This is a genomic window from Kordia sp. (assembly GCF_050633145.1).
Taxonomy (GTDB): Bacteria; Bacteroidota; Bacteroidia; order Flavobacteriales; family Flavobacteriaceae; genus Kordia.
In genome coordinates, this window is record NZ_JBOEFY010000026.1 from 1 (window position 1) to 57,671 (window position 57,671).

The window sequence follows — 57,671 nt, forward strand, 5'->3', positions numbered from 1 at the left end:
TTGGTCGCCTTGCTCCTTTTTTTTTCTGCTTTGTCTTTATATATAGTATAGTTTCTTTCCTTTATATATATGTACTTGATTTGGGGTTAACGATTGAGCCTTTGTGGGAGCTCCTCGCTTCGGCTCCGCTCAGCGTCCTATATATAATACAAACTACAGTATGTATTCGAATTAGTGAGAGCGACTGGCGAAAGCGTGACCAGTTTTCTTTTTTTAATCAAAAAGAAAATGGGAACCCCACTTCGACTCCGCTCAGTGAACTTTGTTTGGTCTTGGATGTTTGGTATTAGGTAATTGGTTTGACTGTGCTCAATGTGACAGGTGTTGGATTATTTCTTTTTCTGTGTTTTGCCAGACCACTTATCAGTTAGTTCAATGTAGGTGAATGGTAAGGCAGATGGATGCCTTTTGAGTTGGTTGTTGGTGAATGCACGCTGAAGAATGTCTTCTATTAAATAGTCTTCGTGATTGGATTGAGGTTTGAATTCTCTTTTTAAGGAGATGTTGAATAAGTTTGCCGTAGTATTGTACCAGAATGCTTTCCAGCCACTTCGTAAGCGTTTTATTAGCTTGAAAGCTGTTTCGCCAGTTTGTCTATGAATTAGCTTGACCAATATTTGTCCTTCCGTTTTGGTTAGTTTTTTTAGTTTGGCAGTTAACTCCTCTTCAATGAATTTTTGAACTCTTCTTGTGTATTTTCTGCGTTTTGATCTAGACTTTAATTGACCTAGCCTTTCATTTAGTTTTACTAAACGTTCTGCAGCCATTGTTGCATACGGATATACTTTGAGTGTTTTTCTTCGCAAGATTAGATATCGAATGCGCTCTTTTTTTGAAGTGAATTTTAGTTTGTTTAATACTATTACCTCATCTAATTCTATAGTTTCATGCGGAATAGAATCTCCTTTTATAAGAAATTGCTCGACTGTTGTAGTGTCTTGCGTGAAAATTTGCGCTTGACTTACAAAAGAAATTAGTAATATGATGAGACTAATCTTTTTCATGAATACGTTTGAAATTCTATCAATTTTATATCAAATGTAATAATTCGTTCCCTTATAACTATAAAATATGTTTTAATATTATTATTTTCGTTTGAATTAATTCAAAATTTATGGCAAAAAAGAAAATTATTAATAAAAAGTCAATGACTTTTTTAGAAAAATATTTGAATAATGCAGCTCCAACAGGTTACGAATGGAATGGACAGAAGATTTGGATGGATTATTTGAAACCTTATGTAGACGAATTTATCACTGATTCTTATGGAACTGCCGTTGGAGTTATTAATCCGAAGGCAAAGTATAAGGTTGTTATTGAAGGACATGCAGATGAGATTTCGTGGTATGTAAATTATATTACCGATAACGGATTGCTATATGTGATTAGAAATGGAGGAAGTGACCATCAAATAGCACCTTCTAAGTGGGTAAACATTCATACGAAGAAAGGTATTGTGAAAGGTGTTTTCGGTTGGCCAGCTATTCATACTAGAAATAGAGCTAAGGAAGAACCGCCAAAAATGGACAATATTTTTATCGATGTAGGATGTTCTAATAAGAAAGAGGTTGAAGCACTTGGTGTACATGTTGGATGTGTTATTACGTATCCGGATGAGTTTCATGTGTTGAATAAGGATAAGTTTGTTTGTAGAGCTATTGATAATAGAGCTGGTGGATTTATGATTGCAGAGGTTGCACGCTTACTTCATGAGAATAAAGTGAAACTTCCTTTTGGATTGTATGTAACGAATTCTGTACAGGAAGAGATTGGTTTGCGCGGAGCTGAAATGATTACGCACACAATTCAACCAGATGTTGCTATTGTAACTGATGTTTGCCATGATACAACAACTCCTATGATTAATAAGAAGACGCAAGGAGAGACCAAAATGGGAGATGGCCCAGTTATTTCATACGCACCTGCTGTACAAAATAAGTTACGCGAGCGCATTATAGAAACTGCAGAGAAGAGAAAGATTCCTTTCCAACGTATGGCTTCTAGTCGTTCTACAGGAACTGACACAGATGCTTTTGCGTATAGTAATGGCGGCGTTCCTTCTGCATTGATTTCACTTCCACTACGTTATATGCACACAACTGTAGAAACCGTACATAAGAATGATGTAGAGAATGTGATTCGTTTGATTTACGAAACATTGTTAACGATTAAAGACGGAGAAACGTTTAGTTATTTCGAATAGATTGTAAATAGTACTGAGAATTGAGTTTTTAGTATTGAGTAGTAGTGATATTAAATTGAAGAATTGAGATCGCTTTACTAATTGATTATAGAAACTAGACATTATATATATGAGTAAGGCTTTCAAAATTTGAAAGCCTTATCTTTTTTAAAAGAACTCCACTTTATATTTCTATAAAGAGAAGTTCTAACTAAAAAAACTAAATAATGTTTCTTTAACCTGAATTATATAATCCAGGTTTAACCCAACTATGCATTAGCAATCATACTACAATCAAAAGACGTCCTTTTATTAAACTTATAATTTCCTAGCAAATTACTAACACATAATTAAGGCTTGTACCAGTTATCAATTGGTATTAATATCCAGCGTTTTGTTGCGTATCTGGACATGCATTGATTTGGTTTTGCGGAATTGGAAGCACCAATTCGTTCGCATCAAAAGAGAAACCTTCTATTGTAAGTTGTCTTCTTTTGAAATCGTGCAAATATTGTCCCTCAAAAGCTAATTCAGCGATTCTTTCTGTCAACACATTGCTAATAGTAGCAGTTATACTAGGTAATCCAACTCTAGTTCTAACCGCATCTAAATCTTGTTGCGGTGTTGCTCCAACTACAGTTCCTAGTTCTAAGTTTGCTTCTGCTCTTATTAACAATAGTTCTGGTAAGCGTACCATTTGTACATTTCCAAATTGATTGTACCATTTTGTTGTATAGTTTCCGATAATCATGGCTACATTTGGATTTGCATTTAAACCTCTATTTACAGAAGTTAAAAAGTTTATAAATCCGTCTGTGATTCTTACATCACCTCTTCCACCTTGTGAACTTGGTGCCCAAAACGTATTCATTCCGTTGGCTCCATCAATTTCCGAAACTTGTATCGAGAAAATATCTTCGGACGTATTTGCATCTTGCGCAAAAGCAAATCGATACGTAGGAACCATACTAGCTCCTGCATCATTTATGGCATTGTTTGCTGCATCTCTAGCACCAGCATAGTTTTCCATTTGCAGGTATACTCTTGCCAATACAGCATTTATCGTTGCTTTGTTTGCATATATTCCATTGCTGGATGGCACTAATGCACTCGCAGCAATTAAATCTGTTAAAACTCTATCATACACTTGTTGCACTGTACTTCTTGCATTACAATCAGATGCAATATCTCCACCATTAAAAGGGCTTGCTTCTGTTTTTAGTACAATACCTAAGTTTGTGGCTGCATTTCCATCACTGTAAGGCTTTCCAAATAGTTTTACCAATTCGAAATGAATTAACGCTCTTGCAAAGAGTGCTTCTCCTTCTACTCTGTCTCTATCTACCTCATTTACAACATCAATTGCTTCTAATACAAGATTCGCTCTGTTGATTGTACTGTAACCAATATTGAATATGTTATTGACTCTAGGATTTGTTGTCAGTATTTGTTTGTTTATAATTTGGCGTGGATCATTAAATGTTCCTCCAAATGTTATTTTCCCATCTGCTGCCAACAATTCAGCAACAAAAATTAAATCGCCTCCAAGCAAAGCTGTACTCGACATTGTGTTGTATACGCCATTGAGCGCTCCAATTACTTTTTCATTACTGTTTAATGCGCTACTCGCACTAAGCGTATTTAAAGGTTCTACATCTACATAGTCTTCACATGAAAGTGACAGATATGCAATGATTACCATTATATAGTGTATATATTTATTTTTCATCTGTTTAATTTTTTTTGATTTCTGAATGTTCAAAAAAATTGAATACATTCAGGAACTCGCATAACTTTTAATTATTCCTCTGCATAAATTTTGAAATAATGAAAACTTATACTCGTGTCATCTGTTTATTTTTTTTGATTTCTGAATGTTTAAAACCCAACTTTTAGTCCTACTGTTACTGTTTTCGCTTGTGGTGCCGAATAAAAGTCTACACCTTGAAATACATTGTTTCCGTTTGCTAAGAAATCTGTACTTACTTCTGGATCCCATCCATCATATTTTGTAAATGTTAATAGGTTTTGTCCAGTGACATAAATTCTTAAACTCGTTAGTTTTATTTTTTCTAATAGTTTTGGATCGAAATTATATCCTAGCGAAATGTTTTTTAATCTGATATAGGAACCATCTTGCAAAAACCTGCTCGATGCTGCTGTTCCATTTCCACCAACTAATCTTGGTTGCGGAATGTCTGTATTTGTGTTTTCTGGCGTCCAATAGTTTAATTCACTTACTAGTTGATTGTCTATAAAGTCACCTCCAACCATAAATCCGTCAGCAGCTTTATGTATTTTGTTTCCTTGTACTACATTGAATAAGAAACTTAGATCAATGTTTTTATATCGTAGTTGATTGCTAATTCCTGCAATCCAATCTGGATTTGGACTTCCTAGTACTTTGAAGTTTGCAGCATTTGGATCATTTGTAGTTCCGCCTGTTCCATCATTTAAGTAGTATAAAGCATCTCCATTAGTAGCATCAACACCTGCATATTCTCTTCCAAAGAACACACCAATTGGTTCACCTTCTATTAATGCGTTCATATAACTATCATTCGTGCTTAGAATTGGTTGCCCGTTAATCAACTTTGTCACTTTGTTTTTGTTTTGTGAGAAGTTGATATTGGTTTCCCATTTAAAATCTTCTGTATCTACATTTACTGTATTTAAAGTAACTTCAAAACCTTTGTTTTCTATGTTTCCAACATTTGCAGAGAATCCTGTAAAACCTGAAGTTGCATCAATTGGTCTTCTTTGGATTAAGTCTTTTGTTTGTTTCGCGTAGTAATTTAATTCAAGATTGATTCTATTGTCTAAGAAACCTAATTCCAAACCAGCATCAAACGTCGTAGTTGTTTCCCATGATAAATCATTGTTTGCAAGTTGTGTTGGCGATAATCCAGCTAGTTTATTGTATGCAACTGGCGAGAATAAAGCCAAACTAGGAAATCCGTTAAAGTTGTTTCCACTGATTCCATAACTACTTCTCAGTTTCATAAAGCTAAGTACTTTTGAACCTTTTAAGAATGATTCTTCTGAAATTTTCCAAGCTGCTGAAACTGCTGGAAAGAATACGCCATCATCAAATGCTGAACTTTTATCATATCTTCCAGTAAACCCTACAATGTATTTGTTATTCAATTTATAGGTTAATCTTCCGAAATAAGAATAAAATCCATTGTTTGCTGTAGAACCAAAAACACCTGTTGGAACTGCTCCTGTACCAGTTTGATCCAATCCAGAAATAAATCCTGTTGCTGTTCCTCCTCCTATTTCCGTTCTTGTTTTTTGTGCTTCCGTTCCAATAACTAGATTGATATCATGATTATCATTGATCTTTTTATCGATGGTCGCATATATTTTTGGAGAGAATGTTTGAAACTTTGTAATCGTTGTTGAACCAAATCCTCCTGTAATTTCATTTCCTTGTGTGTTGGAATTTTGAAAGGCAAATGCTTTTCGCGATCCTCTATCCAAACCGAGTTCACCTCTAATGTTGAACCAATCTGTAATTTCATAGTCCGCATATAAATTTGCTAGGATTCTATCGGAAGTCGTATTTCTTGTAGAATTTGCATCTTCAATTACCGCGCTGTAATATCCGCTAATGATACTTCCTACTTGATCGTAACGAATTAAATTTCCATCTTCGTCTCTAATTGGAGAGATTGGTGCTTGTGCAACCAACTGAATTGGTGTTGCAAATGCATTATCGCCTGCCACACTATTGGTTTCTAATCGACTTATTGTAGCACTTACTCCTAAACTCACACGATCGCTTACATCGTGTTCAAAATTTAGAATTCCGTTGAGCTTTTTCAAATCGTTTCCAATCAAAATACCTTCTTGATGGTCATAGGATAAATTTGTATAGAATCTACTTTTTTCACTTCCGCCAGAAGCGCCAACACTAAATTGTGTCAATTTTGCATTTCTAAAGGCTAAATCTTGCCAATCTGTATCTACATCTTGACCTTGTGATAAGTCACCTAGAATTGTATCTGCAAAGAAATTTCCTGTATTGTCTCCAAATGAATTAACTGCCGCTACTCTAAAAAAGTCTCTGTACTGAGCTGCATTCATAAAATCTCTAAGGTTTGTTGGTTCACTAAACCCATTTTGAAAATCAACATTGAAACGTGTTTTTCCTTGTTTTCCTTTTTTAGTGGTGATGAGAACAACTCCATTTGCACCTCTTGATCCATAAATAGCTGTTGCTGCTGCATCTTTTAATACTTCTAAAGATTCAATATTATTGAAATTGATATCTCTTGTTCCGCCAGCAATTACCAAACCATCTACTACATATAAAGGTTCGTTGTTTCCTCCAATTGAGTTTGTACCACGAATTCTTACTTTGATTGCGCCATCAATTTTTCCACTTTGGCTTTCTATAAAGACACCCGAAGCTTTCCCCGATAATGCTTCTTGTATAGATGCTACAGGCACATTATCTAATTGTTCTGATTTTATTTTTGTGATGGCTCCTGTATTATCAACCTTACTTGATTTACCGTATCCAACAATTAATACTTCATTTAGTAAAGCGACATCTTCTTCCATCGTGATATTAATCACCAAATTATCAGCTACTGTTCGTTCTTGATTTTTATATCCTACATACGAAAACACTAATACACTTCCTTCTTTACAACTAATTGTATAGTTTCCATCAAAATCTGTTTGTGTTCCTGTCGTTGTTCCTTTTACAAGGATGGTAACTCCTAATAATGGAGTTCCTTTTTCGTCAATAATGTTACCTGTAACATTCTTTTCTTGCGCCAATACTATACTGACATTAAACAGTAATAGTAGCAGCATTTTAATGTGAATCTTTTTCATTTAAATAACTTTTTTAGTTTATACTTGAATTGGTGCTAAAAAAGTGAGGGATGAAGTTTATACGTACTCAATGCAATTTTACTACGTCGGGAATACAGTTTTAGAGGTTATATAAAGAATTCATGCTACTTTTTTTGCTTTCATAAAAGAACTACTTGTACCATTGTTTTTAGGGAATCCCTATAGATGTTACCCTTACCGAAGCATGTTTACCTTGATTTTACTTCTGATGCTTGATTTGTGATCGTTTTTGATGTGATCGTAAAATTGTATATTGATAAAGTTTTAATCCGTGAAAAATGAAAGTAAAAAGCATATTTATCATCCTATTCATATTATGTTCTAGTAGATTGTTAGCTCAAGAAACTTCAATAACAGAGGAGAAACTAGTTGGAGAATGGAATTACATAAAAGCAGTAGATAAAAAAAATAAGGAACGAAAATACATGTATCGTATCTTTCCAAATGGTTATAAGATGGGATTTATTACAAGCGGTCCTAAGATTATCATAAACAGTAACGGGACTTACCTAAAAAAGTTTCCAAAAGAAACTCTTAAAGGTAACTGGAAAATTATCTCTAAGAATGAAATCGAATACGAAGAAGTGGTTCCTATTGGTTCAATGTCCGAAGAAATGATTACACAGATTCAAAGATTTTCGAATAAGAAATGGGCAAAAGATGAAAACGGGAATTTTCTTGATCCTTATACTTGTAAAATAATTCTACTTACCAATACAGAAATGAGAGTCATGGATGAAGAGGATTGTATTTTTATTTATAAAAAAGATATGTAAAACTGAACTTTTTACAACACTCCAGTTTTACATACATAAAATACTTTTATACTTTTCTATTTCAATTCTTCATTTATCACTAAGCAACTCTTGCAGCTTTCATAAATGCTGTCGGCGTTTGTGAAAAATGCTTTTTGAATGTTTTGTTAAACGTTACTTTGTTATTGAAACCAACTTCATACGCAATATCAATAATGTTTAAGTTGTTGTGCACATTATTTTTAAGTATGAAAGAAGCTTCCGTAATTCGATATTGGTTGATGAGTTCAAAGAAATTCAATTGAAAATGTTCATTGATGACTTGAGACGTATTGTGTCGTGTCGTGTTCAACATTTTTGAAAGCTTCTCTAAATTGATGTCATTGTTTTTATAAATTTTCTCTTCGTTTAATAAGTATAAGAGTTGCTCTTTTAATTCATTGGACAAACTTGCGGTGAGTCCAGAGTTTCTATATTTAGTATTCAATCGAATTACATAACTATTTGTGATGACTTTAGGTTGAATGTACGCCATAAAACCAACATACAAAACCATTGAAGTCATAATCCATATTTGAAAATGATATAAATAATCACTTTTAGGAATTATGTTGATTACTACTAAGCAATATACTGTAAAGGTTACTACATATAGAGAGATTAGACCTATTAAGTTTCGCTGCCATTTTTGTACACGTTCGCTAATTTTAGTGTTTTTTCGAATGTCTCTGTTGTACATTTTCAATACAAAATAACCATATCCAAAAAGTGAAATTAATTTTACGCAAACCATTGGTGGCAAAAATGATGCATAGTTAATCGTACTTGTTCCTAACATCATTTTCAATTTCTCTTCTTCCGGAAGTACTAATATTGGAAACAACACCAATATAATGACTAGTGTAGGTATAAGATGTAATACATCCTGTTTTTGAAATACATATTTTTTGGTTATACTTTTAAAATAGAAATAAATCAATGGTCCATCTGCAAATACTAATACAGTTGACATGAATAAAATATATGGAAGTCTAAATTTTAAGTTTGAATCGTACAGAAATAAATGCAGTATAAAAAAGGAGTGTTTAAATACAAAAACACTCATAAATAGAATAGCACTTCTATTCTTATTTCGCTTAAAATTCATGATAATTGCAATGAAAAAGCCAATCAATGCAGCAAATAAGTAGAATAGATTGAACGCGGTAAAATTCAAACAATACTTTTCAACTATTTTTTGAAAAGGTTCGGCATTCGCTATTGCTACAAATTCGCTATCGTGAATAAAGTTTAAGTTGTAACTCATCTTAATATACTGATCTGCATAAAAAGACGCTTTTTCCACTTCGCGATTTCGCGCATACTCATAAGCTAGTTCTTTATAGATAGCAATACTATCCACTGAACTAGATGCTAACTTCAGATCATCTACATCATAGAAATAGGAGAATTCCTTTGACGCAGTTTCCGGTAATTTTGTTAACTCCGTTTGATGGTTTAAGGGATTATTTTGGTTGTGTCCGAAGACACTGGTTTTAGGGCTGAAAAAAATAAGAACAAATACCATCAAACGTGTTATTTGATTTAATTCTTTCATAACAATACGGTTTACTTAAATATACGACATTATTCAATGCAATCGCCCTATTTTAGTATGTCCCGATAAAGTTTTACTTATTTTTTACCTATAATTTACTTCTATTAAATGAATTTTACGTAGCAAACTTCAACACATAAAATCGCTTACGCACACTCATTTCCAAGCTTTTAAACAATTTAATAAGCTTTTAACTACAATATATAGAAAATGATTGCAGCCTCTTTTTTTAGCTGTCTTTTACTGTTTAAGATTTATAAATCATGAACATTTCCGCTTCCTTGCAGATTATTTTCAAGCATTTTGATTGCTAACTTTTACGATGAATCATTCCTAAAGAAACTAAAAAAGATTCAAGTAAAGCTTCTTTTACTACTGTTTTGAGACAACATGTAATTTTTAAACATAAAAAAACGACAATATATACATATACTGTCGCTTCTTCTGTTGTACTGAATTAAATACCTACTGCATCTTCTTCTACAATTGAACCTCCAGTAATTAATTGAGGATCTTGAATTTGGAATTGTTCAAATTTTTCTAACATAGTAATTGATTTTAAAGATTAATAATACCATGAAAGTATCAAGAATTAAAAAATCATAAAAGAAAGACAACCTACAATTCAGTGAATTCTAAGAAACTAGGAACTTTAGAAGAGTGTTTTAAAATAGTATTCCTTTACTTATTTGCATGTTATGCTCCACTGAAGTATCAATTTATAAATTGCAATTACAACATCTTTATTTATGCCTGTTTTTTCTCTAGCTTTAAATCATTATTAACCACTAAAATCTATTATTATGAAAAAAAAGAAGTTAAAAGGTCTGAAATTAAACAAGAAAAATATTTCTAACTTAAATGAAGAAAATATAACTGGTGGATTTACTAGAGGAGCATGCACAACTGGCTGTACCGATGGATGTACTCCTTTTCAAAGTGCTTGGAATTGCTCTGAAGCAAATTGTACAGCAGATTGTGAGAATGGGCTAACTTTAAATGTCAACCTTTGTTTTTCACTCGTAACAAATTGTGAACAATAAAATAGTATTTACATATTCTTTGTAAAAACAAGAAGCCGTCTCAAAACTAATTGAAACGGCTTTCTTAATATATTATGGATGAAAATTATCCTTTTATTTTCTTCTCTTTTACAGTTCCGTATTTATCAAATAAATATGCTAAAGAAGACATGGTTGCGGCTCCTAATTCTAGTTCATGTTTGTTTACAATATTACCTTCTAATACAAACACGAAGTCTTAACTATAAAATAAAATATGTCACGCTTGAATAACTATATACATTCTACATGTTATTTTAGTATCTTACCTAAAAAAAGAAGGCTTGAACCATTTTTATTTATTAAAAAAAACGATCGTTTTAGTATTGTTTTTTAGTACTACAATTGCATATACTCAAAATAATACTACTTCATTCATGACTGAGTATACTGAACAACTTTCAAAAAGCCAGGATAGCGCACTATTATTTTGTAATGAGTTAATAAACTCTGAAAAACACATAAAGAAAGCTTCTGGTTTAGCAGGCAAAGCGTATGTGTACACTTTAAAATCCGATTTTGATGTAGCAGATACACTTTTTAAGGAATCGTTACTCCAACTAAGTCAAGCTAATCCTAAAGAAATAGAAATTGAAGCATACATTCTGTATTTACAAAGCTTACGATATATAGAAACTCATGAGTTAGAAATTGCTTTACAAATTCTGCATAAAGCCATACGTTTGTGTGATACAAATTGTTCTTTTCTATTAGAAATTAATTTACAATCTGCATTAGGCAGAACCTATTCGTTATCGAACAAAGTTTTTAAAGCACTTGAAATAAGCAATTTATCTTTAAAAAAAATAAAAAATGAGTCAAACTATCTGAATAGCAATAGTTTGAAGACACAGTATGTAAAAGAACTCGTTAAAGCAGCAAGTAGGTCTATGAATATCTATCATTATAAAGAAAAGAGCTCCTATATAGATTCTACGCAAACGTATATCACATTAGCTAAAAAATATGCTGACGAATATCAAATTTCGAATTACAATAGCTACATAACATTAATAAATGCTGATATTCATTTAAAAAAAAGGGAATACAAGATTGCTAAAGAATACTATAAAGAAGGTTTAAAAATTTTTAATGATCAAAAATATAAAAAACGAATTGCACAACTTTTATTTAGAATAGCTGAATGTGATTTTTATTTGAAAAATTACGATACAGCAGAAACTGTATTTTTAAAACAAATAAATGATGGAATTTGGTCCGAGTTTCAATTACTAACGAATGAAGCATTATCGTTTTTTTACTTATTTAAAATTTATGAAGCAAAAAAACAACCAAAAAAAGCGCTAGCGTATGCCAATAAGTATGCTGAAAAAATAAGAACACATTTTGAAGCGAAAAGTGAATCCAATGCATCTGTCCATGATCTTATAACTCATGAAAAGAACAAAAAAGAAGTAGAAACGTATTTGCAAAACTACCAATCGCAGAAAAAGCAAAAGAACATTTATTTATACTTACTACTTGCTTCAATTGCATTTATAAGTGCCTTTATAACATACTTCTTTCAAACAAAGAGAAAAAATAAAAGGAATATTAGTTTACTTAATTCAAGAATTGAACAATTACAACAAAATGTATCTAAGCAAAATACTTCTACTTCATCTGTTGGATTAACCGATGAGAATGCTTTAAAATTAATTACGAAACTTAAACGTTTGGAAAAAGAACAATTGTTTTTACATCCAAACTACACTTTAGCAATGATGGCTAAAAAGTTAAATACAAATTCTAGTTACTTATCTAAAACCGTAAATAACTATTTAAATTTAACTTTTGCAGAGTATAGTAATAGACTTAGAATACATAGTATTGTTTTAAAGTTAAAAGAACAAAAAAATCTAAGAAATTATACTATAGAAGCTTTAGCAAAAGAAGCAGGTTATAAAAGTGTAACTTCGTTTAATACTAACTTTAAAAAGTTATTGAAAGTGACTCCTTCTCAATATTTAAGGGAATTAAAACGAGATAAATAATAGAAATTTTAAAATATCAACCCTTTTATTCTTCTTTTTTAGGTTTAATCATTGATAGTTACCAAACTCTTTTACTTCATTTTCAAAATAATGATAATCAAACCTTTATACATTCTCATATCTAGTCAATTTTATAAAATTGATTGAACTTTGGTTGTTTTACTGCAATGTACACTCTTACATTTGAAACATGAATTAGTACTAAAACTAATCTAAAAAATACATTAACATTAAAACTATTATTATGAAAAAAAAGGATTTAAAAGGATTGTCATTAAACAAAAAATTGATTTCTAATCTTAATGAAGAACAACTTAAAGGAGGAATAAGGTTCACAAGAGGCTGTACCGATGGCTGTACACCAATTCAAACTGCTTGGAATTGTACACGTACAAATTGTTCAGATGATTGTGGTGGTGGAATCTCTCTATTGGGACCATGTTCTGATTCAGGTTGTCAAAATAATTAATCTCAATCTATTAAAACTATTATTTAAAATTAATAACTAATTTAAATTATGCTAAACAACATTTTAAAGTTGAAAGGAGTTTCTGTTCTCAATAAAAAACAACAATACAATATCAATGGTGGTGATCAAGAATGCCGTTTAACTATGATTCTGGATACTGGAGATACTTTAGTTCTACACTTTGATAATTATAGTAACGGAGGGCAAGGTTCAAGTGAAGCAAATCAAAACTGCTTAGATGCACTTGCAGGAAATGCAACAAGATGCTGGTACAATTGTTCACATGATGGCTATGAGCAATAATTGAAGGAGTTACTAAATAAAAAACTAATAAAGGTAGATTTAATTATTACTGCCTTTATTAGTTTTTCTTTCGTACTATTTTTTGTTAGCTAGATGAAACAATAAATACTTTTAATTTTATATATAAATGCCTAGCTACCCTTTTATCTTCTTTTCTTTTACAGTTCCATATTTATCAAACAAATACACCAATGAAGTCATGGTAGCTGCTCCTAATTCTAATTCACGTTTGTTTACCGCATCAAAAGTATCGTTTGATGCGTGATGGTGATCAAAATACCGTTGTGAATCTGGACGTAAACCAGCCAATACTATTTGATCATCTTTTAACGGTCCAATATCTGCGCCGCTTCCACCTTTTTCAAAATAATGAATTAAATAAGGCTTAAATAATGGTTTCCAACTTTCTACTTGTGCAAAGTTTCCTGCTGAGCAATCAAATGAAAATCCTCTTGGTGTAAATCCGCCTGCATCACTTTCTAGAGCAAATATATGCTTCTCTCCTTTTTCTTTGGCTACTTCTGCATATTTACGTCCGCCGCGCAATCCGTTTTCTTCATTCATAAATAAAACCACACGGATTGTTCTTTTTGGTTTGTATCCAGTTTCTTTCATCAAACGCAATACTTCCATGCTTTGTACCACTCCAGCACCATCATCATGTGAACCATCTCCCAAATCCCAAGAATCTAAATGTCCGCCAACAATAATTATTTCATTTGGAAATTCGCTTCCCGTAATTTCTCCAATTACATTATGCGACAATACATCTTCATATTGCTTGCAATGCATTGTGAATCCGAATTTTGTTTTCGGGTCTTTTTTTAATTGCTTACTCAACAATTCTGCACCATTGGTACTAATTGCTGCTGCAGGAATTCTATCTGCAACCTCAACACCTTCATAGCCCATACTTCCTGTATGTGGATAATCATCTAAACGCAAGTTCATAGATCGTACAACCACACCAACAGCTCCATATTTCAATGCTTCTTTTGCGCCACCATAACGCTGATCTACACAACCACCATACGCTTCAAACGTACTAATTAAGTCTGCTTGCATTGGACGGTTATAGAATACTATTTTTCCTTTAATTTTTGCTTCACCAAGCGCTTCCAAGTCTTCTAATCCTTTTACTTCAATAAGTTCAGCTTCTATTCCTCCGTTTTTTGTAGCTACCGAACCTCCTAAAGCACAAATTGGCACGTTTGTTTTTTGAGAACCTGACATAAAATAGCCTTCTTCCGCTTTTCCGCGTTCCCATTTTGGCACCATTACTTCTTGCAACCATACTTTATCTAATCCTAAAGCTTCCAATTCCGATTTTGTGTACTGAACGGCTTTTGCTGCATTGGTCGATCCAGAAAGTCGGCCACCAATTTTGTTTGACAAATGATTGAGCCATGCATAACTTTGCCCGTTTACTAAGGAAGTAGAATATACTTTTTTGAGTTGTTTTTCGTCTGCACTTTGTGCAAATGCAATCGAAACCGACAAGTATAGCAGTATGATAAGTTTTTTCATTTTTGGTAATATTAGATTTTATTCAGATTCTAATTGTTGTTTGTATAAGTCAAGATTTGCTTTGATATCGTCGTCCAATTCTGGTTCTTCAATATCTGTGTATCCTTTTAAGGTATCGTGAATGATTTTTGCTACAATATAGCGTGCTGTCGGTTTGTCATCTGCAGGAATCGTAAACCAAGGTGCGTGTTCTTTGCTCGTTCTGTTTAAAGCATCTTCATAACATTCTTGATATTTACCCCAAAGTTTGCGTTCTTTTAAATCGCCAGGAGAGAATTTCCAGTTTTTCTCTTTGAGCTCTAAACGACGAAGCAATCTGTTTTTTTGTTCTTCTTTTGATATGTTCAAGAAAAACTTGAAAATAATAGTTCCGTTATCCGAAATATGTTTTTCAAAGTTATTGATTTGCTCAAAACGCTTCGCCCAAAATTCATCATTTATATCATCTACAGAGTCTACATTAGGAATATTTTCGCCCATAATATAATATGGATGTACACGTGTGACCAATACATTTTCATAATGCGTTCGGTTAAAAATAGAAAATTTCCCTCTTGCAGGCAATGCTATATAATGTCGCCATAAATAATCGTGTTTCAACTCTAATTCTGTTGGTACTTTGAAACTATGAACTACAATTCCTCGTGTATTAAAATCTTTAAACACTTCACGGATCAAGCTATCTTTTCCAGCTGTATCCATTCCTTGCAAACAAACCAATACGCCATATTTTCCATGCGCATACATGGTATCTTGTAATTTCCCTAAATCTTCTCTAACATCTTCAAGCTCTTTTTTGATTTCTTTTTTAGATTCTCCAAGATCAAATTTGGTGCTTACTTCGCTTAGTTTTACAGGTTCAGTTACTTTAAAAGTGTTGGTGTCGAAATGCTTCATGCGTTACTATTTTTCTTTGAACGATAAATATACGGATTGTACTTTACTTTTTTTGTAGTTTAGCTGCTTGAAATTATTAGTATTGCTATATGAAACATCAAAAATTAGTATTCATTTTCTTTTTGTGTGTGAGTTTGTTTACGTTCGCGCAAAGCGATCAAGATTCGATTCCCGCTTTCGCTAAAAACGGAATTTCCAAACCTAGTATTCTATCAACAAATCCTTTCGGAGTTTTTATTTCTCGATTGAATCATAATTTTAAGTTGAAAGCTTCTCGCCGAATGGAAATTGATATCGCGCTTGAAAGTGGAAATGTTTGGGGACCAAATGTAAAAACGTACATTCCGAATGATCCTGCAATACGAAGAGAGATGAGCAATATTCCATGGTTTAGCAGACAGTATTTTGTTGATGAAGAAATGCTAGATGCTGGTTATTTTGAGATTGAAACGGATGGAGTCATTAAAGGTTTACGTGCCAATTTAACCATTCCTACTGGAAAAAATCATGAATTGGTTGTAGGTTTTAGGGCTTCTATTTTGACAAATGGTAAGTTTCCATTTTCTTCATTGACTACCGATCGTTTTATTGAGTTTTTTCATGATAATGTTGCTGGTGGAGATGATCCTTTTGATAGACGTGTTTTTGGACTGGATGAAGCTAAATTTTTATATACGGATAGAAACGGAAGAACGTTTGATCTTGGCAATGGTGATTTTTTAGGTGCTGGAATTGAAACACATTACTACTACTACCCTACTTTTTTGAACGATAAAAAAATCTATTTCAATTTGGGGGCGCACGTAGGAACAAACCTTTCCAAATATAACATGTCAATGGATATTGGTGCTTCTGCAGCTGGTGTAAAACAATTTGACCTCAACGATCGTAACTTTGTTCTAATTGGTTTAGGCGCAAATTTACTTCGTAAGAATGCCATTGATTTACAAAATGACAACTTCGATTTTGGAACCAATGACTTTATTGGAAGTTTTGAAGTTAATGGAGAATATACTTTTGTCTCTAAAGGAAAAACATATCATTCTTTCGGAATCAACTATTATTTACAGACAAGTTTACACCAAAAAGACGAAGACGATTATAATATTTATGTACGTGATGATGATTCTTCTAAATCTTGGGGACACGGAACGCGACATTTGTATAAGGACACTAACTATTGGACATTTGTATATACATTTACACGAAAAATTTCGACTTCATTTTACATTCAACAAGACTTTACGGTGAATAATAATCCTGATTTACAGACAGGTATTAGTGTGAAGTTTGGGATTTAGATCGCTATCGTTCTTAGACCGCTGGCGCTTTTATATGTTAGATCGCTTCGCTATTAGAACGTGCTTTGGCACTTTTAGACCTTTCTCACTGTTGTGATTTTTTTTAAATGTCACTTCGAGTGGTTTTTCGAAATAAAATGAAAAAAAATTGTATCGAGAAGTACTATGAAGTTAGACTCGCTTTGCTTTTAAAAACAACTTTGCCTTTGGTGTTTTAGTCTGTTTCTAAGTGAAATTTGAGTTTTGCTTGAAGTAAATTTTCAAATCATAAATCGTAAATCATTAATCATCAATTCTCCAAGGTGGATTTTTTCGATCCTCACCTGCTTTGAATAAAATTAAATGATGTCCATCCAAATCGTTTAAATGTGCTTCACGCCAGTTCCATGATTTATCTTCGGGTAAACTTGTAAATTCTATTCCTTTTTCCTGCAACTCTTTTACTGTTGCATCCAGATTTTCATTCTCAAAATACAAGGTTATGTTATTGTTTTCAGATACTTTTTCTACATGATGAATGGAAAAGGTAGTATCTCCATCAGGGCATTCAAAACGTACATATCTAGGAAGTGCGCCTACAATAAGACGCAATCCTAGTTTTTTATAAAATTCTGTTGCTTTTGCAACGTCTGTTGACGAAATTGTTACTTGGTTTAAATTCATAGTGCTCGTTTTTTATAAAGATTTCTTATTATAATCCTTTTTCAATTCTTTTATGCAGCCATAAGGCTAATAAAATTGCAATGGCTCCATACATTCCTGTGGCCAACCAATTGACTTGGTAGCCAAATTTATCTACTATTGCCAATCCTATTTTTGGACTAAAAATGTGCGCAATTGAAAATGCCATCGCATACATAGCCATGTAACTTCCTTCAAGCCCTTCTTTAGCTCTATTAAGGGCAAACCTGTTCGTATAAGGAAAACCTAACATTTCACTTAAGGTCATAAGTACAATACTTACAATTAGAATTCCAATCCAGAAGTTTTGATACAATACAAAAAAGCTCAACGCAAGTAAAATACAAGACATTGTAATGTACTTAGTAAAGGGAATTTTTTGTTTTTCTAAATAATTAAGAAGTGGCATTTCAAAAACTACAATTATTGCTACATTAAGAAAAAAGATAATTCCAATTTTAAATTCATCAAGATGAAATATTTTATCATAGTATAATGGTACCGTTGTAAATAACTGAAAAAACGCCATTCCAAAAAGGAAACAAATAAAAAAGTGAATCCAGAAAGAAAAGTCTTTGTATACAGCATTTTTATCTAAGTTTTCTTGCTTACTACGTATTTCTGATGGTTTTACTTTTTGATCTTTTACTAAATAGCTAAATAGTAATATGGCTATGATACAAGTTAAACCATCAATCCAAAATAATAACCCATAACCATTCATTACTATAATTAGTCCAGCTAAAGTTGGACCGATTCCCATACCTGCATTTATAGCTAGTCGAATCAAGCCAACAGATCTTGTTTGATTATCGGGTGTACTGTAGGCTTTTATGGCTACAAAAATCGCTGGTCTAAATGTATCTGCAATAGACATTGTCACTAAAATACCTATACAAAATCCCCAAAATGAATGGATATATTGTAATGAGATAAAGCACAATCCCGTTAAGAATAGGCTGATAACCATTATTTTGTAAAACCCGAAGAGGTCTGTTAACTTCCCTCCTAACCATGATCCAATAACTGAACCAATACCGAAAAAGGCAAAAATGGAGCCGATATCAGTTTCAGAAAGCCCCATATCCTTTTTAAGATATAACGACAAAAATGGAATCACCATAGTTCCTGCTCTGTTAACTAATGAGATGATTGATAGATACCATATTTCTTTTGATAATCCTGTGAATGAATCAATGTAGTTAGTGTACATTTTTTTCATAAGTTCTAATTTTTGGTTGTTGGTAATTTGAAATACTCTTAAAAATAAAAAAGTCCGACTGCGAAGTCGGACTTTTTAAATTGTTATATGTGATAGTTATATCAACACAATAGATAAGTGCCCGAGCTCCTTTCCCAAGAAGATCTTTGTACATACTTATTTACTGTGTTAATTCTCATTATTTCTATTATTTGATTCAAAACTACATAAAAAATACACACAAAAATTAAAAATCTTCAATTATTTGATGACAAATCGTATTTTTGGAAAGAATACATTTTGTAATCATTTAACTAATTTTAATTGCTACCGATGAAAAATATCTGTCTGATTTTATGCCTTTTATTAATAAATGTAAGTTGTTCACAAGAAAAAAAAGAAGCAAAAGGAGAAACTGAATTTCAAAAAGAGATCAATTCAGAATATAAAGATGCTTCTACATCGCCACTCAAAGCAAAAGATTTAAAAACCTTTGAAGGATTAGATTTTTTCCCAATAAATGATAAATTCAAAGTAACAGCAACGTTTAAAAGGACGCCAGATTCTCCAGTTTTTAAAATGCCAACTTCTACAGATAGAAAGCCAGAGTATAAACGTTATGGAATAGCTACTTTTAAGTTAAATGGAAAAGAATTCTCATTAGAGATTTATCAAAACCAATCATTAATGAAACAAGATGAATACAAGAACTATCTTTTTCTTCCTTTTACTGATGAAACTAACGGATTTGCGAGTTACGGTGGCGGACGTTATATTGATTTAGAAATTCCAGAAGGAAATACTATTGAAATTGACTTTAACAATGCATACAATCCATACTGTGCATACAATGATAAGTACTCGTGTCCTATCCCGCCAAGGGTAAACTTTTTAAAGACAGAGATTAATGCTGGGGTAAAAGCTTTTGACAAGCATTAAGTTTTATTTTAGATTATAATTAGTTTGATTTAAATTTCATTCAAACAAAATTTTAAAAGATTCACTTCAACATCTACAAAGTGCTGAATACAAGTTTTTTACTTTCATTTTCTTTGCTCGCACAAAGAAAAGAAACAAAAGAAAGTGCGCTTTTCCAGAGGTATTTTTAGTTTTTCTTTTTAGGAGAAAAACTAAAACCGCATGAATTTTTCTAAATTTTCTCCAAGGCTTCAAAAATTTTTAACGAAAAATTCCTGCTATACTGCGGAAAAGAAAACCACTGTTGACTTGTATATCGAACTTACATTAGATTAAACATACTTAACGGCATATATTCCTAAAAATACAGCGGCAAAACCAATTACAAAACTTGCAATTGTATACAAAGCGAATGTCATAAAATCACCTGATTTTAAAAAGACATGATTCTCGTAAGCAAATGTAGAAAATGTTGTAAAACCACCACAGAAACCTGTGGCAAGTAAGAGCTTGTATTCTTCACTGATGGTTCCATGTTTAGTTGCCATTCCTAAAATAATTCCGATTAACAAACTTCCTAAAATATTTGCAGCAAATGTTCCATACGGAATTCCTGTAGCAGAACTATTTAGATACTTACTAAGTAGATATCGAAATGTACTTCCAAATCCGCCGCCAAGGAAAACTAATAAAAGTTGCTTCATATATGTATATTAAAAAATAAAAGATTGTCTAAAAATACTCATTTTGAATATAGCTTAGACAATCTTTAAAAAAAGGTTTGTGGTTATTTACTCAGCGGGTTTTACTGGATAGTAAATATCTGTTTGTATGTCTTCCGGTTTTACCTTTGTAGGATCATTTACAAATAATTCCCAACTTGAACCAGCTTGCATTAATTTATTTTCAGACATGTACATTGCAATTTTTTGATGCGCTTCCATATCTCCAATACCATACGGACCATATTTAGAAATCTTTACAATTTTCCCTGCACCAATTTTTGTGACTGTCATTCCATCTGACTTAGGTAATGCGTCTTGATTGCCAATTAGAAGACCTATATAAAACTCAGCTTCTTTCGTTTCTTCATCCCATTTCACATGCAAAGCTCCTGGCGTATAGTTTTCTAATTTATTAGTCTGCGCATACATTCCCGCTTTTGGCATATAGGTCATAAACAATTTCCCCATTTCTTCTACAGCAGCATCTGTTGTTGTTTTTTGAAGATATCCAATGAATTGTTGCGCTTCACTATCTTCTTGACTCACATCGCTCAATCGAAATGATGGCTGCGGAGGATTATTTTTCATATGTTCTGCAATCACTTTATCGAGGTTTTCCAGTCCTTTTTCATAATCGCCACCAATCATGCCGTCCATTCCGCCATTCAATTCAGCAATTAACTTTAACATAAAAGGCATTTTATCTCCTTTCATTGCCCAAGTTACTTTAGTACCATCTTCTACTTCTTCGAGGGTCCAACTTACCGTACTCGGCTCATAATCTTCAAACTGTAATTCTTGCTCTAAAGACTTATTTGCAACCATAGATAAGTTTTTCATACGTCCTGGTCCATCTTTTCCATCCCAACTGTAAGCGCCACCAATACCCGCAGTTTGCTCAGGATAAGTTGCCTTAATCGTTGTGTCCTTTTCCATCCAAGGATTCCAAGCTTCCCAATTTTTAAAATCAGAAATATTATTAAAAATTACAGCTACTGGTGCTTTTATCACTTTGCTTCTAGTGACCTCAAAGCTATCTGGCCTAGTTGCTACAAAAATTGCGCCTGCTACTAGCAATACAAGCAACAGTAGCAATACATACTTTAAAATTTTCATGTCTTTTAGGTGTATTAGTTAGTATTGCTAATGTACAAATTTTTAATGTTTTAGTGAATTGATTACATTTGTGGGAATTGTGGAGTTACACTACAGCGTAGCTCTTCATTTTTTCGATTACCAAAAAAGCATTAAAAACAAACAAATGAAAACATTCTAAACTAAATTGTATTCATATTACTTGAGTAGAACTGGAATGTTACATTTGACCTAAACAGAAAATTAAAAACGAACAAATGAAATTAAAATCAATTGCAGGAATAGCCTTAGCGGCGGGAATGCTATTTTCTTGTGCAGAGAAAGCAAAAGAAAAAGAAGTAGCAGAGGTAAATCCTTATGAAGCACAATTTATTGAAGTTGCCGAAAACGGAAAAATGGATTTTCAGGTAGAACAGTTCGCTGATATAAAAGTATTGCGATATGAAATCCCTGGATTTGATGAATTGACCTTAAAGGAAAAAAAGTTAGTATACTACTTAACCCAAGCAGGACTTTCTGGAAGAGATATTATGTGGGATCAAAATTACCGACATAACCTAACAATTCGTGAAGCATTGGAAAATGTATATGTGAATTATAAAGGTGATAAAACATCTGACGATTGGAAAGCTTTTGAAACCTATATTAAGCGTGTTTGGTTTTCTAACGGAATTCATCATCATTATTCTAATGACAAAATAAAGCCTGAATTTGCAAAGTCATATTTAGAGACCTTATTAACTGACACTAAAACAACGTTAACAGGAGAAGCATTAGAAGTTATCTTTAATGATGCCGATAACAAAAAAGTAAATAAAAAAGACGGTGTAGATAACGTATTGGTTTCTGCAATCAATTTTTATGGTCCAGATATTACAAGTGCTGATGTAGAAGAATTCTACAAAACAGCATACAAAGGACCAGAAGGAAAGCCCGTTGAAGCTGGATTGAATTCTAAATTGGTTCGTGAAAACGGAGAATTGGTAGAGAAAGTATGGAAATCTGGAGGAATGTATGGAAGTGCTATCGATAAAATCATCTATTGGTTAGAAAAAGCCAAAGGTGTTGCCGAAAATGAAAAACAAGCAAAAACTTTAGGTTTATTAATTGAATACTACAAAACAGGAAGTTTAGATACTTGGGATCAATACTGTATTTCTTGGGCAACCTCAACAGATGGAAATATTGACTGGATCAACGGATTTATTGAAGTATATAATGATCCAAAAGGATATAGAGGTTCGTATGAAACGATTGTACAAATTAAAGATTTTGACATGTCTAAGAAAATGGCTGTTTTATCAAAAGAAGCACAATGGTTTGAAGATAACTCTCCTTTAGTTGACAGTCACAAAAAGAAAAATGTAGTTGGTGTTTCTTATAAAACGGTAAACGTTGCTGGAGAAGCAGGAGACGCTTCACCAAGTACACCAATCGGAGTAAACTTACCAAATAACAACTGGATTCGTCAAGATCACGGTTCAAAATCAGTTTCTTTAGGAAATATCATCAATGCATATTCTCAAGCTGGTGGATCTGGAAGATTGAAAGAATTTGTTCATGATGATGAAGAATTTCAATTAGAAGAGAAATACGGAAAGTTAGCTGATAAATTACATACTGCTTTACACGAAGTAATTGGGCATGCTTCTGGTCAAATCAATAAAGGAATTGGGCAACCGAAAGAAACATTGAAAAACTATGCTTCTACAATGGAAGAAGGTAGAGCTGATTTAGTTGGATTGTACTATTTAATGGATCCAAAATTAAAAGAACTTGGATTGGTTGAAGATACGGAAGGTGTTGGAAAAGCGGCGTATGATGGTTATATCAGAAACGGTTTGATGACACAATTAATTCGTTTGGAATTAGGTGATGATGTAGAAGAAGATCACATGGTAAACAGACAATGGGTTTCTGCTTGGGCTTTTGAAAAAGGACAAAAAGATAACGTAATAGAGAAAGTTACTCGTGATGGAAAAACATATTATAATATTAATGACTATGTAAAGTTACGTGAATTATTCGGTCAATTATTACGTGAAACACAACGTATCAAATCTGAAGGTGATTTTGAAGCAGCAAGAGCTTTGGTAGAAGGTTACGGAGTAAAAGTAGATCAAAAATTACATGCAGAAGTATTGAAACGTAATTCAGCATTTAAATCGGCTCCTTATAGTGGATTTGCAAATCCTGTATTAACTCCTGAAAAGGATGATAAAGGAGAAGTTACAAATATCAAAATTCAGCAGCCAGCAGCATTTGACAACCAAATGTTATACTATGCTAAAAATTATAGTTTCTTAGCTAACAAGAAATAAAATTTAAAACTATCTTTGAAATAGAATTTTAAAAGGATGCATTCGTGCATCCTTTTTTATACGATATAAACTCATGATTAAACAAGGAAACATTGTCGATATTGCGAATAGAAGAATTTACAAAGGAGAAATTCACGTTGCAAATGGAGTAATTACCAATATTATTGAAAAAGATCATGATGTTGAGAATTATATTATTCCTGGTTTTGTAGACGCACATATTCATATTGAAAGTTCAATGTTGGTTCCGTCTGAGTTTGCGCGTTTGGCTGTGTTACATGGAACTGTTGCAACCGTTTCCGATCCGCATGAAATTGCCAATGTATTGGGAAAAGCGGGTGTAGAGTTTATGATTGAGAATGGGAAAAAAGTTCCGTTTAAGTTCAATTTTGGAGCGCCTTCTTGTGTTCCTGCTACGAGTTTTGAATCGGCTGGTGCTGTGATTGATTCCGACGATATTAAAGAACTTTTAGCAAAACCAGAAATTAAGTATTTGGCGGAAATGATGAATTATCCTGGGGTTTTGTTTGATGATTCAGCAGTGATGAAAAAAATTGCTTGGGCAAAACATTTTGACAAACCTGTAGATGGACATGCGCCTGGATTGCGCGGTGACGATGTTACCAAATATATTTCCGCAGGAATTTCTACAGATCATGAATGTTTTACGCATGATGAAGCTTTGGAGAAGTTACAAAAAGGTATGAAAGTGATTATTCGTGAAGGAAGTGCTGCTAAAAACTTCGAAGCGTTGATTCCGTTGTTGAATGAACATTATAATGAGATGATGTTTTGTTCGGATGATAAACATCCTGACGATTTGTTGGTTGGACATATTAATGAATTATGCGCACGTGCGGTTGCGAAAGGAAACGATATATTTAAGGTCTTGCAAGTTGCTTGTGTAAATCCTGTGAAACATTATAAGTTGGATGTTGGACAATTGCAAACTAATGACCTTGCCGATTTTATCGTGCTAGAAGATTTGACCAATTTTAAAGTGTTAGAAACTTATATTAATGGTATCCGAGTAGCATCTAACGGAACGTCACACATAGACAGCGTGCCATTTGAAGTATTGAATAATTTTAATACATCTGCAAAGAATGTTGTTGATTTTCAGGTCAAAGCCACGAAAAGTCAAATTCGCGTTATTGAAGCACTTGATGGTGAATTGGTAACTAACGAATTGATTTTAGATAATTTAATTGAAGACGGGAATTTAGTCTCAAATGTCTCTGAAGATATTTTAAAAATGACGGTCGTAAATCGTTATAATGACGATGCACCTGCAATGGCTTTTATTCAAAATTTTGGACTGAAAGAAGGCGCAATTGCTTCTTCCGTAGGACATGATTCACATAATATTATTGCCGTTGGTGTTTCTGATGAAGCTATTTGTAAAGCTGTGAATCTTCTGATAGCAAATAAAGGTGGAATTTGTGCTGTTTCTGATACTGTTGAAAAAGTAGTGTCATTGCCTGTTGCTGGAATTATGAGTGCAAAAACAGGTTGGGAAATTGGTGAGGAATATGCCGAGTTAGACAAATTAGCCAAAAAAATGGGCAGTACATTACGCGCACCTTATATGACCTTATCGTTTATGGCATTATTAGTAATCCCGTCGTTAAAACTTAGTGATAAAGGATTGTTCAACGGGACTACTTTTGAGTTTACTTCATTGGAAGTTTAATTTATTGTACAGTTATTACCTGTAAATTCATTCGTATCATACGTTCCTGTACCGCCGAGCGTTGGTGTTCCTATAGATTCCAATCTGAATGCTACTTCTGTACCACTTTTAGCTGTACAGATTTCAAGTTCGTAATTGCTGTTGGCTTCTCTTCGAATGACATCTAATACGCTATTGAGTCCTGTTGTTAATTGTGAATAATCATCAATTAAAAATTGTCCGTTACGCCCAATATCTGCAATGACTCTAGCATCTACATTATTTCCAGCTCCAATTACATAAAAACCTGTATTATTTAACGTTGCATTAATACTTGCATTCATTTCTGCGCGATCATTGAAAAAATCTTGATTCTGACCATCAGAAAAGATCACCATGGAAGAAGACCAAATATTCGTATTTGGATCATTTTGAATTTCTATTTTTTTAGTTTGCATTCTGCTACAACTTTGCACTACAGCACCATACAAATTGGTAGATATATCTTCTTGCAATCCTTGATTCATTCCGCTAATAGCTGCAATGATATTTTGACTTGAAGTAGAGAAACCTATGAGTTCTTGCAATTGTTCTCTTCCGTCAAAGTAATAGATAGCTACTTCTAAAGCGCCACTATTAATTTCGCTAAATAAGTTGGATACATATAGTGTTGCGGCACTTTTTATGTTTTCAATTTCATCAATAACACTTCCGCTTAAATCCATTACGATCATGGTTGCATACCGATAATTTTGAGGATTTGGAACAATGAGTCGCGGAGCTTCCGTTGGATCAATAAGTTGTTCCGTTTCTCCAGCACTCATGGCAGTTTCATACAAATTGAAATCGCTATCCGTTTGATTAGACACACCGACATTATTTTCGTCAGTAAGCTTAAAGGATACTTTTATTTTGCTTTCACCTACCAGCGTTTCAATATTTTTTATTTCAATAGAATACGCCGGTTGATTATTGTTGTCGTCATTACTGCTGCAACTACATAGCAATCCCAGCACACACACAAGAAGTGAGAGTTTTTTCATTGTTTTTCTGTTTTAGATTGTGAATGTAGTTTTGCTTTTCCTTACGTAGTCTATTTAAAAAAGTCGTGATATGACCTAATAACGCATCTAATTCACAAAAATTGCCAGAAAAAATAATTAAATGATGTATTACTTCGCTTTTATAGCGCCTAAACCTAGTGTGAATCGGTAGCCGAACTGCAATTGAAAGAATGCTTCTTTATTACTACTTAAATCGTGAATACTACGCATTCTTAAAAAAATTGATTGTGATTTGTTATTATTTGGGTAATAGAAAATTTCGGCGTTTACTGCTTTTGTTTCGAGTTTCTCTGGTTCTATCAAATTGTCTTTTTCGTACTCACCAACATTGGAATATCTTTTTACCTCAAAACCTACATTGAGTCCAAAATTATTCAATCGTTTAAGTTCAATACTAGCTCCTATTCCTACTCCGAAAGTTTTAAAGTTTACAAAATCGTCATCAACAGTAGTTGGTAGTTTTACATTGGTTACATGATAACTTAAAGGGATATAAAAAGAGATCCAAAATGGAATTTCTTTGGCAAATCTAAATTGAAAAAAGTTAGTATTGAATCCCATTTCCAAATTTGTTTTTTCTAATATGGAAAGCTTGTCCTGTTCAAACTGAAATAAATTAGGATCATCATTACTTTGCGTCGCTTCTACAAAATTCTCATCATCGTCTAAACGAGAATAACGCACATATGGCGCTACTTTTTTAAACCAATAAATTGAAGTCTTTCTTACATTGAACGGATGAATAAAGAAATCTGCTTTTCCTTCAACTTGAAATAATCCGTTTGCTTCGTCTCCAAATAAACCAATAAAATCTGTATAGGTACGTATGTCTAATACATGCTGCAAATGATTGTTATTAATTATTTGATAGGATCTTTTATCGGTAGTTTTTTCTTCATTTCTATCTTGAGAAGGAAATGTGTACGAAACATCGTCTGGCACATAATTGTTCCCTGCATTTGGATGATAATCTAATACATCTGTATATCGTACTAGTAGTTCTCTCAATGCTTTTTCATTATAAATAACGCTACCATTAATACTTTCGTAGTGTGAAAATTTGAGTACTGCACCTCTTTGTGGTGCTCTCCGAGAATAGTTTAACAAACTTACAGGATCGGTTCCTTCAAAGTAAAAGTGTGTTTTTCCGTCAAGTGATTCTAAAATCAAGCGACTATCTACAATTCCACCTTCCAATAATTCTATTTGAATGGATTTAAAGCGGGCTTGTTCGGGAACTTTTTCATACTTAAAACTACTTCCCTCATTAGCGGTTTTAAGAGTAATCAAATCATCAGCATGGTTGGGACTATATTCTTGAGCCATCACTGAATCAAATTCTTTAACCCTTTTTTTGTCTCTCTTTCTTTCTACATAAAAATTTATTACTTCGTTATCACCAGGAACTTGAAACTTTCCCAAGTTTGTTTTGCTGTCAATACTAAAAATATTAGCTAAAACCTGTCGTGTACTACTATTACTAAATAAACTATCAACCTTAACAGGATCATTATCGCCTATAATGATAAATTTTTCAGGATCGAGCGCTGATTTTTCTTCAAACAACAAACAACTTCGAGCTTTAAACTCCTCTAAAACAGACGCTTCTACTCCTTCATGCTTTTTTAAATACGTTTTATATTCTTCAAATTTCGTACAAGCCTCCATAATCGCTTTCAATGAGTTTCCATTCTTTGTAACTTCATTTGCTTTTTCTTCTTTTTTAGCATTTAGCTCATCTTCTATTTTTTTACGTTCAGTATCTTCAAGAGTAGCGACATTCAATTTACTTTCAATTCCTGCAATTTCTTTATTGAGTAATTCTATAGCTTTATCACTCAAGAATTTAGCATCTACGAGTTTTTCAATAGCGGCTTCCTCGTCTTTTAGTTTCTTTTTGTAGCTTTCATTTTTCACCTCTTCTGCTGTTATTTCAACCTCGGGAGTGGCATATATTTTACAAATTCGAACTTTATAATTTGCCAAAAATGTTTCAGACACATTTTGATATTTTGACAATAACGTATGATATTCTTTATATTCATCACACTTTTCAGTGATTTCAGATGTTAGTTTTTTTATTGTTTCTTCAAGATCTTCTTTTTCTGTTTTTTTTGTAGCCTTAGCAGATGCATCTGGGGTAATTTCAATCTCTTTTGCAAGATTAGCTACCTTAATTACAAGGTTGTCTTTTTTGTCTACGAGTTTGTACAGTGCTTCTTGTTTTTCTTTTAGTTTAGGAATGAATTGTTCTTCTTTAATTTCCTGGGCAGAAAGTTGAAAAACACAGAAAAATCCTAAAATGGTAAGTAAAAATGATTTCATGATGAATAGTAATTGTAGTTAGTTTTCATAAATGTACTATTTTTTTGTAATACAAAAAATACTCATTTGTAGGTATTCTTGTGTTTGCAGTATTTATGATTTCAATGGAATATCAATCAAAATTGTCGTTCCACGTCCTAATGTACTGTCTATAGAAAATGTTCCATTTAAATGCTTGATACGCTTCTTAATATTATCGAGTCCGATTCCTGTTTCTTTGATTGTATTGGCATGAAAACCTTTTCCATTATCTTCTACGATGATATTTAAGCTTTCTTCAAATTGTGTTAATTGAATCGTAGCTTTTGTGGCTTCTGCATGTTTGATGATATTGGCTATTAATTCTTGAATGGTTCGGAATAAAGATAGTTCAAGTGAATTTTCTAATCGGTTTTCCAATCCGTGCGCAATGACTTCCATATCAATTTTATTTGCGCTACTAATCTTTGAAGTCATATTTTTTACTGCTACCAACAATCCTTCATTGGCAATAACTCCTGCATTTTTAGCATGTGCAATCGTCCTTATTTTTGAGTATGCTTCGTCAAGTAACGAGCTTGTTTTTTGAACAGCATCTTCATTTTGTGCGGTTTCAATATTGTCAAAATGTAGTTTTACGGTTGCCATCAGCGCACCAAGATCATCGTGTAAATCTTCTGCAATACGTTTGCGTTCTTTTTCTTGACCTTCAATCATAGCATCAATACTAGCAAGTTCTTGCTCTTTGAGTAATGTAGCTACTTTCTGTGCTTCTAAATCTTTTGCCTGTTCTGCTAATAATTGTTTTTTACGTGTGTTTTTTTGGAGGAGATATGCGGAGATGATTACTAGAGCTAATAAAAAGAGAGAGACATATAATTGTGTATTTATAGTCGCCTTTTCTGCTCTTAGTTCAGCATTTTTATATTTTTTTTCTAGTTCAGATACTGCCTTTGAATGTTTTATTGTTTCAAGTTCTTTATAAGCTTTAAATCTTTTTTCTGAATAATAATGAACACTATCAATTTCTCCTAAAGCATAGCATACATCTCTCAACCACCTATTTACACTTACTTCATTGTCTTGTGTAACAACTTTTGCTGCTTTATGGAGTAACTCTTTAGATTTTACATAATCACCTTGACTATGAAAAGTGCTTCCTCTATTCATGTACAATCCATAAAGTTTTGCCTTTACAAAAAAATAAGGAATACCTTCATAAACACGTATTGCTTCTTGATATAAAGAATCTGCTTGTTTATAGTTTTTATCTAAATGAAATGATTTTACACCAAATAATTGAATCAATTTACCTGTCAAAAATTGTTCTTTGACTTTCTTACTTTCTTTTATCGATTCAAAAAACAAATCATCTATTGATACTCTATAAGACAATTTTTCTTCTTCTTTTAGTGAATCATAAACGGCTATTTTATAAAATATAGTGTAGTATGCATTTTCAAGATATTCATGCGTATCATACAAATAATTACCATATGTTTTCAAATCTCTTTCAAAAGACTCTAAGTAATAATTTCTTGTAGATGGTGATATGTAGTATAGAAAAAGTCTCTTTAAAGATTCTGTAATAATTATTTTATCATTATTTTTTTCTCCATATCTAAGGGCAAATGTGTATAGTTTGATTGGAATAGAATCAATTTTATTTTTTTGATGTAAATAATAATCTCCTAATGTTAAATAGGAGATTGATTTTTGAAATTGATCTTTTATCTTAATTGTATCTAATTCTATTTTCGCTATGAGTTCATCATTTAATTCGCCAGTATTTAAAAAATGAAATTGCCAAAGTATAGCTTTATAAGCCAAAGTTGTTGTATCTAATTCTGTTAAACTAGTTTTTAATTCCTTCAATTCATTTTTTCTTAAATCATCAAGAGCCATATACACATCACTCTGCCCAAATAAATGAGCAGAGTAATTGAGTAAGAATAGAACAAATAAAAATCGTATCTGTAATTTTACTCTCACCTAAATAACTTTAAAATTACATGCTTGATCTCCAAAACCTGTTTGTCCACTAATCGAATCTCTTGGGTTTCCATCTACCAAAAACTGTATATTATTAACAAATTGCGAACCAGAAGCCATAATAATTTCTTCTTCAGGAATGAATTCTTGTATCTCTTTGATTAATTTCGGGATCGTCAATGGTTTTAATAAAATATTAAACTTTTTACTTTTATAGTTGTATGAAATTTTTTCTAAACTCAGATTTAATTCTTCTTCTTGTGTAATTAAGCAGTATGTAACTTTTTTTAATCTTTCACTGTTTTTTTTAAACATTAAAAATTTGGCTACTAAGACAAATTTGGCCAATCCATCATTATGAATATGAACAATTTGATATTTTGTATTCGAAGTGAACACATATAGAAAAAGTTTTTTAAGAGACGTATATTTTTGAGGTAATTTTTGACTCATAATTGTTAGTGTTTTATATTATTAATAAGAGATTTCAATCCAGTTATTTAACTCTGAAATAACTTCATTTGTAAGTTTAATTTGCGGTAAATCGCAATCAGAATCATTAATTCCGATCACATAATATTTTTGACCTTCTTCAATCCAAATAGGCATCCCACTTTGACCACCTTCTGGATTAAAATTGTGTTTAAGCCCAGAATCATCAATCATTGCTGTAGCTTCTGCATACTTTAAATGAGATATTGACACATCTCCTAAAAGGGATGTATCGGGATATCCTGCAATATAAACAGATAACCTATTTCCTTCTTGATTCATACTATATAGATTAAAATAAGAATTGATACTATCTATAAAATATTCTTCATCAAAAAAAATAGCTCCATAATCATTTCCTTCTCCACGACCGTTAGTATATCCTTCAGAAATTATAAATTTATCAGCAACCACACCTCCTAAAGGATATTTAAACTCTCCATTTATAATTTCAATGCAAGGAACTATAATTGCATCTTCAAAATATTGATTTCCATGATAGAGTTCGTGCGCTACAGTAATTACAACTTTGGGACTAATAAAAAAACCTGTACTTTCCCTTTCAATTTCACCTCTATTTCTATAAAAAATTTTGCATATCATTGTGAAAGGTAGACCAACATCTAATTTTGGTATCATTTCTGAGCAACTATCGTTTCTCCGTTTTATTCCTTTTTTATCTAGAGAGTAATTTCTACCGAGTGCTTTATCAAATATATTATTTGTTCTTCCTTTATTTTTAGAGTTTTTTATAATATATTCTATTCCATTAGCGTCAAAATATTCTGATTTGCCTTTTTTATTTTTTTTTGGAATATCCTTTTCTTTTTTTTGAAAAAAAATCTTTCTCGGAGTACAAAATGCTTTTTTAAATAAATTCATAGGAGGTCTTTTTAGTTAACACAAAGATTCAAAATCAAATACCTATAAGCCATCCCCAACTATAGGTATTCTCAAAAAGCATATTTCTGTTCAATAGCATATCCTAATAATTCGTTTGCTCCTTTTAGTTCTAATTTCTGAATCATATTTTTACGATGTGTATCTATTGTAGATTTAGAAATAAATAGTAAATCTGCTATTTCTTTTGAAGTCTTTCGCTGTGCTATTAAGGCCAAAATTTCCTTTTCACGCCTCGATAAAATAGATTCCGAACTGTTTTTAGAAATCTGATCAATATTCAACTTGGCATCATAGTACGTCTTGTCTTCCGAAAGTGTACGAATAGCTTCCAAGACTACTTTTAGTGGAGAGTTTTTTAAAATATAACCAGTTGCACCAGCATCCAACATCTGCCGCACAGCTTCACTTTGATCATACATGGTAAAAGCCAATACGTTAATATGAGGAAATTCTTTTTTAATATGTGTGGTGGCTACAATACCATCCATTTTAGGCATTCTGATATCACATACTACAACTTTAGGTTTCCTTTTTCGAACAATATCTAATAAATCTTTGCCATGATTGGCTTGTCCAACAATAGTAATATCATCTTCGTATTCTAAATACGAAACAATTCCATCAATAAGTGCTTGATGGTCTTCTGCAATAGCGACTGTAATCATATAAATTAGGGTTCAAAAATTACAAACAAACTATATGCTCTCCATATATAAAAATAATGATTTGGGAATTCTATTACGGTAATTACTGTAACAAAGTGTCTATATTATGGTGATGGTTAGTCAGTTTTCCTACAATTTACAAAAAATGCAGCACAGAAAACAAACTAAAATTAAGATACAATGAATTTTTTTATAACTACGATGGTTACAATGAAGAGAATAAAAACCAATAAAACACGTAAACTTCCTTTGTAATGACGCTGATGAAGCTTTAAATCTTTTCGATACGAATAAATCATCACTGCTACAAAAACAATCACAAAAAAAGCGGCAAATATCAATTGACCAGAAGTAAACATAAATTGTAGTATTTTTGACAAAATTACAAATTTCACAGATCTTTTTATGGGTAAAAAAGCAATAGTTTTTGGAGCTACTTCAGGAATAGGAAAAGAACTAGCCAAAATGTTAGTTAAAGATGGGTTTCAAGTTGTGATAACTGGTAGAAGAATAGAAAATTTGCAAGAAATTCAAGCAACGAATCCAACACAGTATATCATTGAACAGCATGATGTTCAGGAAGTAACAACATCAGAAATTGTTTTTGAAAAAATAGTGAAACAATTAGGCGAAATTGATTTAATTATTCACTCGTCTGGCATTGGATATGAAAATCCTGAATTAGAATGGGATAAAGAATCTCAAACGCTTCAAACAAATATATTAGGCGCTACAAAAATCTATAATCTAGCATTTAAACTATTCAAAAAACAAGGATTCGGACATTTAGCATGCATAACTTCCATAGCTTCTTTAAGAGGAAGTAGACACGCGCCAGCTTACTTTGCTTCAAAAGCATATCAAGTTAACTACTTAGAGTCATTATATTTAAAAACGAAAGAAATAAAAGGAGGTAACGTATACATTACAGATATTCGTCCTGGTTTTGTAGATACAAAAATGGCATTAGGTGATGGAATTTTTTGGATGGCTCCGTTAACAAAAGCTTCAAAACAAATTTACAGTGCTATAAAAAAGAAAAAAAGAAAAGTGTATATTTCGAAACGTTGGAATTTAATAGCTTGGGTTCTAAAAATAGTACCATCTTGGGCAATTAAAAAAGTAATGTAAAATTTAAAAAACGTATTTAAAATATTAAATTTAATTAAATGAAAAGAAGAATTGAAGCCGTTACAGAATTTCATGAAGCGTTTGGTTTAGGAATAAAAAACACGCCAACTGCAGATATCGGAGAAGCAAGAAATATGCTGCGATTTAACTTAATGAAAGAAGAAAATGAAGAATACTTAGAAGCTGCTCAAAACAATGATTTGGTAGAAGTTGCCGATGCTTTAGGCGATATGCTATATATTCTTTGCGGAACCATCATAGAACACGGAATGCAAGAAAAAATTGTAGCGGTTTTCGAAGAAATTCAACGTAGCAACATGAGCAAACTAGGAGAAGACGGTAAACCTATTTATCGTGAAGATGGAAAAGTACTCAAAGGACCAAACTATTTCAAACCGAATATCGCAGAAATTTTGAAAAAGTAGTATTGAGCTATTAGTATTGAGAAGTGAGAAGTTTCAAAAGGATATATTTACTCTTGAAAAAACAAAAAGTGACTCAAATTGAGTCACTTTTTTTATATCTAAAATTCTAAATTGTCTAATGAATCTAAGAAGTCTAACAATCTAAAAAACTAAACTTCATATCTCCAACCATGTGGATCTTCAGAAATATTATATTGAATGTTCATTAATTTCTCTTTAAAGAAAGATGCATACGAATCTTCTAATTTTGGCAAATCAAATTCTTCTCCTGCATGTTCAAATCCTGCAATCGGATTAATTACTGCTGCTGTTCCTGCACCAAAAATCTCTTTCAATGATCCGTTACTTGCAGCTTCCTTAATTTCTGCTACAGTTACACGACGAACCTCAACATCAATTCCATTATCTTTCGCAAGTTGAATCACACTCTTACGCGTAATTCCATCCAAAATACGATCATTATTTGGAGCTGTCAATAGCATATCTCCTACTCTAAAGAAAATATTCATCGTTCCAGCTTCTTCCAAATATTCATGCGTACTTGCATCTGTCCAAATAATTTGCTGATATCCTTTTGCATGTGCTAAACTTGTTGGATAAAACTGTGCGCCATAATTTCCTGCGGCTTTTGCATATCCAACTCCACCATCTGCAGCTCTACTAAATTTCTCTGCAAATAATACTTTTACTTCTCCTGCATAATACGATTGTGCTGGCGAACAAATAATCATAAACTTATAACTATTTGATGGAGAAGCCGAAATAGCTGGCTCAGTAGCAATTACAAATGGACGAATATATAATGAATTTCCTTTTCCTTTCTGAATCCAAGCGCTCTCCATTTCCAATAACTTTGTCAATCCTTCAAAGAAAAACTCTTTTGGAAAATCTGGAATTGCCATACGATGTGAAGACTTATTGATACGATCAAAATTATCTTCTGGACGAAACATCCAAATCTTGTCGTTATCATCTTTAAAAGCTTTCATCCCTTCAAACACAGCTTGTCCGTAATGAAAAACACGCGCCGAAGGATCAATCGTAAGTGGTTGATAAGGCATAATTTCTGGCGTCTGCCAAACTCCATCAACATAATCACACACAAACATGTGATCAGTAAAAACTTTTCCGAATGTTAAATTATCAAAATCAACAGTTTCAATTTTACTCTCAGAAACTTTGGAAATTTTTAGGTCAATAGAAAGGTCACTCCTCATATAATTCTTAATTTTGTGCAAAGGTACAAATAATTAATTTTAAAAGAATCTTAGGTTTAAACAAAAATTCGTCTATAAATTTAAAGATTCATAACAAAACAGCGATAATTTTAATAAAAATTTAATAAAAATGAAGAAAATCGTATTTTTTATAACAGCGTTATTGACAATTGTAGCATGTAAAGATGCTAAAACCAATGAAAAAACAACTGAAAAAAAACAAGAAACTAAAGCTCCTGAAATGGCGTACGCTTCTTTTGGAGATAAAATTGATGCGAAAGATGTATTAACGACAGCGCAAATCAATGAAAAGTATGGCGACTTAAAAGTTGGCGATACATTAAACGTAAAATTTACTTCAAACATAAACTCTGTATGTTCTAAAAAAGGATGCTGGATGCGTTTAGATTTAGGTGAAGAAAAAGAAGTAATGGTAAAATTTAAAGATTACGGATTCTTTATGCCACTTGACGCAAAAGGCGAAGTTATTGTAAACGGAAAAGCATTTGTTCAAGAAACTTCTGTAGACGAACTAAAGCATTATGCAGAAGACGCTGGAAAATCGGCAGAAGAAATTGCTAAAATTACAGCACCAAAAAAGACACTTTCGTTTGTAGCGGATGGTGTGTTACTGAAAAAATAAACTTGAAACGAAAAATTATCACCACGGGAGATGGATCTACCACAATTCATATAGAAGATTGGGATGAACAATATCATTCTACTCATGGTGCTATTCAAGAATCTGAGCACGTTTTCATAAAAACAGGCTTACATCATTTACAAAATACGTTCAATCCTGAGCAAATTCACATTCTAGAAATTGGATTTGGTACAGGATTGAATGCTTTTATGACCTATCTGGAAGCAAAAAAACACAACTTTCCTGTTAATTATGTAGGTGTTGAAGCCTATCCTGTCGCTTCCGCAGAAATTACACAACTCAATTACAGTACAAAATTAAAAGTCGAACATGAGCAAATTACTTTTACAAAAATGCATACTTGCGATTGGGAAACTGAAACTGTACTAGCTGAAAATTTTAAACTTACTAAGCGACAACAATTCTTTCACCAAATTAATGATATAGAACGCTACAATCTTATCTACTTTGATGCTTTTGGTGCTCGTGTGCAACCAGAACTATGGACTGTTGAAATCTTTCAAAAAATGTACAATGCATTGCAAAACAAAAGTGTTTTAGTAACCTATGCTGCCAAAGGAAGTGTGCGCCGTGCTATGCAAGAAGTTGGTTTTACAGTAGAGCGACTTCCTGGTCCGCCAGGGAAACGTGAAATGCTACGCGCCACAAAATTAACTAAGATTTAAAAATCTAAATAAGGAGTAACTACATAAATCTATTCTTTTTAGCGTATTTTTACTAGGAAAAGAAAACAAATGCTATGCGAATACTTATTTGTGGTGCAACAGGATTGATAGGTTCAGCCTTAACCGATTTATGTTTGCAAGAAAATCATCAAGTGCATTACCTTACAACGCGCAAAAGCAAAATTGAACAATCTGAAAATAAAAATGGCTTCTATTGGAATCCTGCCAAAGGTGAAATTGACGAAGCTTGTTTTGAAGGTGTTGAAGCTATTGTAAATCTTTCTGGTGCAAACATTGCAAAACGTTGGACAGAAACATACAAACAAGAAATTGTTAGCAGTCGTGTAGATACTGCCAATGTCTTATTCAAATCGCTTCGCAACGCAAAAACTCATACCATAAAGCACTATATTTCTGCTTCTGGAATAGCCATTTACCCAAGTTCTCTTACTGAAAATTACGCAGAAGATACAACCAACGAATCCAAAGACTTTCTAGGAAATGTTGTAAAACAATGGGAATTGCACGCCAACCAATTTAAATCTTTAGAAATTCCCGTAACCATTTTAAGAACAGGTTTGGTGCTCTCTAAAAATGGTGGCGCTTTGGAAGAAATGGTAAAACCTATAAAATATGGCGTTGGTGCCGCAATTGGTTCTGGTAAACAATGGCAATCTTGGATTCATATAAACGACATTGCACGTATGTATTTATATGTGTTAACGCAAAATCATACTGGAATTTTTAATGGTGTTGGTCCCAATCCGACCACAAACAAACTACTTACCAAAGAAATTGCTAGCGTACTAAAAAAGCCTTTCTTTTTGCCAAATGTACCTCAATTTATGATGAAACTTATTTTGGGAGAAATGAGCACGCTCCTATTTTCTAGTCAGCAAGTAAGTGCTAAAAAAATAGAAACTACTGGTTTCAAATTTAACTTTCCAGACTTAACACCTGCTTTGGAGAATTTACTCAAAAAATAAACCGACACAAAGTCGGCTTATTACATATATATTTTCAGTAGTATCTTATTTTGTTGCAACAACACTTACAGACAACTCTACATCGTCGCTAATGGCTTTGTCTTTAAATGTATCCGTAAATGATGAAGATCCATATTTCATTCCAAAATCTGTACGATTTATAGTAAACACTTCACTTACAATCATAGCTTTATTTCCTTCAACACTTACTTTAGCAGGAAAAGAAATATTTTTCTTTACACCTTTCAATGTTAAGTTTCCTTCAATCATTGTTTTTCCTTCTTTCTCATTCACTCCAGTAATTGAAAAAGCCGCTGCTCCATTATTTTTAGCATCAAAAAAGTCACTTGATAACAAATGTTTCTTCAAACTTGCATTTCCATTATCATCTGCAGGAATATCTAAAACTGTCAAAGAATTAATATCAATAATAAAACTTCCACTTTCTAACTTTCCTTCTTTCATCGCAAAAGTACCTTTAGATACATTCATAGTTCCGTTATGACTTCCGCCAATAACTTTAGAACCTTTCCAAGTCACTACTGTATTTGCAGTATCTACTTTATACTTTACAGCCTCTGAAGTAATTTTTTTCTCAGTCTTAGCATCTTCTCCTTTAGTTTCATTCTTTTTTTCTCCGCAAGAAGTAGTTACAACTGCTACTGCAACAAAAGCTAGTAAGCTTAAAAATTTTCTTTTCATAGATTATATATTTTATTCATAAAAGTCTGGTTGTAAAACTAGCAAATACTATTAAGTTTTAAGATTGAAATGTTAAAAAATATTTTATGTGACATTTTGACATTTTATCATAAATGGCAGTACTTTTGCCATCTATACAAGAAATAATAAAAATTTTTTGGACATATACCATGAGCAAAAAAAAGGATAAAGCAACAAAGAAAGAACAGCCTAAAGCGGCTGAAGCTACTGAAAATACAATAGAAGAAGTTTCTGCAGAAGCACAACTAACAGAAGAATTGGCAAAAGAAAAAGACAAGTTTTTACGTCTGTTTGCTGAATTTGAAAACTACAAAAGAAGAACTAGCAAAGAACGTGTAGAACTGTTCAAAACGGCAGGAAAAGACATTTTGGTTGCCATGTTGCCAGTTTTAGACGATTTTGATAGAGCATTGGCAGAAATTGCAAAAATCGATGATAAAGAGGTTCAAGATTTGAAAAAAGGAGTTGAATTGATAAGTAACAAACTCAAAGAAACCTTAAAAACAAAAGGCTTAGGCGAAGTTACTGTAAAAATGGGCGATACGTTTGACGCAGAAGACCATGAAGCAGTGACACAAATTCCTGCACCAACAGATGACATGAAAGGAAAAATCATTGACATACTTGAAAAAGGATATACCTTAGGTGACAAAGTAATCCGTTACCCGAAAGTAGTTGTAGGACAATAAGAACGTTTGCAAGTTGTTCCCAACAACAAAACGACCTTTTTAACACACGTTGAAACAAAATGAAACAAGATTATTACGAAATATTAGGAATAAGCAAAGGAGCTTCGGCAGCTGAAATTAAAAAAGCATACCGTAAAAAAGCTATTCAATATCATCCAGATAAAAACCCTGATGATAAGGAAGCTGAAGAAATGTTTAAAAAAGCAGCAGAAGCGTATGAAGTATTGAGCGACGATAATAAAAAAGCGCGCTATGACCAATATGGGCACGCAGCATTTGAAAACGGCGGAGGCTTCGGCGGAGGCGGTTTCGGTGGCGGAATGAACATGGACGACATTTTTAGTCAGTTTGGTGATATTTTCGGTGGCGGAGGATTTGGCGGCGGTTTCGGCGGTGGATTCGGCGGCGGCGGAAGACAACGACGCGTAAAAGGAAGCAGCCTAAAAATTCGTTTAAAACTTACCTTAGAAGAAATTGCTAATGGAGTAGACAAAAAGGTAAAAGTTCGTAGAAAAGTACAAGCGCCTGGCGTAACTTATAAAACCTGTAGTACGTGTAATGGTTCTGGTCAAATGACACGAATCACAAATACTATTTTAGGTAGAATGCAAACATCTACTACTTGTAGTACTTGTAATGGTGCCGGACAAACGATTGACAAACGTCCAGCTGGAGCAGATGGACAAGGAATGAAAGCAGAAGAAGAAACGGTACTTATCAAAATTCCACCAGGAGTTGTAGAAGGTATGCAGTTAAAAGTTTCTGGAAAAGGAAATGAAGCACCTGGAAATGGAATCTCTGGAGACTTATTAGTCGTTATTGAAGAAAAAGAACATGAATTCCTAAAACGTGAAGGCGATAATTTACATTACGACTTGTATATTAGTTTCTCTGAAGCTGCTTTAGGTAGTTCTAAAGAAATTGATACAGTAACTGGAAAAGTTCGAATCAAAGTAGAATCAGGAGTTCAGTCAGGAAAAATATTGCGCTTACGCGGAAAAGGAATTCCAAGTGTTAACGGATACGGAAAAGGTGACTTACTAGTACACATCAACGTTTGGACACCAAAAACATTAACGAAAGAACAGAAAAACTTCTTTGAAAAAATGGCAAAAGAGGAAAATTTTGTGCCTAATCCAGAGAAGAGTGATAAATCATTTTTTGAAAAAGTCAAAGACATGTTTTCGTAATTCTTTTGCTATTACGAAAAAAAAACTATCTTTGATAAGTTACTGGCCGTAACAGGCTAGTAATTTTTTCTTTTTCATAGCAATTTTTTCCCATCCTTGATCATATTAAGGGTGGGTTTTGTTTTATATTGCATTCATTTTGTAACAAAATACACGAAATCGTTACCTATATAAAAAACTTTTTATGAGTTCAATTCTTCAGGCGAAAGACGTCGTAAAAAAGTATGGTGAGTATACCGCATTAAATAAAGTTTCTATTGACGTTCCTAAAGGAAGTATCTTCGGACTTCTAGGACCAAATGGAGCAGGGAAAACTTCACTCATTCGAATTATCAATCAAATTACCGCACCAGATTCTGGTCAAGTATTACTCGATGGTGCTCCATTGCAACAATTTCATATTAAAGACATTGGTTACATGCCCGAAGAACGCGGTTTGTACAAGTCGATGAAAGTTGGCGAACAAGCTTTGTATTTAGCACAATTAAAAGGATTGAGCAAATCGGAAGCAAAAATGCGTTTGAAATATTGGTTTGAAAAATTTGAAATTTCAGATTGGTGGAATAAAAAAATTCAAGAGCTTTCAAAAGGTATGGCACAAAAAATACAGTTTATCGTAACTGTATTGCATCAACCGAAGCTATTAATTTTTGATGAACCATTTAGCGGATTCGATCCAATCAATGCAAACAGAATCAAAGACGAAATTTTACAACTTCGTGATGAAGGTGCTACCGTTATCTTTTCTACACACAGAATGGAATCTGTAGAAGAACTTTGCGATCATATCGCTTTAATTCACAAATCGAATAAAGTATTGGATGGAAAATTGACCGATGTTAAACGTCAATACAAAAGCAATACATATCAAGTTGGTGTCGCTGCTGCAGATAATCTAAAGTTACGATCAACCCTTAGCGAAAAATTTAACGTGACCGATGCCGATTTCAAATCTATCGATGATGATTTAAAAATAAACATCCAACTACAAAACGGAGATACTTCAAACGATTTACTATCATATTTAACTTCTAAAGGACAAGTAAATCACTTTGTAGAAGTTATTCCAAGTGTCAACGATATATTTATTCAAACCGTAGAAAATAATAATTAGACATGAATCACTTACCGCTAATTATCAAAAGAGAATATCTAACGAAAGTTAGAAACAAGTCATTTATTTTAATGACCTTTTTAAGTCCGCTAATTTTCATCGGACTTATTTCGTTAATTGTGTACTTAACACAAATAAATAATAACAAACAGCGCACCATTTCTATCTTAGATGAAACAGGAAAAATTTCGCAAGTTTTCAAGACAGAAAAAGTAACTAAAGATTCCAATACAACCTATAACTTTCTTCAAGGCATTTCCTTAGAAGAAGCTAAGAAGCAAGTGCAGGAAACCGAAGAATATGGCTTGTTACACATTCGTCAAATGGCATCTACTGAAGAAATTGCGAAGCATATAATATTCTATTCAGAAGATTCGCCTTCGTCAAAATTCATTTCGAGTCTGGAACGAATTTTAAATGGAAAACTAACAGAAGAAGCCCTTTTAAAGAATAATGTTGACATCAATTTGGTAAAAAGCTCTAAAATGGATATAGCTATCGGACAAGAAACTTTTTCGGGAGAACGTAGCTCTAAACTCATCAACTATTCCAAACTCGGGTTTGGCTTTGCAGCAGGATATTTACTGTTTATGTTTATTATTATTTACGGGAATATGATTATGCGTAGCGTGATTGAAGAAAAAACAAACCGTATTATTGAAATCATTATTTCCTCTGTAAAACCGATTCAATTATTGATGGGAAAAATTATTGGAACTTCCTTAGCGGGAATTACACAATTTTTAATGTGGATCATACTTGGAGGAACAATAGTCGTAATTTTATGGCTAATTTTTGGTTTTGATCTCGTAAGCGCACAAACTGCACAACAGCAAGAAATGATAGCGCAAGGAGCTAACGTTGATATATCAGTACTTATATCATACATCATCGGTAGTTTACCAATTGTGAATTTGGTCATAGCTTTCTTTATCTTTTTTATTGGTGGATATTTACTATATAGCTCTTTATATGCAGCTATTGGTGCCGCAGTAGATAATGAAACGGACACGCAACAATTTATGATGCCGATTTTAATGCCATTGATTTTGGCTGTGTATGTTGGTGGATTTACTGTATTAGAAGATCCACATGGATCAGTTGCCACTGTGTTTTCATACTTACCATTTACCTCACCTGTAGTAATGTTGATGCGAATTCCGTTTGGTGTTCCGATATGGGAACAAATTATTTCAATCGTAATTTTGTATATTACCTTCGTTGGAACTGTTTGGTTTGCTGCAAAAATTTACCGTGTTGGTATTTTAATGTATGGAAAAAAACCGAGTTATAAGGAAATATTCAAGTGGTTGAAATACTAATATTATGGGAGAAAATTGGGAATTTTTAGACATTGTTCTATATAAACATGGAGAAATTACCATTACTGTTCAAGTTATTGTAACACTTATTATAGTATTAATTGCTACACATTTTATTCTTAAGTTTATTCGAATTGGTGTTTCCAAAAGATTGGATGAAGATGGCAAAAACCGCTTTAAAACAGTCTTTACTTTTTTAAAGTATTTTATATTTTCCATTGCCATAATCACATCTCTGGATGCTTCTGGTATTCATATTACAGCCTTACTGGCAGCTTCTACTGCTTTATTTGTAGGTCTTGGACTTGGAATGCAGAAACTATTTCAGGATATTATTTCTGGAATTTTTATTCTAGTTGACAAAACTATCATCGTAAATGACGTTATTGAGATCGATAAAAAAGTTGGTAAAATTACGCAGGTTGGACTGCGAACTACAAAAGCCATTACACATGACGAGAAAGTTCTTGTGATTCCTAATCATAAGTTTTTAAATGAAATTTTGTACAATTGGACACAAAATGATGAACGTACACGAGAATCTATTAATGTTGGAGTCGCTTATGGTACGGATGTTGATTTAGTAAAAGCGTTGCTATTTGGAATTGCTGTACAAGATGATGCAATTATGAATGATCCTGAACCTACTATATTTTTTGAAGATTTTGGAGATAGTGCTTTGATATTCAGGTTACATTTTTATATTGGAGATAGTTTTCATCTGCCGCAAGTTCAAAGTAGATTACGATACAAAATATACAACACATTTAATGAAAATAATATAAGCATTCCATTTCCGCAACGCGATGTACATGTTTATAATTCAAAAAAAGAATAATATGCCTAAAATATTAGTAATAGAAGATGAATCTGCCATTAGAAGAGTTTTAGTAAAAATCTTATCCGAAGAAAATGATACGTATGAAGTATCACAAGCAGAAGATGGATTGGCAGGTATAGAGATGGTAAAGAAAGACGATTACGATTTGGTACTTTGTGATATAAAGATGCCAAAAATGGATGGTGTAGAAGTACTTGAAGCTGCCAAAAAAATAAAACCAGAAACTCCTTTTGTGATGATTTCCGGTCATGGTGACTTAGATACTGCAGTAAATACAATGCGTATTGGTGCATTTGATTATATTTCAAAACCGCCAGATTTAAATCGATTATTAAACACAGTTCGAAATGCACTTGATAGAAAAGAATTGGTTGTTGAAAACAAACGATTAAAGAAAAAAGTCAGCAAGAACTACGAAATGATTGGACATTCTGATGCTATCGATCAAATTAAAGATATTATTGAAAAAGTAGCACCAACAGATGCGCGTGTCTTAATTACTGGACCAAACGGAACAGGAAAAGAATTGGTTTCGCACTGGTTACACCAAAAAAGTGATCGTAGTAAAGGACCAATGATTGAGGTAAACTGTGCGGCAATTCCAAGTGAATTGATTGAAAGTGAATTATTCGGTCATGTAAAAGGAGCATTTACAAGCGCTAATAAAGATAGAGCTGGAAAATTTGAAGCTGCTAACGGTGGAACTATTTTCTTAGATGAAATTGGAGACATGAGCTTATCGGCACAAGCCAAAGTATTGCGTGCATTGCAAGAAAGCAGAGTACAACGTGTTGGTAGCGATAAAGATATTAAGGTAAATGTTCGTGTGATTGCTGCAACGAATAAGAACTTAAAAAAGGAGATTGAAGACGGAAAGTTCCGTGAAGATTTATACCACAGACTAGCCGTAATTTTAATCAAAGTTCCTGCATTAAACGATCGTAGAGACGATATTCCGTTATTGATAAATCATTTTGCAGCTAAGATTGCGAACGATCAAGGAAATACAGCGAAGAAGTTTTCAGATAAAGCCATCAAATTATTACAGGAATACGATTGGACAGGGAATATTAGAGAATTGCGAAACGTCGTTGAACGTTTGATCATTCTTGGAGGACAAGAAGTCACCGAAGAAGATGTGAAGTTATTTGCTTCTAAGTAATTTCTACGACATAAAGAATCAAAAAAAATCAGCTGTAAAAAGCTGATTTTTTTATGTGTCATTGTTTTTTATTCAATTTAACTATGAAGAACACTAAACGTCAGTTCGAGTTGCGAATCTGTGATTGGTTGTACTTCGACATACTCAGCGGAGCTATCGAGAACAGTTTTGAATTTAAGTAGTTGATTTTCTTTTCATAGTACTTCTCGATACAATTTTTCTTTCATTTCGACTCCGCTCAATGTACAGAAAAATCACTCGAAGTGACGTGTTGAGTTATTGAGAAACAGATTGCCGCGCGTTTTTATCAAAACGCTCGCAAAGACGTTCCCAAGAAGTTTAAGAATACACGCGAAGCAATCAAAAAACCTACTTCAACACCGTAAACTCAATCTTAGAATCGTTGAAAACTGTATGTGTCTGTTTCTTGAAATCTTCTTCTTTGGCTTTGTAAATATTTGGCACAAACGTTTGTGGATTCAAATCGATTAATGGAAACCATGTACTTTGCACTTGAATTTGCACTTTGTGTCCTTTTTTGAATGTGTGATATACATCTTGCAATTTGATATTTACAGCCGTTTTTTCATTCGGCACAAATGGTTCAGGATGTTCAAAACTGTTACGGAAACGTCCGCGCATCACTTCACTACGAACCATTAAATGATAATTACTCATGGCCAAATGGTCTTGCATGCCTTCTTCCTGCTCTTTAGCATCATGTGGATGTACATCAATTACTTTTACAATCCAATCGGCATCAGTTCCTGTTGTGGCTACTTTTAATTTTGCCATGATGTCACCTGCCAAAGTAAAATCTTCTGTTAATACTTCCGTTTCAAAAATCAATACATCTGGACGACGTGCTGCAAATCGCTGATCGTCTGTCATATATTTTCTTGGCGTAAATACGGTTTTAATATCTTCTGAATATGGTACAGGACGTTTTAAATCGCTCACAAATACTTCTTTTGTTTCTCCATTTTTAGCAGCAGACAATTCTTGATCGGCATTCAAATACATATCTTGTTTTGCCACATTTGCTGGCGGCCAACTATCATAACTACTCCATTCTTTCTTTCCAGAATCAAATACATACGCTTCTGGCAAACCTGAATTTTTACTTCCATCACCTTTTAAGAAATGGTTGAAAAATTTTGTTTCCACATCACGCTGAAAATTTAACGAGATTGAATCACCAAAATAATAGTTTCCAACAAAGTTTTTCGCTTTACTACTCGCCCATCTTCCGTGATCCCAAGGTCCAAAAACCATTGTGTTGTAATTATCTGGGTTGTACTTTTCAATTGTTTTATAGGTTTCAAAAGGTCCGTATAAATCTTCCGCATCAAAAAATCCACCAACAATCATCGTTGCTACAGATGGTTTTATATTTTTTAAATTCTGAATCAATCCTTTTGGTTTCCATACACTATCGTAGTTTGGATGATCGATAATTTCTTTCCAAAAAACATCATCTATTTTATCGGACTTAGACGTAATAACATTGTCTAATTTTTCATATTCAAAATAACTATTCAAATTGCTTAATGGTCCAGCATCTAAAAAGAACTGGTATTGATCTTTTGTACCTAAATCTGGTAATTTATACCAAGCTGAATCTTTCGGTGTATCTTTCATTGTTCCAAATAAAGAAACCGCTCTAAAATAACTTAATAAGAACGCTCCATTGTGATGGAAATCATCAAAAAAGAAATCGCCAATACAGGCTTGTGGAGAAGCAGCTTTTAATGCTGGATGCGCATCAATTGTAGAATACGTCGAATAATACCCTGGATATGAAATTCCCCAAGTTCCTACTCTACCGTTATTATTTTCAACATTTTTCACCAACCAATCAATTGTGTCATAGGTATCTGATGATTCGTCTACTTGTGTATTATCTTTCTTATTTGGAATGTATGCACGCATGTTATCATAAATACCTTCGCTCATCCAACGTCCACGGACATCTTGATACACAACAATGTTTCCTTCTTTCATTAAATGTGTATTCGGACTAATTTTAGTTTTAAATTCGTCTTTTCCATACGGTTTACAACTATATGGCGTACGCAGCATTAAAATCGGGTATTCTTTACTTGTATCTTTGGGAGAATAAATTGTGGTATGTAGTTTAATTCCATCACGCATTTCGATGGTTACTTCTTGCTTGTTGTAATGATCTTTTACATACGTATCATTTACTTTGGCAACGTCTTTATTTGTTTTTTCAGTTTTTGTGCAAGCAGTACATAAAAAAACTGTTAATAGGATAAGTTTAAAAAAGGTTTTCATCTGTAATCTTTCTATTTTCAGGTTTTGTCAGATGGAATTCACTAACAATAATTTTGAGTTTCAATCAAAATATTAGCAAGTTCATTTCATTTGGTTGTAGTTCGTAATTTTTTATGTCTAAATTTACAAAATTATAATCGCTATTAGATCACAATGAGAAGAATCCTAACTATTTTAACGTTTGCACTTTGTATTTTTAGTTGTGAAACGAAAGGAACACAAGAAACGAAGACTACAACTACAAAAACGGAGAAAGAAAGTACGCCTAAAAAGCAATTTCCAAAACTTGAACCAAACCGTTATAATGTTGGTTTTTTAATTATGGATGGTGTATTTAATACCGAATTGACTGCACCTTTTGATATTTTTCAACACACTATTTTCCGTGAGAATATTAAAGCGATGAATGTGTTTACAGTTGCCAATACAGATGCTGCTGTGACTACGTTTGAAGGCATGCGTATTCTGCCCGATTTTAATTATTTGAAAGATAGCTTGCCAAAGATCGATATTTTGGTTGTGCCAAGTGCCGAACATCATTTGGATACCGATTTAGACGATAAAAAAATGATTGCTTTTGTGCAAAAAGTTGCCAAAGATGCAGAATTTGTGACTTCACATTGCGATGGTGCATTTGTATTAGCCAAAGCTGGATTGTTAGATGATGTTGCGTCTACTACGTTTCCAAGTGACATTAAAAAGATGCGCGAAATGTTTCCGAAGTTAGACATTAGAGATAATACCTTATTTGTACATGATGGAAAGTACATTACTTCGGCTGGTGGCGCAAAATCTTTTGAAGCAGCTTTGTATTTGTGTGAACATTTGTATGGAAAAGAAATTGCCAAAAGTCTTGCTGGTGGATTGGTAATTGACTGGACTTTGGACGGTTATCCACATACTATTGTTAAATAGTTTTTTTTTGGTCTTGGGTTTTTGGTGTTGGATTTTTGGGCTTGGTGAAAAACAGTTTTTTATTTTTCTTACTTATATCCGTTAAACTCAGGAATCCAAGGAGTTTTCGCGAATTGACTTTCATTTACTTTTGTTAAATCAATTCTTTTATCAAGCATGTATTGAGTTGGCATTCCGTTAAACTCTACCATCAATTCTGCTTTAATGATAGGATTTATCAAGCCACGTTCTAAGTATAGCTTTTTACTTATGTATTTAGCCAATTGAACAAAGGTATACGGATCTTCTGGCATGTGCATAAATTGATTTTTAGTCACAAAAGTGGTTCCATCTAAATCATATCTTTGAGAAGTTGCACGATCTACCAAAGACATATTGAATTGTGTTACGTTTCTAGATTGCATTTTCATTCGCCAAGAAAATCGTTGTGCAATACTTGTCCATTCAGGGTTTGTTGTTAAGAAATGATGCCTCAAAGGAAATACAATATGAAATACAACAAAAATGAACAGACAGGTTAATGTCAGTGTTTTGTATTTTGATGTTGTTACGGCTGTCTCAGTTGCTTCTTCTGTGTTTTCCGTTGCTTTACTGCCAAATATAGAATCAACGTAGTTTCCAACTTTTTTACTATCAAAAAATAAGATGGTGGCACAAATCATGAAAAAAGGAAAAATTCCAATATCATCAAATAAAATAGAGTTATTCGTGTAACTAAATATCACGACAAGTAGTACACCTAACCAACGTGTTTTTTTAGCTAGTAAAATAAAAGCAATGCTCAGGTCAAAAACGAGTCCGCCATATTTGATTAACATAATGAGCGTTTCCTTTGGAAAAATGTTTGTCAACATACTGCTCTGCGCTTGATCAATTGTGTATCCTACAAGATTACTGTCCATCCAATTTGGAGATAGTTTTGAAATTCCTCCAAAAAAATACACTATAGAGATTAAAAAAATAAGAATATTTTGCTGCCAAGCAGGGATTATTTTTGACAATGGTTTTTTAGAAAGTTTACTTCGAAGACTATACTTTTTATCTGCGCTAACAAATATCATCACAAAAGCAATCAATGCGATGAGATAGATATGATTATTATATAAAGTTTTGTCTATAAATGAAAAATATGAAAATCCTAAAAAGAAGAATATCATGGCATATCTATACAAAAAACCAAGAGTTATTAGTACTGTAGAAATTAAAAGTCCTGCATGGATTGTTTTCAACAAACCTAAAGAGAAAGGCTGTAAAAACTCCAATCCTTGATACGGGAATAATACTTCAGGACCAAATATAAATTGAAACGTATAATCTATTTGATAGTAGTAAATCATTTGATAGAACATAAACATTCCAAAGAAAATTCTGAAGATTGCAAGGACAGAAACATCAATTGATTTGAATACTAGTTTGTGGATATACTTCATGATTGGTCGGTGTTGTTGTTCGCCTAAAATACAATTTTCCAATAGAGCTTCCCAAAATTTGAAAATAATTTAGCGAAAACAACACAAGAAACAGAAAAAGAAAAAGAGAGGTTTCCCTCTCTCCTAGTCTTTATGCCATTGTATGCGTTGTTGTATCACATATACATGAATACACCCAGCAACTGTACGTACACCAAACTGTTTTAGCACAACCCCAAGTCATTGCTTGTTGTTGTTCATTTGCTGCATTTTGACTTTCCGCACCACCTTTTAAATGAGATACTTTTACTTTTTGTAGTTTAAGTTTATTTACTTTTTTTTTCTTCATGATTGAAATTTTTACTGTTTTGTATTAATTTTATATCATGAATGTATCCATAATTTAAACTGATTTTAGTAATGAGTTTCTCAAAAGGTATTCTGAGTTTCTAAAATGTTAGATTATTTGTTGTTTAAAATCACAAAGGTTGAAACTGTAGTGAACTTGAAAAAATTAGAAAAATTGTAAAGTAAAAAATCGTCCTACGCAATTTTTATATTCTTGATATTTTTTTGGGTGAACTTTTTGTAAATGTTCTTCTTCTAACCTTACTTGAACTTGAATTAAAATGTTTGCAATGATGAAGAAAGATAACGTTACATAATTCGGTTGTACTAAAAACAAACCTAATAAACTCAACAGCATTCCTAGAAATATTGGATTTCGCGAGAAAGTAAACAATCCAGTTGTAATTAAGTTTGTCTTTTCATCTTTATCAATTCCAATACGCCAAGAATCTTTCATTTGATATTGCGCAATTACGGTAATTAGTAACGATATCAACAGTAAAATTACTCCAAGATAATTCACGAAAGTGTACTTAAAAAAAGAAGGAAAAAATTCTGTTTTCCAAGTTACTAGTACAATATAAAGAAGTATGGCTACAATAGTACTTCCAAAATAACGTCCAATAATGCCATACGCAGAATCGTCTTTAGGCACTACAAGTGCTGACTTCCCAATCTTTTTGGAGGTGATGATACTTTTTAAAATAAAAGCAATAAGAAAGTAGCCGATAAAAAATATCGGAATAAAATAATATAAAAATGTGTCCATTTGTGTGTTTTATTTGAAGATGAACTGTGTGATAATAGAAAACGAAAAATCTTAATTCTAAATACGATTATCTCATTAACTATTTAATTACACACTTTACACTCTTTTTTGTCTTTGACTTCTCCTGTTAAAAACCCTTTGTCATTTAGTTTATAATCACAGCAATCCATATATCCTTGAACAATGAGTTTTCGTCCGCGTTGAATTTGTGATTTTACTGTTGCCAATGGTAGTTTGAGTTGTGTAGCAATTGCTGCTTGTTTGATCCCTTTAATGTCTGATAAGAATAATGGATCTCTGTATTTTTTTGGGAGATTTTTAATGATTCCTGGCAAGCAATCTTTCTCAGAATGCGTATACTCTTCCGAAATACTAATGGTTTCTTCTTTTTCTAACGGAACTTCTTTGTTTGACTTTCGAAAATAATCTAGCGTTGTATTTCTACTGACACTTAACAACCATGGTTTTATCTTGCGTTCGTCTGCCACAGTTTCTAATTTTGCATGTACTTTTAGGAAAACTTCTTGCACCAAATCGTCTGTAATTTGTGCATCTTTCACTTTACTCATAATCAGACGTTTTACATCATCTGCATAGCGTTCCCAAATTTCTGTAGTAGTCATTTTTATTCTTTATTTTATTAAAAAAAGATTGTCTTAGAAAGATAAATAGTTTTTCTAAGACAATCTCATAATTTGTTTAACAATTACAGTTTGTGCAAGTACAGTTTTCACAAGTACATTGATTGCATTGTCCATTTTTACAACTTACACAGTTACAGGTACAGTTTTTATGATTTTCCATCTTTTTTGTTTTTAAGTTCACACAGTAGACGTAAGATGACTTAAAAAGATGCATTTTTTAAATATTTTTTTACACAAAATTATTTTCAGCATTTTACACGCTATCGTGTTTAGTTATCTCTCTTTTCAAAATCTTCTGTTTCTTTGATTTGAATTCGCCTCTGAATAAGATATAAAAAGACTCCTAGAATAATTAATACAAATAATCCAGGAAGACTGAAAATAAATGTGATTATAGTATCCGCTTTCATATCTAAGTGAGTTTCACAGCGGTTCCATACGCCAAAATTTCAGAAGCACCTTGCATTACCATCGATGTTGTCATTCTAACATTTACAATAGCATCAGCACCAAGTCTTTCAGCATCTTGTTCCATTCTTTGCAAAGCTTGCTCTCTTGATTCTGCTTGTAGTTTTGAGTATTCTTCAATTTCTCCTCCGACAATATTTTTTAGTCCTGCAAAAATATCTCTTCCAATATTTCGTGCTCTTACCGTACTACCTCTAGCAACTCCTAATATTTCTGTAATTTCTTTATTGGGTATGTTTTCTGTTGTTGTAATAATCATTTGTGTATGTTTTTCTAATAGGATGCTTAATACAGCTATTTGTTACAACTTAAAGATACTTATTTTTTAGTTCTCTTCTGACGAATGGCATTTCTATATCGCAGTAATTCTTCTTTCACTTTTGGTGTCAATAGATACAGTCCGATCATATTTGGCACCAACATGGAGAATACCATTGCGTCTGCAAAATCGACCACAGCTTGCAAACTTGCCGCTGCACCAATAATAACAAAAATGCAAAAGATAGTTTTGTATATGTATTCTGCTTTTTTGCTTCGTCCAAATAAATATGACCACGCTTGATGTCCGTAATACGACCAAGAAATCATTGAAGAAAACGCAAATAAAATTACCGCTACCGTTAACACATACGGAAACCACGAGATTCCACTTTCTAGCGCATTTGAAGTTAGTATAGCTCCTTGTTCATAGGATACTGCTGTTCCTACCGTAATTTGCCCTGTAATGATTAATACAAGTGCTGTCATGGTACAAACGACTACTGTATCAATAAATGGTTCAAGCAAAGCAACCAAACCTTCACTCGCTGCATAGTTAGTTTTTACAGCCGAATGCGCAATGGACGACGAACCAATTCCTGCTTCATTGGAAAAAGCTGCACGTTTGAAACCTTGAATCATCACACCAATAAATCCACCTGCGACACCTTCATAACTAAATGCTCCATTAAAAATTTCGCTAAATGCCGCTGGAATACTTTGGTAATTGATTCCGAGAATAATCAATATAGCAAGTACATAGGTTGCTACCATTAACGGTACAACTTTGTCTGTGACTTTTGCTATTTTTTTGATTCCGCCAATAATAACAATTCCAACGAAAGTTGCCATAATCAATCCGAAAAGCCAGCCTTTTCCATAAAAGATGCTTTCTTCGCCACCAGTTACGTATTGAAATAATTGAAAAGCTTGATTGACTTGAAACATGTTTCCGCCACCAAACGATCCGCCAATACACATAATTGCAAATACAACTGCCAAAATTTTACCCAAATGTTTCAGTCCTTTTTCACGCAGTCCTTTGCTTAAATAATACATTGGTCCGCCGTATATAACGCCGTTTTCGTCTACTTCGCGATATTTTACGCCAAGTGTACATTCTACAAATTTGGAAGCCATTCCTAAGAATCCGACTAAAATCATCCAGAACGTTGCGCCAGGTCCACCAATGGAAAGAGCAATGGCAACACCTGCAATATTTCCGAGTCCGACAGTAGCAGACAAAGCTGCTGTTAATGCTTGAAAGTGCGATACTTCACCTTCGTTTCCTTCTACTCGAATTGTATCTGGATTGTCGTTTGTTTCAGTAGTTGAAACAGCTTCAGACACCTCAACTTTATGATTACTTTCTAAATCGTCATAATCACCTTTTACGACTTTTATCGCTGTGAAAAATCCGCGAATATTGATGAGTTTGAAATAGATAGTAAAGTAACTCGCTCCAATAATCAGTACAATTAATACCCAAGGAATCCCGACTTCGCTGGTAATAGGAATCTCTGCAAAAATGGCATCGGTAAACCAACTTGTGGCATTTTTGAAGTTTTCATTGATGCGCGCATCTAAGGATTGTGAACTTTCTTGCGCTGCTGCAAAAATGGGCAGCAATAGGCTAAGAAGTAGTAATTGTACTGATTTCATCTGTTCGTTTTTTGATTGGTACGAAGATGAAATTATGTACTGTATTACAAAAGGTTACGTAGTGCTGTTTTTATAAGTAGTACTAGTTAAGTATGTGATTAAGTAGTTAAATTATTTAGAAGAAAACGCTCTCTATTTTTTCGCCAGTATGCATGACTCCAATGTACTCATCATTTATTTTTGATTCAAAAGATAATTCATAAGGAGTTTCCTTCTCATTCCATGGATAGATACATTTTAAACGGTAATCAGTTATTTTTTGGCCTTTAAATTTCTCTTGTAGTTTTATGTCTTTTGAAATTTCGTCCACCATTTGGGATTTGATATTTTCTTCGTCTTTTAGTATAAATTTTGCAGCTTCTATTTGAGTTGGGTACGGTCCTTTTGAGTTTCCAAGTAATAAAAGCGATACTTCTTTATTTCTATATGTTGAATTTTCATCACTTACCCATGTAATTTCTTTTTGCTTGTCTCTTTTAACGCGCGCTTCAAATATTCCCAAATTAGGGATTGTTATTTTTACTTTTTTACCGAATAAAAAATTTAGGATTCCAAACATGAAGTTGTTTTATATTTTTGGCGAATCTAGTAGTTTTTGCACTTGATTCAAAGTCTAGCAAAGTGTTTCCTTCTGTTTAACCACATTCAATCGTAGCAAATTGAAGTAAGTTATTTTCGATTGCATACATAATCAGTTGTTCTTTTCCACCTGAACCGCTAATGTTGAGTATTTTTTTGATTTGATAGATATGCGCCTGAAAACCATCAACACTTATGTGCATGGCTTCGGCAATTTCGGTGTATGATTTTTTATCGCCACAAATACCTAAGTTAGCCAAGACTTCTTTTTGCCGATCGGACAATACAATTTTAGAAGCTTCTTGCATTTCGGAAACTTTCTGCTCTTGTCTTTTTAGTTTTTTTGTTAAGAATTGAATGGTGTCTATATGGCTTTCATTAGCTATTTTTAGTTTCTCATTCTCTACACGTAATGTATTGCGTTCTGCTTCAAGCACTACAAATTCGGATTGTTGTTGTTCTTTTTCCGAAAGAAATTTCCAGCTATATAATAATATTGAAAATAGTAGAATGAAGATGAATTTAAATGAAATTGCCGTTATAATTCCGAGCAAACTCCAATTAGATAAACTGATGTATTCTTGAACGAGCTCGTACGGAATGATTCTGTGGGAAACCGCAATGATGATTAAAACGAACAATGAAAAGCATGGTAAGTACATGAATTTCATGTTTCGATTGATGAATGCACTGTTCAATTCATATAGTAAGGCCAACGCTACTACTAATGAAATTGGAATATCTATCAGCCAAATAAAGCTGCTGCTGATGTCTGGATTTGTATATGAAGTCGCGATGAATACAAAAGCAATCATGCTAAAAATTCCACCAAAAAGCATTACAAATTCTTTTACTGAGAAGCGTTCTACAATTTGTACAATGATGTTACGCTTGTTTTGATGTTCTATAGATGGCAGTGATAACAGAATAAACAGCGAATTGATAAGCGAAATAAAAACGCCCCAATACACTAACCATTTAGCATCTGCAGATACTTGAAAATATTTTGTAGCTAGTAACGTAACTATTGCGCCAATTCCCCAAGCAAAAATTGCCAAGCCAAACCATTTGATTCCGCTTATAGTGTTTCGACTTTGTTGCTTTCCTTCTTTGTCATAAATACGTTGAATGACAAATGCAGTTAGCAAACAAACCAATGCCGTTACGGTAGATTCTATGTGCGCGTACATGTTTTTTTATTGATTGATGTTTTAAAGGTAGGTAAAATATTGTGCAATTTTATAATGAATTGTAAACTCACAGAAGCTTTTTTGTTTTTGTATTGTATTTTCGTAAAATGTCTGAAGAAAATCTTCCTATCCAAACGAATCTTGAAGCAATTGATTTAAAATTGCAGTTGGAACAGCTGCAAAAAGAATATGATGCAATGGAACAAAAAGTGCAAGCGCTTAAAAATTTAATTCATTTGCACTTAGCAGACGAAATTGTGGAAGTACAAGAGTTGACTATTCTTTACAAAGAGTTAAAATCTGCCAAGAAACAACAACGTTTGCAACAGAAACAACGTGGTAAAAATTATGTGGCACCAAAAGGATTACAAGTAGTTTCAAAATCTAGTAAAGATGAAAATGTAAGTCATTCGAAAGAGAAAAAACGTTTGTATAGAGAAGCAATGCTTTATGTGCATCCTGATACATTTTCGATGCAACCTGAACAAACCGAATTGGCAACGGAAGTTACTGCCAAGTTGATTCAAGTGTATAAAGAAGGTGATTTGAAAGCCTTGCAAGCATATCACGCACATATTTTTAGTGATGCATCTTTAACACCACTTACAGCGAATGCATCTGTAACGATTCACGCAAGTGGAACATCGCATATTGTTACCGAAATTGATGCGCTTAAAGTACAAATAGACGAATTAAGAAACTCTCCTTTATACAAAACACTGACCGAATATGAAAATCCATATACGTATGTTGACGAGTTAAAGGTGTATTATAAAGATCGACTTGTTAAACTTAGAAAACGAACTCGAAAAGCGTTTAAATAAACAGCTTTCTTAACTGTAAATAAAAAAGGAACACTAACTAGTATTCCTTTTCTACTAATTTTCTAATATATTATTCTTAACGGAATGTATCTTCAGCTTCACACTCGCATTCAGTTCGATTGCACCAACAACTCGTTTGTGATGGGTTTTTCCCTCCTTTTAATTGCTTAATAGTACTCAATGAAGAAATGGTGTTTTTCTTGAACGCTAAATTTTTAATTGTTTGTTTTTTCATGATTTTAAGTTTTGGTTTTAGTTATAAATAAAGTACAAAATTGAAAAAGAACGTGCCCAAAAATTCAAGACCTTGTAAAACCGAAGCTGGATCAAGTTCAGAATTACGTGTTAATAAACTTTTTAGGCAAATTCTTTAAAATTCATTCTTATTAACTAGTTTCTAACGAAATGGTCTATCCATTTCACATTCGCAAACAGTATCCATACACAAACAACTTGTTTTTGAAGTATTTCTTCCTCCGTTTAATTTTTCGATTGCACTAAATTTCGAAATTGTTTTCTTGTTAATTGCTAAACTTTTGATTGTTCTTTTTTTCATGACTTTACGTTTTTGGTTTGTCGATATATAAAATACAAAAAAATAAAAAAGGAACACCTTTCGATATTCCTTTTTCGTTATTATTCTTTAATAATTGTTTCTTTGTTCATTTTCATCAAAGAGTTTTACTGACATTCAAGTCCGTTAGTTTCACATTGTCCTAAAAAGCTAGGTTAACAACCTTCTGTAAATATTTCAAGACAACGTATACAAGCGCTTATTCCTGTTGGTTCTAAACAGGATGGATCACGAGATTCACACTGTTCTAATGATTCACATCTGGTGAAATTGTCTGAATAATTACAAAGGTTTGTTTCATAACCTCCTATAATAGATGCATGATTATCTAGTTTAGAAACGGTTCTTTTGCTTAACAACAAACTTTTAATTTTTCGCTTTTTCATAATAATGGTTTTAAAAATTAATATTGAACCTAATCTAAAAAAATCAAGCTTAAAAGTAGTGTGTATACATACAAACATGTCGTTTTGTGCACAGGTAAGCGCATAAAACTGGTAAGATTTTAAATCCTACATGAAAGTGGAAATGTTAATTTTACGCGAGATAAAAAGTTAAAAAAAGGAATATATTTCGATATTCCTTTTTCGTTATTATTGATTAAAATTAGCAGTAT

Annotated in this window: 56 protein-coding genes (1 of these 56 running past the window's edge); 23 read left to right on the top strand and 33 right to left on the bottom strand. The window is 32.8% G+C overall.

Annotation, left to right across the window (positions count from 1 at the left end):
• Positions 1-329: 329 nt before the first annotated feature.
• Entirely contained in the window at positions 330-1,004 is a 675-nt protein-coding gene (locus ACRBBL_RS13355; protein ID WP_431369564.1) for a DUF4294 domain-containing protein, read from the bottom strand.
• A 110-nt stretch (positions 1,005-1,114) separates the two neighbouring features.
• Here ACRBBL_RS13355 and ACRBBL_RS13360 point away from each other — a divergent pair, with 110 nt between their 5' ends.
• On the top strand, positions 1,115-2,203 hold the full coding sequence (locus ACRBBL_RS13360) for a M42 family metallopeptidase (protein ID WP_431369565.1): 1,089 nt from the start codon (positions 1,115-1,117) through the stop codon (positions 2,201-2,203).
• Between the two features lie 358 nt (positions 2,204-2,561).
• Here the strand turns inward: ACRBBL_RS13360 and ACRBBL_RS13365 are convergent, their stop codons facing one another.
• Positions 2,562-3,911 (bottom strand): RagB/SusD family nutrient uptake outer membrane protein, encoded by a 1,350-nt coding sequence (locus ACRBBL_RS13365; protein ID WP_431369566.1) that lies wholly within the window; start codon positions 3,909-3,911, stop codon positions 2,562-2,564.
• 149 nt (positions 3,912-4,060) lie between these two features.
• The gene (locus ACRBBL_RS13370) at positions 4,061-7,030 is read right to left on the bottom strand and encodes a SusC/RagA family TonB-linked outer membrane protein (protein WP_431369567.1); all 2,970 of its coding nucleotides are present in this window, start codon (positions 7,028-7,030) and stop codon (positions 4,061-4,063) included.
• Positions 7,031-7,329: 299 nt separating this feature from the next.
• On the opposite strand from ACRBBL_RS13370, the gene ACRBBL_RS13375 reads away from it, so the two are divergent.
• Positions 7,330-7,827, top strand: coding sequence for a hypothetical protein (locus tag ACRBBL_RS13375; RefSeq protein ID WP_431369568.1), 498 nt, complete (start codon positions 7,330-7,332; stop codon positions 7,825-7,827).
• Between the two features lie 79 nt (positions 7,828-7,906).
• Here the strand turns inward: ACRBBL_RS13375 and ACRBBL_RS13380 are convergent, their stop codons facing one another.
• Positions 7,907-9,403, bottom strand: a complete 1,497-nt coding sequence (locus tag ACRBBL_RS13380; protein ID WP_431369569.1) for a helix-turn-helix domain-containing protein — start codon at positions 9,401-9,403, stop codon at positions 7,907-7,909.
• Between the two features lie 803 nt (positions 9,404-10,206).
• On the opposite strand from ACRBBL_RS13380, the gene ACRBBL_RS13385 reads away from it, so the two are divergent.
• The gene (locus ACRBBL_RS13385; RefSeq protein WP_431369570.1) at positions 10,207-10,446 is read left to right on the top strand and encodes a hypothetical protein; all 240 of its coding nucleotides are present in this window, start codon (positions 10,207-10,209) and stop codon (positions 10,444-10,446) included.
• An 85-nt stretch (positions 10,447-10,531) separates the two neighbouring features.
• Here the strand turns inward: ACRBBL_RS13385 and ACRBBL_RS13390 are convergent, their stop codons facing one another.
• Positions 10,532-10,657 carry a hypothetical protein gene (locus ACRBBL_RS13390; protein WP_431369738.1) on the bottom strand — a complete coding sequence of 42 codons (126 nt, stop codon included), beginning with the start codon at positions 10,655-10,657 and terminating at the stop codon, positions 10,532-10,534.
• Positions 10,658-10,841: 184 nt separating this feature from the next.
• Here ACRBBL_RS13390 and ACRBBL_RS13395 point away from each other — a divergent pair, with 184 nt between their 5' ends.
• The 3 genes from ACRBBL_RS13395 to ACRBBL_RS13405 all read left to right on the top strand — a co-directional run bounded on the left by ACRBBL_RS13395 (position 10,842) and on the right by ACRBBL_RS13405 (position 13,230).
• A complete protein-coding gene (locus tag ACRBBL_RS13395) occupies positions 10,842-12,458 on the top strand; it encodes a helix-turn-helix domain-containing protein (protein ID WP_431369571.1) in 1,617 nt (538 codons plus the stop codon).
• Positions 12,459-12,702: 244 nt separating this feature from the next.
• Positions 12,703-12,927, top strand: coding sequence for a class I lanthipeptide (locus ACRBBL_RS13400; protein WP_431369572.1), 225 nt, complete (start codon positions 12,703-12,705; stop codon positions 12,925-12,927).
• 48 nt (positions 12,928-12,975) lie between these two features.
• Positions 12,976-13,230 carry a hypothetical protein gene (locus ACRBBL_RS13405; protein WP_431369573.1) on the top strand — a complete coding sequence of 85 codons (255 nt, stop codon included), beginning with the start codon at positions 12,976-12,978 and terminating at the stop codon, positions 13,228-13,230.
• 135 nt (positions 13,231-13,365) lie between these two features.
• On the opposite strand, the gene ACRBBL_RS13410 is transcribed toward ACRBBL_RS13405, so the two are convergent.
• Both ACRBBL_RS13410 and ACRBBL_RS13415 read right to left on the bottom strand, forming a co-directional pair.
• Positions 13,366-14,757 (bottom strand): M20/M25/M40 family metallo-hydrolase, encoded by a 1,392-nt coding sequence (locus tag ACRBBL_RS13410; protein ID WP_431369574.1) that lies wholly within the window; start codon positions 14,755-14,757, stop codon positions 13,366-13,368.
• Between the two features lie 18 nt (positions 14,758-14,775).
• A complete protein-coding gene (locus ACRBBL_RS13415) occupies positions 14,776-15,654 on the bottom strand; it encodes a PPK2 family polyphosphate kinase (RefSeq protein ID WP_431369575.1) in 879 nt (292 codons plus the stop codon).
• Positions 15,655-15,743: 89 nt separating this feature from the next.
• Here ACRBBL_RS13415 and ACRBBL_RS13420 point away from each other — a divergent pair, with 89 nt between their 5' ends.
• Entirely contained in the window at positions 15,744-16,955 is a 1,212-nt protein-coding gene (locus tag ACRBBL_RS13420) for a hypothetical protein (protein ID WP_431369576.1), read from the top strand.
• 282 nt (positions 16,956-17,237) lie between these two features.
• Here ACRBBL_RS13420 and ACRBBL_RS13425 read toward each other — a convergent pair whose 3' ends face one another.
• Together ACRBBL_RS13425 and ACRBBL_RS13430 are read right to left on the bottom strand one after the other, a co-directional pair.
• Positions 17,238-17,618 carry a VOC family protein gene (locus ACRBBL_RS13425; RefSeq protein ID WP_431369577.1) on the bottom strand — a complete coding sequence of 127 codons (381 nt, stop codon included), beginning with the start codon at positions 17,616-17,618 and terminating at the stop codon, positions 17,238-17,240.
• Between the two features lie 28 nt (positions 17,619-17,646).
• Entirely contained in the window at positions 17,647-18,858 is a 1,212-nt protein-coding gene (locus tag ACRBBL_RS13430) for an MFS transporter (protein WP_431369578.1), read from the bottom strand.
• Positions 18,859-19,170: 312 nt separating this feature from the next.
• Here ACRBBL_RS13430 and ACRBBL_RS13435 point away from each other — a divergent pair, with 312 nt between their 5' ends.
• Positions 19,171-19,776, top strand: a complete 606-nt coding sequence (locus ACRBBL_RS13435; RefSeq protein WP_431369579.1) for a DUF1684 domain-containing protein — start codon at positions 19,171-19,173, stop codon at positions 19,774-19,776.
• Between the two features lie 311 nt (positions 19,777-20,087).
• Here ACRBBL_RS13435 and crcB read toward each other — a convergent pair whose 3' ends face one another.
• Positions 20,088-20,459, bottom strand: coding sequence for a fluoride efflux transporter CrcB (gene crcB / locus ACRBBL_RS13440; RefSeq protein ID WP_431369580.1), 372 nt, complete (start codon positions 20,457-20,459; stop codon positions 20,088-20,090).
• An 87-nt stretch (positions 20,460-20,546) separates the two neighbouring features.
• Complete coding sequence (locus ACRBBL_RS13445) at positions 20,547-21,596, bottom strand: SRPBCC family protein (RefSeq protein ID WP_431369581.1); 1,050 nt, start codon at positions 21,594-21,596, stop codon at positions 20,547-20,549.
• 236 nt (positions 21,597-21,832) lie between these two features.
• On the opposite strand from ACRBBL_RS13445, the gene ACRBBL_RS13450 reads away from it, so the two are divergent.
• Together ACRBBL_RS13450 and ade are read left to right on the top strand one after the other, a co-directional pair.
• Entirely contained in the window at positions 21,833-23,896 is a 2,064-nt protein-coding gene (locus ACRBBL_RS13450; protein WP_431369582.1) for a dipeptidyl-peptidase 3 family protein, read from the top strand.
• Between the two features lie 73 nt (positions 23,897-23,969).
• Positions 23,970-25,589: an adenine deaminase gene (gene ade / locus ACRBBL_RS13455; RefSeq protein WP_431369583.1), complete on the top strand. Its 1,620-nt coding sequence runs from the start codon at positions 23,970-23,972 to the stop codon at positions 25,587-25,589.
• Here ade and ACRBBL_RS13460 read toward each other — a convergent pair.
• The 7 genes from ACRBBL_RS13460 to ACRBBL_RS13490 all read right to left on the bottom strand — a co-directional run bounded on the left by ACRBBL_RS13460 (position 25,586) and on the right by ACRBBL_RS13490 (position 33,347).
• On the bottom strand, positions 25,586-26,611 hold the full coding sequence (locus ACRBBL_RS13460) for a hypothetical protein (RefSeq protein ID WP_431369584.1): 1,026 nt from the start codon (positions 26,609-26,611) through the stop codon (positions 25,586-25,588). The genes ade and ACRBBL_RS13460 overlap by 4 nt on opposite strands.
• Positions 26,612-26,740: 129 nt before the next feature.
• Positions 26,741-28,957 (bottom strand): hypothetical protein, encoded by a 2,217-nt coding sequence (locus ACRBBL_RS13465; protein WP_431369585.1) that lies wholly within the window; start codon positions 28,955-28,957, stop codon positions 26,741-26,743.
• A gap of 93 nt (positions 28,958-29,050) precedes the next feature.
• A complete protein-coding gene (locus ACRBBL_RS13470) occupies positions 29,051-30,811 on the bottom strand; it encodes a sensor histidine kinase (RefSeq protein WP_431369586.1) in 1,761 nt (586 codons plus the stop codon).
• 117 nt (positions 30,812-30,928) lie between these two features.
• Positions 30,929-31,381, bottom strand: a complete 453-nt coding sequence (locus ACRBBL_RS13475) for a hypothetical protein (RefSeq protein WP_431369587.1) — start codon at positions 31,379-31,381, stop codon at positions 30,929-30,931.
• 21 nt (positions 31,382-31,402) lie between these two features.
• Positions 31,403-32,302: a trypsin-like serine peptidase gene (locus ACRBBL_RS13480; protein WP_431369588.1), complete on the bottom strand. Its 900-nt coding sequence runs from the start codon at positions 32,300-32,302 to the stop codon at positions 31,403-31,405.
• 71 nt (positions 32,303-32,373) lie between these two features.
• The gene (locus ACRBBL_RS13485; RefSeq protein WP_431369589.1) at positions 32,374-32,988 is read right to left on the bottom strand and encodes a response regulator; all 615 of its coding nucleotides are present in this window, start codon (positions 32,986-32,988) and stop codon (positions 32,374-32,376) included.
• Positions 32,989-33,158: 170 nt separating this feature from the next.
• Positions 33,159-33,347: a hypothetical protein gene (locus ACRBBL_RS13490; protein WP_431369737.1), complete on the bottom strand. Its 189-nt coding sequence runs from the start codon at positions 33,345-33,347 to the stop codon at positions 33,159-33,161.
• A gap of 46 nt (positions 33,348-33,393) precedes the next feature.
• Between ACRBBL_RS13490 and ACRBBL_RS13495 the strand changes: the two genes are divergently transcribed.
• Complete coding sequence (locus tag ACRBBL_RS13495) at positions 33,394-34,119, top strand: SDR family NAD(P)-dependent oxidoreductase (RefSeq protein ID WP_431369590.1); 726 nt, start codon at positions 33,394-33,396, stop codon at positions 34,117-34,119.
• A gap of 38 nt (positions 34,120-34,157) precedes the next feature.
• Positions 34,158-34,544, top strand: a complete 387-nt coding sequence (locus ACRBBL_RS13500; protein WP_431369591.1) for a hypothetical protein — start codon at positions 34,158-34,160, stop codon at positions 34,542-34,544.
• 149 nt (positions 34,545-34,693) lie between these two features.
• Here ACRBBL_RS13500 and ACRBBL_RS13505 read toward each other — a convergent pair whose 3' ends face one another.
• Complete coding sequence (locus ACRBBL_RS13505) at positions 34,694-35,761, bottom strand: branched-chain amino acid aminotransferase (RefSeq protein WP_431369592.1); 1,068 nt, start codon at positions 35,759-35,761, stop codon at positions 34,694-34,696.
• Between the two features lie 130 nt (positions 35,762-35,891).
• Between ACRBBL_RS13505 and ACRBBL_RS13510 the strand changes: the two genes are divergently transcribed.
• The 3 genes from ACRBBL_RS13510 to ACRBBL_RS13520 all read left to right on the top strand — a co-directional run bounded on the left by ACRBBL_RS13510 (position 35,892) and on the right by ACRBBL_RS13520 (position 38,076).
• The gene (locus ACRBBL_RS13510; RefSeq protein WP_431369593.1) at positions 35,892-36,404 is read left to right on the top strand and encodes a DUF4920 domain-containing protein; all 513 of its coding nucleotides are present in this window, start codon (positions 35,892-35,894) and stop codon (positions 36,402-36,404) included.
• A 2-nt stretch (positions 36,405-36,406) separates the two neighbouring features.
• The gene (gene mnmD, locus ACRBBL_RS13515; RefSeq protein ID WP_431369594.1) at positions 36,407-37,090 is read left to right on the top strand and encodes a tRNA (5-methylaminomethyl-2-thiouridine)(34)-methyltransferase MnmD; all 684 of its coding nucleotides are present in this window, start codon (positions 36,407-36,409) and stop codon (positions 37,088-37,090) included.
• 74 nt (positions 37,091-37,164) lie between these two features.
• Positions 37,165-38,076 carry a TIGR01777 family oxidoreductase gene (locus tag ACRBBL_RS13520; protein WP_431369595.1) on the top strand — a complete coding sequence of 304 codons (912 nt, stop codon included), beginning with the start codon at positions 37,165-37,167 and terminating at the stop codon, positions 38,074-38,076.
• A 45-nt stretch (positions 38,077-38,121) separates the two neighbouring features.
• Here ACRBBL_RS13520 and ACRBBL_RS13525 read toward each other — a convergent pair whose 3' ends face one another.
• On the bottom strand, positions 38,122-38,778 hold the full coding sequence (locus tag ACRBBL_RS13525) for a YceI family protein (RefSeq protein ID WP_431369596.1): 657 nt from the start codon (positions 38,776-38,778) through the stop codon (positions 38,122-38,124).
• Positions 38,779-38,948: 170 nt separating this feature from the next.
• On the opposite strand from ACRBBL_RS13525, the gene ACRBBL_RS13530 reads away from it, so the two are divergent.
• The 6 genes from ACRBBL_RS13530 (at position 38,949) to ACRBBL_RS13555 (ending at position 45,117) form a co-directional block, all read left to right on the top strand.
• Positions 38,949-39,488: a nucleotide exchange factor GrpE gene (locus ACRBBL_RS13530; protein ID WP_431369597.1), complete on the top strand. Its 540-nt coding sequence runs from the start codon at positions 38,949-38,951 to the stop codon at positions 39,486-39,488.
• A gap of 59 nt (positions 39,489-39,547) precedes the next feature.
• Positions 39,548-40,678, top strand: a complete 1,131-nt coding sequence (gene dnaJ / locus ACRBBL_RS13535; protein ID WP_431369598.1) for a molecular chaperone DnaJ — start codon at positions 39,548-39,550, stop codon at positions 40,676-40,678.
• A 184-nt stretch (positions 40,679-40,862) separates the two neighbouring features.
• Positions 40,863-41,792, top strand: a complete 930-nt coding sequence (locus ACRBBL_RS13540; RefSeq protein ID WP_431369599.1) for an ABC transporter ATP-binding protein — start codon at positions 40,863-40,865, stop codon at positions 41,790-41,792.
• A 2-nt stretch (positions 41,793-41,794) separates the two neighbouring features.
• Entirely contained in the window at positions 41,795-43,114 is a 1,320-nt protein-coding gene (locus tag ACRBBL_RS13545; protein ID WP_431369600.1) for an ABC transporter permease, read from the top strand.
• 4 nt (positions 43,115-43,118) lie between these two features.
• Positions 43,119-43,952, top strand: a complete 834-nt coding sequence (locus tag ACRBBL_RS13550) for a mechanosensitive ion channel family protein (protein WP_431369601.1) — start codon at positions 43,119-43,121, stop codon at positions 43,950-43,952.
• Position 43,953: 1 nt separating this feature from the next.
• On the top strand, positions 43,954-45,117 hold the full coding sequence (locus ACRBBL_RS13555) for a sigma-54-dependent transcriptional regulator (protein WP_431369602.1): 1,164 nt from the start codon (positions 43,954-43,956) through the stop codon (positions 45,115-45,117).
• A 369-nt stretch (positions 45,118-45,486) separates the two neighbouring features.
• Here ACRBBL_RS13555 and ACRBBL_RS13560 read toward each other — a convergent pair whose 3' ends face one another.
• Entirely contained in the window at positions 45,487-47,415 is a 1,929-nt protein-coding gene (locus ACRBBL_RS13560) for a CocE/NonD family hydrolase (protein ID WP_431369603.1), read from the bottom strand.
• 153 nt (positions 47,416-47,568) lie between these two features.
• Between ACRBBL_RS13560 and ACRBBL_RS13565 the strand changes: the two genes are divergently transcribed.
• On the top strand, positions 47,569-48,330 hold the full coding sequence (locus ACRBBL_RS13565; RefSeq protein WP_431369604.1) for a DJ-1/PfpI family protein: 762 nt from the start codon (positions 47,569-47,571) through the stop codon (positions 48,328-48,330).
• 68 nt (positions 48,331-48,398) lie between these two features.
• Here ACRBBL_RS13565 and ACRBBL_RS13570 read toward each other — a convergent pair whose 3' ends face one another.
• From ACRBBL_RS13570 to ACRBBL_RS13605, 8 genes are all read right to left on the bottom strand, one after another.
• Positions 48,399-49,760 (bottom strand): HTTM domain-containing protein, encoded by a 1,362-nt coding sequence (locus ACRBBL_RS13570; RefSeq protein ID WP_431369605.1) that lies wholly within the window; start codon positions 49,758-49,760, stop codon positions 48,399-48,401.
• Between the two features lie 130 nt (positions 49,761-49,890).
• On the bottom strand, positions 49,891-50,088 hold the full coding sequence (locus ACRBBL_RS13575) for a hypothetical protein (RefSeq protein WP_431369606.1): 198 nt from the start codon (positions 50,086-50,088) through the stop codon (positions 49,891-49,893).
• 165 nt (positions 50,089-50,253) lie between these two features.
• Positions 50,254-50,856, bottom strand: a complete 603-nt coding sequence (locus tag ACRBBL_RS13580) for a methyltransferase family protein (RefSeq protein ID WP_431369607.1) — start codon at positions 50,854-50,856, stop codon at positions 50,254-50,256.
• 83 nt (positions 50,857-50,939) lie between these two features.
• Complete coding sequence (locus tag ACRBBL_RS13585) at positions 50,940-51,479, bottom strand: sigma-70 family RNA polymerase sigma factor (protein ID WP_431369608.1); 540 nt, start codon at positions 51,477-51,479, stop codon at positions 50,940-50,942.
• Between the two features lie 433 nt (positions 51,480-51,912).
• On the bottom strand, positions 51,913-52,227 hold the full coding sequence (locus tag ACRBBL_RS13590; RefSeq protein ID WP_431369609.1) for a YbjQ family protein: 315 nt from the start codon (positions 52,225-52,227) through the stop codon (positions 51,913-51,915).
• Between the two features lie 59 nt (positions 52,228-52,286).
• The gene (locus tag ACRBBL_RS13595; protein WP_431369610.1) at positions 52,287-53,888 is read right to left on the bottom strand and encodes an alanine/glycine:cation symporter family protein; all 1,602 of its coding nucleotides are present in this window, start codon (positions 53,886-53,888) and stop codon (positions 52,287-52,289) included.
• A gap of 115 nt (positions 53,889-54,003) precedes the next feature.
• Positions 54,004-54,447, bottom strand: a complete 444-nt coding sequence (locus ACRBBL_RS13600) for a hypothetical protein (RefSeq protein WP_431369611.1) — start codon at positions 54,445-54,447, stop codon at positions 54,004-54,006.
• 76 nt (positions 54,448-54,523) lie between these two features.
• Entirely contained in the window at positions 54,524-55,657 is a 1,134-nt protein-coding gene (locus ACRBBL_RS13605) for a hypothetical protein (protein ID WP_431369612.1), read from the bottom strand.
• 107 nt (positions 55,658-55,764) lie between these two features.
• On the opposite strand from ACRBBL_RS13605, the gene ACRBBL_RS13610 reads away from it, so the two are divergent.
• The gene (locus ACRBBL_RS13610; protein WP_431369613.1) at positions 55,765-56,481 is read left to right on the top strand and encodes a hypothetical protein; all 717 of its coding nucleotides are present in this window, start codon (positions 55,765-55,767) and stop codon (positions 56,479-56,481) included.
• A gap of 76 nt (positions 56,482-56,557) precedes the next feature.
• On the opposite strand, the gene ACRBBL_RS13615 is transcribed toward ACRBBL_RS13610, so the two are convergent.
• From ACRBBL_RS13615 to ACRBBL_RS13630, 4 genes are all read right to left on the bottom strand, one after another.
• Positions 56,558-56,716, bottom strand: a complete 159-nt coding sequence (locus ACRBBL_RS13615) for a hypothetical protein (RefSeq protein ID WP_431369614.1) — start codon at positions 56,714-56,716, stop codon at positions 56,558-56,560.
• 162 nt (positions 56,717-56,878) lie between these two features.
• Positions 56,879-57,037, bottom strand: coding sequence for a hypothetical protein (locus tag ACRBBL_RS13620; RefSeq protein ID WP_431369615.1), 159 nt, complete (start codon positions 57,035-57,037; stop codon positions 56,879-56,881).
• Between the two features lie 173 nt (positions 57,038-57,210).
• Positions 57,211-57,441: a hypothetical protein gene (locus ACRBBL_RS13625; RefSeq protein ID WP_431369616.1), complete on the bottom strand. Its 231-nt coding sequence runs from the start codon at positions 57,439-57,441 to the stop codon at positions 57,211-57,213.
• A 229-nt stretch (positions 57,442-57,670) separates the two neighbouring features.
• Position 57,671, bottom strand: partial view of a hypothetical protein gene (locus tag ACRBBL_RS13630; protein ID WP_431369617.1) — a 1-nt sliver only. It continues 212 nt past the right edge of the window; a 1-nt sliver of its 213-nt coding sequence is all that appears in the window; its start codon lies off the right edge, out of view; only part of the stop codon is in view: it crosses the right edge, with 1 base visible at position 57,671.

Bases quoted from the DNA above. Each gene is read 5' to 3' on its own strand.
- ACRBBL_RS13355 (WP_431369564.1), bottom strand. From the start codon at position 1,004: ATGAAAAAGATTAGTCTCATCATATTACTAATTTCTTTTGTAAGTCAA.
- ACRBBL_RS13360 (WP_431369565.1), top strand. From the start codon at position 1,115: ATGGCAAAAAAGAAAATTATTAATAAAAAGTCAATGACTTTTTTAGAA.
- ACRBBL_RS13365 (WP_431369566.1), bottom strand. From the start codon at position 3,911: ATGAAAAATAAATATATACACTATATAATGGTAATCATTGCATATCTG.
- ACRBBL_RS13370 (WP_431369567.1), bottom strand. From the start codon at position 7,030: ATGAAAAAGATTCACATTAAAATGCTGCTACTATTACTGTTTAATGTC.
- ACRBBL_RS13375 (WP_431369568.1), top strand. From the start codon at position 7,330: ATGAAAGTAAAAAGCATATTTATCATCCTATTCATATTATGTTCTAGT.
- ACRBBL_RS13380 (WP_431369569.1), bottom strand. From the start codon at position 9,403: ATGAAAGAATTAAATCAAATAACACGTTTGATGGTATTTGTTCTTATT.
- ACRBBL_RS13385 (WP_431369570.1), top strand. From the start codon at position 10,207: ATGAAAAAAAAGAAGTTAAAAGGTCTGAAATTAAACAAGAAAAATATT.
- ACRBBL_RS13395 (WP_431369571.1), top strand. From the start codon at position 10,842: ATGACTGAGTATACTGAACAACTTTCAAAAAGCCAGGATAGCGCACTA.
- ACRBBL_RS13400 (WP_431369572.1), top strand. From the start codon at position 12,703: ATGAAAAAAAAGGATTTAAAAGGATTGTCATTAAACAAAAAATTGATT.
- ACRBBL_RS13405 (WP_431369573.1), top strand. From the start codon at position 12,976: ATGCTAAACAACATTTTAAAGTTGAAAGGAGTTTCTGTTCTCAATAAA.
- ACRBBL_RS13410 (WP_431369574.1), bottom strand. From the start codon at position 14,757: ATGAAAAAACTTATCATACTGCTATACTTGTCGGTTTCGATTGCATTT.
- ACRBBL_RS13415 (WP_431369575.1), bottom strand. From the start codon at position 15,654: ATGAAGCATTTCGACACCAACACTTTTAAAGTAACTGAACCTGTAAAA.
- ACRBBL_RS13420 (WP_431369576.1), top strand. From the start codon at position 15,744: ATGAAACATCAAAAATTAGTATTCATTTTCTTTTTGTGTGTGAGTTTG.
- ACRBBL_RS13425 (WP_431369577.1), bottom strand. From the start codon at position 17,618: ATGAATTTAAACCAAGTAACAATTTCGTCAACAGACGTTGCAAAAGCA.
- ACRBBL_RS13430 (WP_431369578.1), bottom strand. From the start codon at position 18,858: ATGAAAAAAATGTACACTAACTACATTGATTCATTCACAGGATTATCA.
- ACRBBL_RS13435 (WP_431369579.1), top strand. From the start codon at position 19,171: ATGAAAAATATCTGTCTGATTTTATGCCTTTTATTAATAAATGTAAGT.
- crcB (WP_431369580.1), bottom strand. From the start codon at position 20,459: ATGAAGCAACTTTTATTAGTTTTCCTTGGCGGCGGATTTGGAAGTACA.
- ACRBBL_RS13445 (WP_431369581.1), bottom strand. From the start codon at position 21,596: ATGAAAATTTTAAAGTATGTATTGCTACTGTTGCTTGTATTGCTAGTA.
- ACRBBL_RS13450 (WP_431369582.1), top strand. From the start codon at position 21,833: ATGAAATTAAAATCAATTGCAGGAATAGCCTTAGCGGCGGGAATGCTA.
- ade (WP_431369583.1), top strand. From the start codon at position 23,970: ATGATTAAACAAGGAAACATTGTCGATATTGCGAATAGAAGAATTTAC.
- ACRBBL_RS13460 (WP_431369584.1), bottom strand. From the start codon at position 26,611: ATGAAAAAACTCTCACTTCTTGTGTGTGTGCTGGGATTGCTATGTAGT.
- ACRBBL_RS13465 (WP_431369585.1), bottom strand. From the start codon at position 28,957: ATGAAATCATTTTTACTTACCATTTTAGGATTTTTCTGTGTTTTTCAA.
- ACRBBL_RS13475 (WP_431369587.1), bottom strand. From the start codon at position 31,381: ATGAGTCAAAAATTACCTCAAAAATATACGTCTCTTAAAAAACTTTTT.
- ACRBBL_RS13480 (WP_431369588.1), bottom strand. From the start codon at position 32,302: ATGAATTTATTTAAAAAAGCATTTTGTACTCCGAGAAAGATTTTTTTT.
- ACRBBL_RS13485 (WP_431369589.1), bottom strand. From the start codon at position 32,988: ATGATTACAGTCGCTATTGCAGAAGACCATCAAGCACTTATTGATGGA.
- ACRBBL_RS13490 (WP_431369737.1), bottom strand. From the start codon at position 33,347: ATGTTTACTTCTGGTCAATTGATATTTGCCGCTTTTTTTGTGATTGTT.
- ACRBBL_RS13495 (WP_431369590.1), top strand. From the start codon at position 33,394: ATGGGTAAAAAAGCAATAGTTTTTGGAGCTACTTCAGGAATAGGAAAA.
- ACRBBL_RS13500 (WP_431369591.1), top strand. From the start codon at position 34,158: ATGAAAAGAAGAATTGAAGCCGTTACAGAATTTCATGAAGCGTTTGGT.
- ACRBBL_RS13505 (WP_431369592.1), bottom strand. From the start codon at position 35,761: ATGAGGAGTGACCTTTCTATTGACCTAAAAATTTCCAAAGTTTCTGAG.
- ACRBBL_RS13510 (WP_431369593.1), top strand. From the start codon at position 35,892: ATGAAGAAAATCGTATTTTTTATAACAGCGTTATTGACAATTGTAGCA.
- ACRBBL_RS13520 (WP_431369595.1), top strand. From the start codon at position 37,165: ATGCGAATACTTATTTGTGGTGCAACAGGATTGATAGGTTCAGCCTTA.
- ACRBBL_RS13525 (WP_431369596.1), bottom strand. From the start codon at position 38,778: ATGAAAAGAAAATTTTTAAGCTTACTAGCTTTTGTTGCAGTAGCAGTT.
- ACRBBL_RS13530 (WP_431369597.1), top strand. From the start codon at position 38,949: ATGAGCAAAAAAAAGGATAAAGCAACAAAGAAAGAACAGCCTAAAGCG.
- dnaJ (WP_431369598.1), top strand. From the start codon at position 39,548: ATGAAACAAGATTATTACGAAATATTAGGAATAAGCAAAGGAGCTTCG.
- ACRBBL_RS13540 (WP_431369599.1), top strand. From the start codon at position 40,863: ATGAGTTCAATTCTTCAGGCGAAAGACGTCGTAAAAAAGTATGGTGAG.
- ACRBBL_RS13545 (WP_431369600.1), top strand. From the start codon at position 41,795: ATGAATCACTTACCGCTAATTATCAAAAGAGAATATCTAACGAAAGTT.
- ACRBBL_RS13550 (WP_431369601.1), top strand. From the start codon at position 43,119: ATGGGAGAAAATTGGGAATTTTTAGACATTGTTCTATATAAACATGGA.
- ACRBBL_RS13555 (WP_431369602.1), top strand. From the start codon at position 43,954: ATGCCTAAAATATTAGTAATAGAAGATGAATCTGCCATTAGAAGAGTT.
- ACRBBL_RS13560 (WP_431369603.1), bottom strand. From the start codon at position 47,415: ATGAAAACCTTTTTTAAACTTATCCTATTAACAGTTTTTTTATGTACT.
- ACRBBL_RS13565 (WP_431369604.1), top strand. From the start codon at position 47,569: ATGAGAAGAATCCTAACTATTTTAACGTTTGCACTTTGTATTTTTAGT.
- ACRBBL_RS13570 (WP_431369605.1), bottom strand. From the start codon at position 49,760: ATGAAGTATATCCACAAACTAGTATTCAAATCAATTGATGTTTCTGTC.
- ACRBBL_RS13575 (WP_431369606.1), bottom strand. From the start codon at position 50,088: ATGAAGAAAAAAAAAGTAAATAAACTTAAACTACAAAAAGTAAAAGTA.
- ACRBBL_RS13580 (WP_431369607.1), bottom strand. From the start codon at position 50,856: ATGGACACATTTTTATATTATTTTATTCCGATATTTTTTATCGGCTAC.
- ACRBBL_RS13585 (WP_431369608.1), bottom strand. From the start codon at position 51,479: ATGACTACTACAGAAATTTGGGAACGCTATGCAGATGATGTAAAACGT.
- ACRBBL_RS13590 (WP_431369609.1), bottom strand. From the start codon at position 52,227: ATGATTATTACAACAACAGAAAACATACCCAATAAAGAAATTACAGAA.
- ACRBBL_RS13595 (WP_431369610.1), bottom strand. From the start codon at position 53,888: ATGAAATCAGTACAATTACTACTTCTTAGCCTATTGCTGCCCATTTTT.
- ACRBBL_RS13600 (WP_431369611.1), bottom strand. From the start codon at position 54,447: ATGTTTGGAATCCTAAATTTTTTATTCGGTAAAAAAGTAAAAATAACA.
- ACRBBL_RS13605 (WP_431369612.1), bottom strand. From the start codon at position 55,657: ATGTACGCGCACATAGAATCTACCGTAACGGCATTGGTTTGTTTGCTA.
- ACRBBL_RS13610 (WP_431369613.1), top strand. From the start codon at position 55,765: ATGTCTGAAGAAAATCTTCCTATCCAAACGAATCTTGAAGCAATTGAT.
- ACRBBL_RS13615 (WP_431369614.1), bottom strand. From the start codon at position 56,716: ATGAAAAAACAAACAATTAAAAATTTAGCGTTCAAGAAAAACACCATT.
- ACRBBL_RS13620 (WP_431369615.1), bottom strand. From the start codon at position 57,037: ATGAAAAAAAGAACAATCAAAAGTTTAGCAATTAACAAGAAAACAATT.
- ACRBBL_RS13625 (WP_431369616.1), bottom strand. From the start codon at position 57,441: ATGAAAAAGCGAAAAATTAAAAGTTTGTTGTTAAGCAAAAGAACCGTT.